Source organism: Chelatococcus sp. KU-N122 (genome assembly GCF_055391085.1).
Genome location: NZ_AP043981.1, coordinates 3,983,978 through 4,038,622, shown reverse-complemented (window position 1 = coordinate 4,038,622; position 54,645 = coordinate 3,983,978). Strand labels below are relative to the sequence as shown.

At 68.2% G+C, this 54,645-nt stretch carries 56 protein-coding genes (2 of these 56 only partly in view); 31 read left to right on the top strand and 25 right to left on the bottom strand.

Going from position 1 to position 54,645, the window contains the following annotated elements:
• Together ACZ5PO_RS18145 and ACZ5PO_RS18140 are read right to left on the bottom strand one after the other, a co-directional pair.
• Positions 1 to 208, bottom strand: the start of a protein-coding gene (locus ACZ5PO_RS18145) for an SDR family oxidoreductase (protein ID WP_464195968.1). Its footprint begins 656 nt before the window's first position; the window shows 208 of its 864 coding nt (coding positions 1–208); its start codon is at positions 206 to 208; its stop codon lies off the left edge, out of view.
• Positions 205 to 1,413 (bottom strand): acyl-CoA dehydrogenase family protein, encoded by a 1,209-nt coding sequence (locus ACZ5PO_RS18140; RefSeq protein ID WP_464195966.1) that lies wholly within the window; start codon positions 1,411 to 1,413, stop codon positions 205 to 207. Before ACZ5PO_RS18140 ends, ACZ5PO_RS18145 begins: the two co-directional genes overlap by 4 nt.
• Positions 1,414 to 1,637: 224 nt before the next feature.
• Between ACZ5PO_RS18140 and ACZ5PO_RS18135 the strand changes: the two genes are divergently transcribed.
• Genes ACZ5PO_RS18135 through ACZ5PO_RS18115 form a run of 5 tightly spaced genes read left to right on the top strand, consistent with a single transcriptional unit; the run spans position 1,638 to position 7,840 of the window.
• Positions 1,638 to 2,420, top strand: a complete 783-nt coding sequence (locus ACZ5PO_RS18135; RefSeq protein WP_464195964.1) for an enoyl-CoA hydratase-related protein — start codon at positions 1,638 to 1,640, stop codon at positions 2,418 to 2,420.
• Positions 2,417 to 4,243, top strand: coding sequence for an acyclic terpene utilization AtuA family protein (locus ACZ5PO_RS18130; protein WP_464195962.1), 1,827 nt, complete (start codon positions 2,417 to 2,419; stop codon positions 4,241 to 4,243). Before ACZ5PO_RS18135 ends, ACZ5PO_RS18130 begins: the two co-directional genes overlap by 4 nt.
• A complete protein-coding gene (locus ACZ5PO_RS18125; protein WP_464195960.1) occupies positions 4,240 to 5,724 on the top strand; it encodes an acetyl-CoA carboxylase biotin carboxylase subunit in 1,485 nt (494 codons plus the stop codon). Before ACZ5PO_RS18130 ends, ACZ5PO_RS18125 begins: the two co-directional genes overlap by 4 nt.
• A 2-nt stretch (positions 5,725 to 5,726) precedes the next feature.
• The gene (locus ACZ5PO_RS18120; RefSeq protein ID WP_464195958.1) at positions 5,727 to 6,233 is read left to right on the top strand and encodes a biotin/lipoyl-containing protein; all 507 of its coding nucleotides are present in this window, start codon (positions 5,727 to 5,729) and stop codon (positions 6,231 to 6,233) included.
• Entirely contained in the window at positions 6,233 to 7,840 is a 1,608-nt protein-coding gene (locus ACZ5PO_RS18115) for an acyl-CoA carboxylase subunit beta (RefSeq protein WP_464195956.1), read from the top strand. The genes ACZ5PO_RS18120 and ACZ5PO_RS18115 overlap by 1 nt, the downstream gene beginning before the upstream one ends.
• 95 nt (positions 7,841 to 7,935) lie before the next feature.
• On the opposite strand, the gene ACZ5PO_RS18110 is transcribed toward ACZ5PO_RS18115, so the two are convergent.
• A complete protein-coding gene (locus ACZ5PO_RS18110) occupies positions 7,936 to 8,718 on the bottom strand; it encodes an SDR family oxidoreductase (RefSeq protein WP_464195954.1) in 783 nt (260 codons plus the stop codon).
• The gene (locus ACZ5PO_RS18105) at positions 8,715 to 9,041 is read right to left on the bottom strand and encodes a nuclear transport factor 2 family protein (protein WP_464195952.1); all 327 of its coding nucleotides are present in this window, start codon (positions 9,039 to 9,041) and stop codon (positions 8,715 to 8,717) included. Before ACZ5PO_RS18105 ends, ACZ5PO_RS18110 begins: the two co-directional genes overlap by 4 nt.
• A 179-nt stretch (positions 9,042 to 9,220) precedes the next feature.
• Between ACZ5PO_RS18105 and ACZ5PO_RS18100 the strand changes: the two genes are divergently transcribed.
• Positions 9,221 to 9,496, top strand: a complete 276-nt coding sequence (locus tag ACZ5PO_RS18100; RefSeq protein ID WP_464196888.1) for a winged helix-turn-helix transcriptional regulator — start codon at positions 9,221 to 9,223, stop codon at positions 9,494 to 9,496.
• A 29-nt stretch (positions 9,497 to 9,525) separates the two neighbouring features.
• Here ACZ5PO_RS18100 and ACZ5PO_RS18095 read toward each other — a convergent pair whose 3' ends face one another.
• Positions 9,526 to 10,506, bottom strand: a complete 981-nt coding sequence (locus ACZ5PO_RS18095; RefSeq protein WP_464195950.1) for a VOC family protein — start codon at positions 10,504 to 10,506, stop codon at positions 9,526 to 9,528.
• A 10-nt stretch (positions 10,507 to 10,516) separates the two neighbouring features.
• Positions 10,517 to 10,693 (bottom strand): hypothetical protein, encoded by a 177-nt coding sequence (locus ACZ5PO_RS18090; RefSeq protein ID WP_464195948.1) that lies wholly within the window; start codon positions 10,691 to 10,693, stop codon positions 10,517 to 10,519.
• Between the two features lie 545 nt (positions 10,694 to 11,238).
• On the opposite strand from ACZ5PO_RS18090, the gene ACZ5PO_RS18085 reads away from it, so the two are divergent.
• Both ACZ5PO_RS18085 and ACZ5PO_RS18080 read left to right on the top strand, forming a co-directional pair.
• Positions 11,239 to 11,490, top strand: coding sequence for a hypothetical protein (locus ACZ5PO_RS18085; protein ID WP_464195947.1), 252 nt, complete (start codon positions 11,239 to 11,241; stop codon positions 11,488 to 11,490).
• A 142-nt stretch (positions 11,491 to 11,632) separates the two neighbouring features.
• Positions 11,633 to 11,845 (top strand): hypothetical protein, encoded by a 213-nt coding sequence (locus tag ACZ5PO_RS18080; protein WP_464195945.1) that lies wholly within the window; start codon positions 11,633 to 11,635, stop codon positions 11,843 to 11,845.
• Between the two features lie 157 nt (positions 11,846 to 12,002).
• On the opposite strand, the gene ACZ5PO_RS18075 is transcribed toward ACZ5PO_RS18080, so the two are convergent.
• From ACZ5PO_RS18075 to ACZ5PO_RS18060, 4 genes are all read right to left on the bottom strand, one after another.
• On the bottom strand, positions 12,003 to 12,203 hold the full coding sequence (locus ACZ5PO_RS18075) for a hypothetical protein (protein ID WP_464195943.1): 201 nt from the start codon (positions 12,201 to 12,203) through the stop codon (positions 12,003 to 12,005).
• 497 nt (positions 12,204 to 12,700) lie between these two features.
• Positions 12,701 to 13,825 carry a GDP-mannose 4,6-dehydratase gene (gmd, locus tag ACZ5PO_RS18070; RefSeq protein WP_464195941.1) on the bottom strand — a complete coding sequence of 375 codons (1,125 nt, stop codon included), beginning with the start codon at positions 13,823 to 13,825 and terminating at the stop codon, positions 12,701 to 12,703.
• Between the two features lie 39 nt (positions 13,826 to 13,864).
• Positions 13,865 to 15,031, bottom strand: a complete 1,167-nt coding sequence (locus tag ACZ5PO_RS18065) for a glycosyltransferase family 4 protein (protein ID WP_464195939.1) — start codon at positions 15,029 to 15,031, stop codon at positions 13,865 to 13,867.
• Positions 15,032 to 15,377: 346 nt separating this feature from the next.
• Positions 15,378 to 16,190, bottom strand: a complete 813-nt coding sequence (locus ACZ5PO_RS18060; protein ID WP_464195937.1) for an AraC family transcriptional regulator — start codon at positions 16,188 to 16,190, stop codon at positions 15,378 to 15,380.
• 150 nt (positions 16,191 to 16,340) lie between these two features.
• On the opposite strand from ACZ5PO_RS18060, the gene ACZ5PO_RS18055 reads away from it, so the two are divergent.
• On the top strand, positions 16,341 to 17,036 hold the full coding sequence (locus tag ACZ5PO_RS18055; protein ID WP_464195935.1) for an O-methyltransferase: 696 nt from the start codon (positions 16,341 to 16,343) through the stop codon (positions 17,034 to 17,036).
• A complete protein-coding gene (locus ACZ5PO_RS18050; RefSeq protein WP_464195933.1) occupies positions 17,036 to 17,782 on the top strand; it encodes a siderophore-interacting protein in 747 nt (248 codons plus the stop codon). Before ACZ5PO_RS18055 ends, ACZ5PO_RS18050 begins: the two co-directional genes overlap by 1 nt.
• A 61-nt stretch (positions 17,783 to 17,843) precedes the next feature.
• Here ACZ5PO_RS18050 and ACZ5PO_RS18045 read toward each other — a convergent pair whose 3' ends face one another.
• Positions 17,844 to 18,470: a hypothetical protein gene (locus tag ACZ5PO_RS18045; protein WP_464195931.1), complete on the bottom strand. Its 627-nt coding sequence runs from the start codon at positions 18,468 to 18,470 to the stop codon at positions 17,844 to 17,846.
• A 34-nt stretch (positions 18,471 to 18,504) separates the two neighbouring features.
• Entirely contained in the window at positions 18,505 to 19,338 is an 834-nt protein-coding gene (locus tag ACZ5PO_RS18040; RefSeq protein WP_464195929.1) for a TIGR00282 family metallophosphoesterase, read from the bottom strand.
• A gap of 399 nt (positions 19,339 to 19,737) precedes the next feature.
• Between ACZ5PO_RS18040 and ACZ5PO_RS18035 the strand changes: the two genes are divergently transcribed.
• Entirely contained in the window at positions 19,738 to 21,870 is a 2,133-nt protein-coding gene (locus ACZ5PO_RS18035; protein ID WP_464195927.1) for a Hint domain-containing protein, read from the top strand.
• A gap of 39 nt (positions 21,871 to 21,909) precedes the next feature.
• On the opposite strand, the gene rutD is transcribed toward ACZ5PO_RS18035, so the two are convergent.
• The 5 genes from rutD to rutA all read right to left on the bottom strand — a co-directional run bounded on the left by rutD (position 21,910) and on the right by rutA (position 25,763).
• Complete coding sequence (gene rutD / locus ACZ5PO_RS18030; RefSeq protein WP_464195925.1) at positions 21,910 to 22,686, bottom strand: pyrimidine utilization protein D; 777 nt, start codon at positions 22,684 to 22,686, stop codon at positions 21,910 to 21,912.
• 21 nt (positions 22,687 to 22,707) lie between these two features.
• A complete protein-coding gene (gene rutC, locus ACZ5PO_RS18025; RefSeq protein ID WP_464195923.1) occupies positions 22,708 to 23,100 on the bottom strand; it encodes a pyrimidine utilization protein C in 393 nt (130 codons plus the stop codon).
• A 62-nt stretch (positions 23,101 to 23,162) separates the two neighbouring features.
• Complete coding sequence (gene rutR, locus ACZ5PO_RS18020; protein ID WP_464195921.1) at positions 23,163 to 23,933, bottom strand: HTH-type transcriptional regulator RutR; 771 nt, start codon at positions 23,931 to 23,933, stop codon at positions 23,163 to 23,165.
• Between the two features lie 4 nt (positions 23,934 to 23,937).
• Entirely contained in the window at positions 23,938 to 24,681 is a 744-nt protein-coding gene (gene rutB / locus ACZ5PO_RS18015) for a pyrimidine utilization protein B (RefSeq protein ID WP_464195919.1), read from the bottom strand.
• Complete coding sequence (gene rutA / locus ACZ5PO_RS18010) at positions 24,678 to 25,763, bottom strand: pyrimidine utilization protein A (RefSeq protein ID WP_464195917.1); 1,086 nt, start codon at positions 25,761 to 25,763, stop codon at positions 24,678 to 24,680. The genes rutB and rutA overlap by 4 nt, the downstream gene beginning before the upstream one ends.
• A gap of 295 nt (positions 25,764 to 26,058) precedes the next feature.
• On the opposite strand from rutA, the gene ACZ5PO_RS18005 reads away from it, so the two are divergent.
• The 4 genes from ACZ5PO_RS18005 (at position 26,059) to ACZ5PO_RS17990 (ending at position 32,790) form a co-directional block, all read left to right on the top strand.
• A complete protein-coding gene (locus tag ACZ5PO_RS18005) occupies positions 26,059 to 27,348 on the top strand; it encodes a metallophosphoesterase family protein (RefSeq protein ID WP_464195915.1) in 1,290 nt (429 codons plus the stop codon).
• Positions 27,348 to 30,881 (top strand): AAA family ATPase, encoded by a 3,534-nt coding sequence (locus tag ACZ5PO_RS18000; protein WP_464195913.1) that lies wholly within the window; start codon positions 27,348 to 27,350, stop codon positions 30,879 to 30,881. Before ACZ5PO_RS18005 ends, ACZ5PO_RS18000 begins: the two co-directional genes overlap by 1 nt.
• Positions 30,882 to 31,234: 353 nt before the next feature.
• Positions 31,235 to 32,176 (top strand): DUF1186 domain-containing protein, encoded by a 942-nt coding sequence (locus ACZ5PO_RS17995; RefSeq protein WP_464195911.1) that lies wholly within the window; start codon positions 31,235 to 31,237, stop codon positions 32,174 to 32,176.
• A gap of 32 nt (positions 32,177 to 32,208) precedes the next feature.
• A complete protein-coding gene (locus ACZ5PO_RS17990) occupies positions 32,209 to 32,790 on the top strand; it encodes an AAA family ATPase (RefSeq protein ID WP_464195909.1) in 582 nt (193 codons plus the stop codon).
• 10 nt (positions 32,791 to 32,800) lie between these two features.
• Here ACZ5PO_RS17990 and ACZ5PO_RS17985 read toward each other — a convergent pair whose 3' ends face one another.
• On the bottom strand, positions 32,801 to 33,712 hold the full coding sequence (locus tag ACZ5PO_RS17985) for a LysR family transcriptional regulator (protein ID WP_464195907.1): 912 nt from the start codon (positions 33,710 to 33,712) through the stop codon (positions 32,801 to 32,803).
• Positions 33,713 to 34,250: 538 nt separating this feature from the next.
• On the opposite strand from ACZ5PO_RS17985, the gene ACZ5PO_RS17980 reads away from it, so the two are divergent.
• The 6 genes from ACZ5PO_RS17980 to ACZ5PO_RS17955 all read left to right on the top strand — a co-directional run bounded on the left by ACZ5PO_RS17980 (position 34,251) and on the right by ACZ5PO_RS17955 (position 39,386).
• Positions 34,251 to 35,735: a sodium:solute symporter family transporter gene (locus ACZ5PO_RS17980; RefSeq protein ID WP_464195905.1), complete on the top strand. Its 1,485-nt coding sequence runs from the start codon at positions 34,251 to 34,253 to the stop codon at positions 35,733 to 35,735.
• 76 nt (positions 35,736 to 35,811) lie between these two features.
• Positions 35,812 to 36,123, top strand: coding sequence for a hypothetical protein (locus ACZ5PO_RS17975; RefSeq protein ID WP_464195903.1), 312 nt, complete (start codon positions 35,812 to 35,814; stop codon positions 36,121 to 36,123).
• A 72-nt stretch (positions 36,124 to 36,195) separates the two neighbouring features.
• Entirely contained in the window at positions 36,196 to 37,272 is a 1,077-nt protein-coding gene (locus ACZ5PO_RS17970) for an LLM class flavin-dependent oxidoreductase (protein ID WP_464195901.1), read from the top strand.
• 141 nt (positions 37,273 to 37,413) lie between these two features.
• Positions 37,414 to 38,754, top strand: a complete 1,341-nt coding sequence (locus ACZ5PO_RS17965) for an LLM class flavin-dependent oxidoreductase (RefSeq protein WP_464195899.1) — start codon at positions 37,414 to 37,416, stop codon at positions 38,752 to 38,754.
• Between the two features lie 105 nt (positions 38,755 to 38,859).
• Entirely contained in the window at positions 38,860 to 39,060 is a 201-nt protein-coding gene (locus ACZ5PO_RS17960; protein ID WP_464196886.1) for an antitoxin MazE-like protein, read from the top strand.
• On the top strand, positions 39,057 to 39,386 hold the full coding sequence (locus ACZ5PO_RS17955) for a type II toxin-antitoxin system PemK/MazF family toxin (protein ID WP_464195897.1): 330 nt from the start codon (positions 39,057 to 39,059) through the stop codon (positions 39,384 to 39,386). Before ACZ5PO_RS17960 ends, ACZ5PO_RS17955 begins: the two co-directional genes overlap by 4 nt.
• An 87-nt stretch (positions 39,387 to 39,473) precedes the next feature.
• Here ACZ5PO_RS17955 and ACZ5PO_RS17950 read toward each other — a convergent pair whose 3' ends face one another.
• A complete protein-coding gene (locus ACZ5PO_RS17950) occupies positions 39,474 to 39,851 on the bottom strand; it encodes a VOC family protein (RefSeq protein ID WP_464195895.1) in 378 nt (125 codons plus the stop codon).
• A 23-nt stretch (positions 39,852 to 39,874) separates the two neighbouring features.
• Positions 39,875 to 40,411 carry a hypothetical protein gene (locus tag ACZ5PO_RS17945; protein ID WP_464195893.1) on the bottom strand — a complete coding sequence of 179 codons (537 nt, stop codon included), beginning with the start codon at positions 40,409 to 40,411 and terminating at the stop codon, positions 39,875 to 39,877.
• Positions 40,412 to 40,506: 95 nt separating this feature from the next.
• Here ACZ5PO_RS17945 and ACZ5PO_RS17940 point away from each other — a divergent pair, with 95 nt between their 5' ends.
• Positions 40,507 to 41,358, top strand: a complete 852-nt coding sequence (locus tag ACZ5PO_RS17940; RefSeq protein ID WP_464195891.1) for a helix-turn-helix domain-containing protein — start codon at positions 40,507 to 40,509, stop codon at positions 41,356 to 41,358.
• A gap of 91 nt (positions 41,359 to 41,449) precedes the next feature.
• On the opposite strand, the gene ACZ5PO_RS17935 is transcribed toward ACZ5PO_RS17940, so the two are convergent.
• From ACZ5PO_RS17935 to ACZ5PO_RS17925, 3 genes are all read right to left on the bottom strand, one after another.
• Complete coding sequence (locus tag ACZ5PO_RS17935; protein WP_464195889.1) at positions 41,450 to 42,682, bottom strand: NAD(P)/FAD-dependent oxidoreductase; 1,233 nt, start codon at positions 42,680 to 42,682, stop codon at positions 41,450 to 41,452.
• Between the two features lie 105 nt (positions 42,683 to 42,787).
• Entirely contained in the window at positions 42,788 to 42,940 is a 153-nt protein-coding gene (locus ACZ5PO_RS17930; protein WP_464195887.1) for a hypothetical protein, read from the bottom strand.
• Positions 42,924 to 43,310, bottom strand: a complete 387-nt coding sequence (locus ACZ5PO_RS17925; protein ID WP_464195885.1) for a hypothetical protein — start codon at positions 43,308 to 43,310, stop codon at positions 42,924 to 42,926. Before ACZ5PO_RS17925 ends, ACZ5PO_RS17930 begins: the two co-directional genes overlap by 17 nt.
• Between ACZ5PO_RS17925 and ACZ5PO_RS17920 the strand changes: the two genes are divergently transcribed.
• The 3 genes from ACZ5PO_RS17920 to ACZ5PO_RS17910 all read left to right on the top strand — a co-directional run bounded on the left by ACZ5PO_RS17920 (position 43,309) and on the right by ACZ5PO_RS17910 (position 47,226).
• Positions 43,309 to 44,130, top strand: a complete 822-nt coding sequence (locus ACZ5PO_RS17920; protein ID WP_464195883.1) for a hypothetical protein — start codon at positions 43,309 to 43,311, stop codon at positions 44,128 to 44,130. The genes ACZ5PO_RS17925 and ACZ5PO_RS17920 overlap by 2 nt on opposite strands.
• A 431-nt stretch (positions 44,131 to 44,561) precedes the next feature.
• Positions 44,562 to 45,821 (top strand): MFS transporter, encoded by a 1,260-nt coding sequence (locus ACZ5PO_RS17915; protein WP_464195881.1) that lies wholly within the window; start codon positions 44,562 to 44,564, stop codon positions 45,819 to 45,821.
• A gap of 253 nt (positions 45,822 to 46,074) precedes the next feature.
• A complete protein-coding gene (locus ACZ5PO_RS17910; RefSeq protein WP_464195879.1) occupies positions 46,075 to 47,226 on the top strand; it encodes an adenylate/guanylate cyclase domain-containing protein in 1,152 nt (383 codons plus the stop codon).
• 105 nt (positions 47,227 to 47,331) lie between these two features.
• Here the strand turns inward: ACZ5PO_RS17910 and ACZ5PO_RS17905 are convergent, their stop codons facing one another.
• Together ACZ5PO_RS17905 and ACZ5PO_RS17900 are read right to left on the bottom strand one after the other, a co-directional pair.
• Positions 47,332 to 47,796, bottom strand: coding sequence for a hypothetical protein (locus ACZ5PO_RS17905; protein ID WP_464195877.1), 465 nt, complete (start codon positions 47,794 to 47,796; stop codon positions 47,332 to 47,334).
• 203 nt (positions 47,797 to 47,999) lie between these two features.
• Entirely contained in the window at positions 48,000 to 48,593 is a 594-nt protein-coding gene (locus ACZ5PO_RS17900; RefSeq protein WP_464195875.1) for an alpha-ketoglutarate-dependent dioxygenase AlkB, read from the bottom strand.
• Between the two features lie 136 nt (positions 48,594 to 48,729).
• On the opposite strand from ACZ5PO_RS17900, the gene ACZ5PO_RS17895 reads away from it, so the two are divergent.
• The 6 genes from ACZ5PO_RS17895 to ACZ5PO_RS17870 form a co-directional block, all read left to right on the top strand.
• Positions 48,730 to 49,866, top strand: a complete 1,137-nt coding sequence (locus tag ACZ5PO_RS17895; protein ID WP_464195873.1) for a helix-turn-helix transcriptional regulator — start codon at positions 48,730 to 48,732, stop codon at positions 49,864 to 49,866.
• A gap of 81 nt (positions 49,867 to 49,947) precedes the next feature.
• Positions 49,948 to 50,781, top strand: coding sequence for an Ivy family c-type lysozyme inhibitor (locus ACZ5PO_RS17890; protein ID WP_464195871.1), 834 nt, complete (start codon positions 49,948 to 49,950; stop codon positions 50,779 to 50,781).
• 639 nt (positions 50,782 to 51,420) lie between these two features.
• Entirely contained in the window at positions 51,421 to 52,341 is a 921-nt protein-coding gene (locus ACZ5PO_RS17885; protein WP_464196884.1) for an AAA family ATPase, read from the top strand.
• Positions 52,342 to 52,368: 27 nt separating this feature from the next.
• Complete coding sequence (locus ACZ5PO_RS17880; protein ID WP_464195869.1) at positions 52,369 to 53,331, top strand: DUF58 domain-containing protein; 963 nt, start codon at positions 52,369 to 52,371, stop codon at positions 53,329 to 53,331.
• Entirely contained in the window at positions 53,328 to 53,876 is a 549-nt protein-coding gene (locus ACZ5PO_RS17875) for a DUF4381 domain-containing protein (RefSeq protein ID WP_464195867.1), read from the top strand. Before ACZ5PO_RS17880 ends, ACZ5PO_RS17875 begins: the two co-directional genes overlap by 4 nt.
• Positions 53,873 to 54,645, top strand: partial view of a vWA domain-containing protein gene (locus ACZ5PO_RS17870; RefSeq protein ID WP_464195865.1) — the 5' portion only. It continues 265 nt past the right edge of the window; only the first 773 of its 1,038 coding nucleotides appear in the window; the start codon lies at positions 53,873 to 53,875; its stop codon lies off the right edge, out of view. The genes ACZ5PO_RS17875 and ACZ5PO_RS17870 overlap by 4 nt, the downstream gene beginning before the upstream one ends.

Genomic DNA, 54,645 nt, shown 5'->3' with positions numbered 1-54,645 from the left:
GCGCTGCGATCTTGCCCTCGCTGCGGCCGGAGACCACCACGTGGGCGCCCAGCCGCGCGAACAGCCAGGCGGCCGCCCGGCCGATGCCGCCCGCACCGCCGGAGACGACGGCAACCTTGCCGGCCAACGCGTCCGGCGCGTAGACCGTCGGCTGTCCGCTCAGGTCGGCGTCGCTGAGGCCGAAGTCTTCCTCGGTCGGCTCGCTCATCGCTCCATGTCCTTCAGCAGTTCGCCGGAGATGATCATCTTGCGCACCTCCGTCGTGCCGGCGCCGATCTCCATCAGCTTGGTGGACCGGAACAGGCGGTTGATCTCCGATTCCCAGATATAGCCGTTGCCGCCGTGGACCTGGACGGCCAGGTCCAGCACCTTGTGCGTGGCCTCCGCCGCATACATGACCGAGGCGGCCGTCAGCTTGTGGATGTCGCCGCGGCCGCCGCCGCCCACCTCCAGCGGGGCCGCGGCGCCCAGCACCCGGTAGGTGAAGCTGCGGATCGTCTCCACATGGACATACATGTCCGCCAGCATCGACTGCACCATCTGGAAGGAGCCGATGGGCTGGCCGAACTGCTTGCGGGTCCTGGCATAGTCGACCGAGAGCTCGAGCGCCCGCTCGGCGATGCCGAGGCATAAGGGCGAGATCATCGCCCGCTCCAGGTCGAGGCCGCTCATCACCACCGCCACGCCGCGGTTCTCGCCGCCGACGAGGTTCGCCGCCGGAACGCGGCAGTCCTCGAACAGCAATTCGCCGGTCTGGCTGCCGCGATAGCCCATCTTCTTGAGCTTCTGCGCCACCTTGAAGCCGGGCGTATGGCCCTCCACGATGAAGGCGGAGATGCCCTTGGCGCCCTGCTCGCGATCGGTCTTGGCGTAGACCAGCAGCACGTCGGCGACCGGCCCATTGGTGATGAAGATCTTGCTGCCGTTGAGCACGTAGTGGTCGCCGTCGCGGCGGGCGGTCGTGCGCATGGAGCCCAGCGCGTCGGACCCGGCCCCGGGCTCGGTCAGGCCAAGCGCGCCGATCTTGCGGCCGGCGCACAGGTCGGGGAGGTAGCGCCGACGCTGCTCGTCGGTGCCGTTGCGGTAGATGTTGTTGGCGCACAGATTGTCGTGCGCCACCCAGGCCAATGCCAGGGCATGGTTCCAGCGTCCGAATGCCTGCAGCACCAGCCCGGCCGCCACCAGGTCGAGGCCGGCGCCGCCGTATTCCTCCGGAATGGTGATGCCGAAGAGGCCGTTCGCGCCGATCTTGGGGAACGCGTCCTCCGGCCACCACTCCTCGTTGTCCATGCGCTCCGACAGCGCGTGCAGCTCGTTGCGTGCGAAGCGGTCGGCGTTGTCGAGGATCATGCGGTGGTCGGCATTCAGGTCGAAGAGGTTCGCCGTCTCGCCGCGCTCTGCTGGCTGGTTCATGTCCGATGCCTCGCAATGATCCGTGCGGCAAGCCTCCCGCTTGCCGTTAATGAGATTATTTCATCATCTATCGACCCGTGTCCTGTCAATCGATATCTGGGAAATCGTGAGTGATTCCGACGGATCACGTTGCCTCGACAAAATCATGATGAGCCTGGTTGACAATGCTAATGAACTGAAATCATTTATGTGCATGATCAGCGGCAGCGACGGCGGGGAGACGAATGACGGAACCGGTACTCATCGAGCGCCGCGACGCGGTCCTGTGGATCAGGATCAACCGTGAAGAGCGGCGCAACGCCCTCAACGAGAAGGTGGCGCTGGGCATCCAGGCGGGCCTCGACCAGGCGGAGGCCGATGCCGACATCCGCGCGGTCGTGCTGACGGGCGCCGGCGACAAGGCGTTCTGCGCCGGCGGCGACCTGCAATTGCAGGCGGACGGAACCCCCTTCACCATTGACGAAGCCGACCCGCGCCACTATGTGGCCGCCCTGCTGCGGCGCATGGACGCCTGCCGGCTGCCGCTGATCGCACGGGTGAACGGCCACGCGCTGGCCGGCGGCTTCGGCCTCGTCTGCGCCTGCGATCTGGTGGTGGCGCGCGAGGACGCGCTGCTCGGCGTCACCGAGGTCAAGGTCGGGCTGTTCCCGATGATGATCCTGCCGTTCCTGCTGCGCACGATGGACTACCGCCGCCTGATGGAGCTGTGCATCACCGGCGAGACGATCACGGGCCGGGAGGCGGTGGCCGACACCATCGTCAACTACGCGGTGCCGGCCGCCGCGCTGGACGACAAGCTCGACTGGCTGCTCGGCCGCATCGTCGACAAGTCGCCGACCGGCATTCGCCTCGGCAAGCAGGCGCTCGCCAAGATCCGCGAGATGTCGACCGACTGCGCCCTCGAATATGCGCAGTTCATGCTGGCCAACATGGCCCGGACGCAGGACGCCCGCGAAGGCTTCGCCGCCTTCAACGAGAAGCGCGGCCCGCGATGGACGGCGCGATGACCATGGACAGGATCGTTCGCATCGGCTGCGGCGCCGGCTTCTGGGGCGACAGCCCCGACGGCCCCGCCCAGCTCGTCCGCTCCGGCCGGATCGACTACCTGGTGATGGACTATCTCGCCGAGATCACCCTATCGATCATGGCGCGCATGAAGGCGAGGCGCGCCGATCTCGGCTACGCGACCGATTTCGTGACCATGGTCATGAAGCCGCTGGCCCGCGAGATCGCCGAGAAGCGCATTCGCGTCGTCACCAACGCCGGCGGCGTCAATCCCGAGGCCTGCCGCGACGCCCTGCTGGCCCTCTTCAAGGAACTCGGCGTGAACCTCAAGGTCGCCGTGGTGCGCGGCGACGACCTGACGGCGACAGCCGATCGCTACCGGGCCGCCGGCACGCGCGAAATGTTCTCGGGCGCGCGCATGCCGGAGCGCCTCGCCAGCCTCAACGCCTATCTGGGCGCCTTCCCGATCGCCGCAGCCCTCGACGCCGGCGCCGACGTCGTCATCACCGGCCGGGTGGTGGACTCCGCCGTCGTGCTCGGGCCCCTGATCCACGCATTCGGCTGGACGACCGACGACTACGACCTGCTGTCGGCCGGCAGCCTGGCCGGGCACGTCGTCGAATGCGGCACCCAGGCCACGGGCGGCATCTTCACCGACTGGCGCGACGTACCCGGCTGGGACGACATGGGCTTCCCCATCGCCGAATGCAGCGCCGACGGCAGCTTCGTCCTGACGAAGCCCGAAGGCACCGGTGGGCTGGTCTCCACCGCCACTGTCGCCGAGCAGATCGTCTACGAGGTGGGCGATCCGGCGCGTTACATCCTTCCGGACGTCGTCGCCGACTGGGGCGAGGTCCGGTTGGAGCAGATCGGGCCGAACCGAGTGCGTGTGTCGGGCGCGCGCGGGCTGCCGCCCACCGACAGCTACAAGGTGAGCGCGACGTTCGCCGACGGCTATCGCGCCGCGGTGACGATGATGATCGCCGGCCGCGAGGCCGCCGCCCGCGCGCAGGCCACAGCCGACGCCATCCTGCGGCGGGCCGAACGGCTCATCCGTGCCGCCGGCTTCGACGGCTTCGCCGACACCTCCGTCGAAGTCCTCGGCAGCGAGGCAAATTACGGCGCCCAGGCCACCGCGGGCGCCGCGCGCGAGGTGGTGCTGAAGATCGCCGTGCGCCATCCCAGCAAGGAAGCGCTGCAGATCTTTGCCCGCGAGATCTATCCGGCCGCCACGGCCATGGCGCAGAGCATCACCGGCTTTGCAGGCGGCCGGCCGGAGCCGCAGCCGGTGGTGCGCCTGTTCTCTTTCCTCGCCCGCAAGGCCGACGTGGAGATCGGATTCGAGCTCGACGGCCGCACGCAGGCGGTCCGCCCGCACCTGCCCGATGCGGCGGCCCCTGCCCCCGCAGGGCCCGCGCCCGCCGCCGCGGCCCCGGCGGTTCAGGGCCGGCCGGCGCTGGTGCCGCTGGTGGCGCTCGCCCATGGTCGCAGCGGCGACAAGGGCGACATCGCCAATATCGGCGTGCTCGCCCGCAAGCCCGACTATCTGCCCTTCATCCGCCGCAGCCTGACCCCCGAGGCGGTGGGCCGCTATTTCGCCCATCTCGTCAGAGGCCGGGTGGAGCGCTTCGAGTGGCCCGGCCTCGATGGACTGAACTTCATGCTGCACGAGGGCCTGGGCGGCGGCGGCGTGGCATCGCTGCGCCACGACCCCCAGGGCAAGGCGATGGCGCAGATCCTCATGGATTTCCCGGTGGAGGTGCCCGCAGCCTGGCTCGACGAGGGCGGCCCCCTCGAAACCTGGAGCAAGGAACCGGCCGCATGACCAGACCGCTCTTCAGCAAGGTCCTGATCGCCAATCGCGGCGAGATCGCCTGCCGCATCATGCGCACGCTGGCCGAGATGGGCATCGCCTCCGTCGCCATCCACCATCCGGTCGAGGCGCGCGCCCGGCACGTGAGGATGGCCGACGAGGCGATCGAGATCACCGGCGAAACGCCGGTCGCGGCGCACCTCGACGCCGGACAGATCATCGCCGCGGCCAAGGCGAGCGGCGCCGAGGCGATCCATCCCGGCTACGGCTTCCTGTCGGAGAATGCGCGTTTCGCAGCGGCGGTGGCGCAGGCCGGCCTCAGCTTCATCGGACCGGATGCCGACACCATCGCGCTGATGGGCGACAAGATCTCGGCGCGCAACTTCGCCGCCGAGCACGGCGTTGCCGTGGCCCCTTCGGTAATGCCCACCGACGATCTCGACGCATTCACCCGCAGGGCCGCGGAGATCGGCTTTCCGCTGTTGATCAAGGCCGCGGCGGGCGGCGGCGGCAAGGGCATGAGCATCGTGCGCAACGCCGCCGACATGCGCGAGGCGGCCCGCCTGGCGTCGAGCGAGGCGCAGCGCTACTTCGGCGACGGCCGCGTCTATGCCGAGACCTACGTGGAGCGCCCGCGCCACATCGAGGTCCAGATGCTCGGCGACGGCACCGGCAACGCCATCCACCTGTTCGAACGCGAATGCTCGGTGCAGCGGCGCTTCCAGAAGATCATCGAGGAGGCCCCGGCTGCCCGGCTGGACCCGGAGCTGCGCGAGGCGATCTGCGCGTCCGCGGTGCGGCTGGCCGCCTCCGCGAAATACAAGAACGCCGGCACGGTCGAATACATCCTGGGCCCCGACGGGCGCTTCTTCTTCCTCGAGATGAACACGCGCCTGCAAGTGGAGCATCCGGTCACCGAGATGATCACCGGGCTCGACCTGGTGCGCGCGCAGATCGAGATCGCCGCCGGCAAGGGACTGCCGATCGCCCAGGCGGACGTGCGGGCCGACGGCCATGCGATCGAATGCCGAATCTGCGCCGAAGACCCGGAGCGCGACTTCATGCCGGCCACCGGCCGGGTGCAGTATCTCGGCGTGCCCGAGGAGAGCTGGCTGCGCTTCGAGAACGCCCTCGACCAGGGGCAGAAGGTGACCGCCGATTTCGACCCGATGCTGGCCAAGCTTGTCGTCCACGGCAGCGACCGGCGGGAGGCGATCCAGCGCGCGATCGCCGCGCTCGACGACCTGGCGTTGCTCGGCGTCACGACCAACATCGACTACCTCGCCCGCGTTCTCGACCACGGTGCCTTCCGTGCCGGCGACCTCCACACCGGCTTCGTGGCCGAGCACGGGCCGGCGCTTCAGCCCCCGGGCGTGCCGGCCGTGGAGCTGGCGCGGGTGCTGGCGGCGGCAGCGCTGGGCTTCCGTGACATCCAGGAGCTGGCCCTCGGCACCCCCGAGCCCTACGCCGCGATCGGCGGCTGGAGGAATTGAGCATGAGCATCCGGCTCGTCCTTGACGGCACCGCCCACGAGGTCTCGATCGTGCAGCGGCGGCCGCACCTGGTCCTGCTGATCGACGGCGAGGCGCACGAGATCTCCGATCTGCCGGCCTTCGGCGACGGCCGCCGGTCGATGACGGTCGCGGGTCACGCCGTCACCTTCGCCCGCGCCCTCCAGGGCGAGCGCCAGGTCGTGCGGCTCGGCGGCCGCACATTCGAGATCGACCTCGTCAATCCGTTCTCGGCCGGCGACGGCTCCGGCGGGGGCGGCCACGACACGTTGAAGGCGCCGATGCCGGGCGCCGTGGTGTCGGTCCATTGCGCAGTGGGCCAGAGCGTCGCGCGCGGCGACACGCTCGTCACCATCGAGAGCATGAAATTGCAAACCGCCCTTCAGGCCCCGCGGGACGGCGTGGTCGCACAGATCCTGCGCGCGGAAGGCGACACATTCGAAAAGGACGAGATCATCGTGATGCTCGAACCTGACAGCGGGACGGCCTGATGCGCGCGATCCGGTCCATGATCAGCACCTCGTCGCCGGAGTTCCGTGCGTTCGAGGCTCACAACCGGGCCATCGTGGCGGCGTTCCGGGCCCGGCAGGAGGCCGCGCGCCACCACCGCCGCGCCCGCGATCTCGAACGGCTGCAAAGCCAGGGCAAGATGCGGCCGCGCGAGCGCATCGAGAAGCTGCTCGACCCCGGCACGCCCTTCCTCGAGCTGTCGTCGCTCGCCGCCAACATGGCCTATGAGGGCGATGCGCCTTCGGCCAGCTCGATCGTCGGCATCGGCATCGTCTCCGGCCGGGAGGTGCTGATCCGGGCCGACGACCCCACGGTCAAGGGCGGCGCGTGGTATCCGCTGACGGCCAAGAAGATCGTGCGGGCGCTGGACATCGCCATGGAGAACCGGCTCCCGGTCATCCATCTGTGCGATTCCGCCGGCGGTTTCCTGCAGCTCCAGTCCGAGGTCTTCCCCGACAAGTACATGGCCGGGCGGATCTTCCGCAACCAGTCGATCCTCTCCAAGATGGGCGTGAAGCAGCTCGCCCTGGTCTTCGGCCACTGCACCGCCGGCGGCGCCTATATTCCCGGCCTGTCCGACTACAGCGTCATCGTGCGCGGCACGGGCGCGGTGTTCCTCGGCGGACCGCCGCTGGTCAAGGCGGCGACCGGCGAGGAGGTGACGGTGGAGGAGCTCGGCGGCGCCGACATGCACACCAGCGTGTCGGGCACCTGCGACTATCCGGCCGCTACGGAGGAGGAAGCCATCCACATCGGCCGCGAGATCGTGGCGCAGTGGGACCGGCCGAAGAAGTGGGACTGCCAAAGGGAGGCGCCGGAGCCACCTGCCTACGACCCGCAGGAGATCTACGGCATCATCCCCGACGACATCAAGAAATCGTTCGACATGCGCGAGATCATCGCGCGCATCGTCGACGGCAGCCGCTTCCACGAATACCAGCCGAACTACGGAACGACGCTGATCTGCGGCTTCGCCAACATCTGGGGCTACAAGGTCGGCATACTCGCCAACAACGGCGTTCTGTTCAACGATTCCTCGCTGAAGGGCGGCCATTTCATCGAGCTGTGCAACCAGAACAGCACGCCGCTGGTGTTCCTGCAGAACATCACCGGCTACATGATCGGCCGCGAGTATGAGCGGCGCGGCATCACCAAGGACGGCGCCAAGATGATCATGGCGCAGAGCTGTTCACGCGTGCCCAAGTTCACGGTCATGTGCAACGGCTCCTTCGGCGCCGGCAATTACGGCATGTGCGGCCGCGCCTACGACGGGCGCCTGCTGTTCACCTGGCCCAACCACCAGATCGGCGTCATGGGGGGTGACCAGGCCGCGAACACGCTGGCCGAGGTCAAGGCCAACCAGCTGAAGCGCAACGGCGACCCGGTCGACGAGGCGGAGATCAGGCACCTCTGGGAACAGACGCGCTCGGCCTATCAGGAGCAGCTCTCTGCCTACTACTCCACGTCCGAGCTGTGGGACGACGGCATCATCGATCCGGTCGACACGCGCAACGCGCTGGGCATTGCCATTTCAGTCTCCCTCAACGCGCCGCTGGGCGAGCCCGGCTACGGGGTGTTCAGGCTCTGACCACGGCGGCGCCGCCCACATCTGCTTCGGCATCGCCTGGAGCGCTTCGCGATGGGGTGGAACCATCCCACCGCAAGAGAAGCGTTTAGGAAGCGCTACGCCGTGGGCACGGTACCGCCGTCGATCACGTATTCAGCACCGGTCATGGCGCCGGCGCGGGGCGAGACGAGGAAGCTGATCAGGTCCGCCACTTCTCCCGGCTTCGCCGGGCGCCCGAGCGGGATGCCGCCGAGCGCGCCCATGATGATCCGCTTGCCACCCTCGACGTCGGTGCCGGCCTGGACGGCCAGGCGCTCGGCAAGAGCGACGGCCGCTTCCGTCTCCACCCAGCCGGGCGAGACCCGGACCACGCGGATGCCCTTCGGCGTCACCTCCTTCGACAGGCTCTTGCTGTAGGTCGACAGTGCGGCCTTCGCCGCGGCATAGGCGGTCGTGGATTCCGGCAGCGGCAGCACGTGCTGGATCGAGGTGACGTGGACGATGACGCCGGAGCCTTGGGCGATCATCGACGGCAGCAGCGCGCGGTCGAGGCGGACCGCCGGCATGAGGTTGAGGTTCAGCTCGGCCCACCACGCCTCGTCGCCAAGAGCGGCGAAGCCCCCGGCCGGAGCGGAGGAGCCGCCGAGCCCGTTGACGAGGATGTCGATGCCGCCGAAGCGATCGAGCATCGCCTTCGCGGCGGTGGTGCAGCCCTCGGCCGTGGCGAGATCGGCGGCGATGTAGCCAATCTCCGCGGACGCGCCCGCCGGCACCGAGCGCGCCACCGCCATCACCTGCGCTCCGGCCGCCCGCAGCGCCGCGACGGCGGCTGCTCCGACGCCTTTGGTACCGCCGGTCACAAGCGCCCGACGGCCATCGAGGCCGAGATCGAAGCTCATGGGCGGATCTCCAGGGAGGCGATCTGGTCGCCTTCGATGACGAAGGCATAGCGCAGATCGGCCGGACTGCCCGGAAAGTCGCCCACGACGTGGCTGGTGACGACAATCCTGCCGCCATCGCTCTCGATGGCGAAGGGCTCGCTCGTGTACTGGTATTGCGCCGACGCCGCCGTCTTCCATGCCGCGATGGCGGCGCGGCCGGTATAGACCCGGCCTTCGTCCTTGACGACGGCCTGTTCGGTGAAGCAGCGGGCGACGGCGGCGCCGTCACCGGTGTCCGCGGCGAAATAGGCAGCGACGGGCGCAGGCAGATCGGGCGGCATCGGCTTTCCTTTTCTCGTGTGCATGGGGGACCGCCGACGTGACGGCGATTGTGTCAGGGGAAAGCTGACCCTAAGCTCGCCAAACGACAAGAACGCACGAAAAAGTAAGGCGCTCACCTTTGAGTAAGGTCGAATATACGGCCGCGTCTGCGGCCGATGGTGTCGAGCAAGCCTTCAAGATGCTGGAGGGACGCTGGAAGCTCGTGATCCTGTTCCACCTGTTCGGCGGCAAGCTGCTGCGCTTCTCCGACCTCGAGCGGGCGATCCCGGGCATCTCGCAGAAGATGCTGATCCAGCAACTGCGGCAGATGGAGAGCGACGGCATCGTGCGCCGCATCGTGCACCATCAGGTGCCGCCGAAGGTCGAGTACGGCCTGACGGATTGGGGGCAGGCCCTCTGTCCGGCACTCGATGCCCTGCTGACCTGGGCTGAACGGCGCGCCGCACCACCATGATCGACGGCACGACAGAGACCGGCGGCGACTCAGGCGGTCAGGAGCCTGACCCGCGTGCCCCACGGGTCGGCGGCCTCGGCGCCGCCGGGAATCTCCGACACGGCGCTGCCGGCCTGGCGCAAGCGGTCCGCCTGGGCAGACAGCATGCCGGCCTCGCGAACCCGTAGCGAAAACCAGTCGAGGCCCGTGCTGGCCGCGTCACGCGGGCCTGCACCACGGCTGTTCCACACGTTCATCGCGATATGGTGATGGTATCCGCCGGACGCGACGAAGGCGGCATCCCCTCCCTCGCCGCGGGTCGAGGCCAATCCAAGCGCCCCTTGGTAGAAGCGGCGTCCGGCCGCCATATCACCGATGCGCAGGTGCATATGGCCGATCACCGTGCCGGCGGGCGCGCCGGAGAAGGTGTCCCGCGAGGTGTCGGTCAGAGCGAGGATCGAATCGATGTCGAGCGGATGCGCCCCCATGGTGACCATGCCGTCCTGCCAGTGCCAACCGTCACGAGGCCGATCGCTGTAGATCTCCAGCCCATTGCCTTCGGGGTCGTCGAGATAGATGGCCTCGCTCACACTGTGGTCGGCAAAGCCGGTCAACGGCACCTGGCTCATCGCCGCGTGGACGAGCCAGCGGGCGAGCTCGGCCCGTGACGGCATCAGAAACGCGATGTGGAACAGGCCGGCTCGCGTGCGCGGCTCGATCGCCGCCTCCGGCGCGGCAACGAGATGCAGCAGGACGGTCCCGCCGGCTCCCATGTGCGCACGGTCGGCAGCCTGTCCGATCAACCTGAGGCCGACCACGTCGCGATAGAAAGCCACCATTGCACCAAGATCACGCACGCGCAGTGCAGCCTCGCCCACGCTGACCGGCGTCCTACTGGCGAACGCTATGCCAGCCGGCGTCGGCGGCCGCTCCGCCCCCTCCGCACGGACTGCGCCCGCCAATGCGGCCGCGACGGTCGACGCACCGGCGAGCCTCAACAGTGAACGGCGGGTAACCAGCGTCTCGGCCATCGATTCTTTCCTAGTCGCGCGCCCGTGCGGCCGCCCGGTCCTTCACGAGCTCGGCGACGGCCTCGGTCAGGTATTGCCGAATCGCCTCCTCGCTGTGACCCGCATCACGGAGCGTCTCAGCCAGCGTCGCCACCGCCTGCGCGATCAGCTCATAGCTGGCGCTCACCTGCGAGGCGAGCTCGTCCATCTCGGCCTCCGTCAAGATGGAAACGGCCGCGGCGGTTGCATCCTCCTCGGGCCCAGGCATGGCGCGTCCTCGCATGCAAGGTAACGTTAATCGTCTTGCATACGTTTAGCAGGCCATCGGCCTGCGGGCACCTACCGCTTGTGCCTGTGGATCAATGGCCGACGATCGGTTGGGCGTCGTTCGTTATCAAGCGCGCGCCGACGAGCGCGGCGGAGAGCTCCGACACCAGGAGCCGCAAACAGGCCGGCACACGCGCTCAGCGTGCAGACCCAGCTTTTCGCCCGCACGGACGAGCCGCTCGAATAGCGCACGCGCGCCGGAGCGTTGAGCGGGGCGACGAAAAATACCACTTTCGTGGTATCAATACCTCTCTTCCATACCCCTTTCGGGGATGCGACGACAGAAAGCGGTAGCGACGCAAAAACGCATCAACCGAGCGTAGATTTCGGCCGGTTGACCTATAGATTTTCCCGCATTGAGAGATCTCGACCGGTGTAGCCCCAAGCGGCGCGCGCGTGCCGTGAGAGCAAGATGTTGGGGGTAGAATGCTCAAGACCTCGAACGCCATCGTTGCCGATCGCACCGCGGACCTCGGCTGCGCGACCTTTCAGGGGCAGGCCTTGATGAGGGCCGTTGCAGCCGATGCTCCGTGGCTTTCGAAGCAGCAGGTACGAGAGTTGATCGAGCAGCATATGGCTCTGGATGCGCAGATCAGGTCGCTGGATGTCTTGCGTGACGCGATCGTGCTGGTCGGCGTGCTCGGCGTTGCGTTCGGACTGGGCGTTCAGCTCTACTGAGCGGTCGGGAGCAGGCAACCGCGGCGCCCGGATCCGGCACTCTCCAGTGCTCCCAACGTAACCTTGTGCCAGATGTCTCCATATGCTTTGAAAAAGGACTTCGTGGTTGGAGCTGGATGTGCCGCTCAAAGCTAGAGAACACGTGACCTTGGACGACTTCAGCATTGAGTGCCTGATGGACGACACGTCGAGTGGCCGAGTCATCCGCGTCCTGGTCGATCCGGCCGCCACCCTGAAACAGGATCACCTCGGCATCCCACTCGACATTATTCTGAGGATCGCCAGCGAGAAGTACGACCGCGGCGAGCATTCGGACGGGGCCCTGGTCGTCACCGCCGACGATATCATGGGGTAGCGGGGCGCCGGGCGGGGGTGGACATCTCCGGGGGCTGCGGCTTGCCGCAGGCGGGCATCGGACGGTCGCGACCGGACGCGAGCGTTCGATCAGAGCGACATGCTCAGGGCGTCTGGCGCGCGGGCGCGCCTTGGCGGCTCCATCGGCCCGGGAAGCGTCAGTGATCAAACCGGCGGAATGGCCGCCGCTGCGAATAGAGCTGGTATATCAACTGTTTGGCCAGGGTCTCGGCTTGCTCGTCGGAGAGGATCAGCGCACGCGTCGCGCCCGCTTCGTCGACCACGATCACGCGAAGCGACGGCCGTTCCAGCGTCGGAATCGGGTGAACCGAAAGGGTCCGTACTCTCTCGTCAGTCATACCGGCCCCCTGCGATCGACGATTGCAAGTCTATCTTCGGCTCGCATGATTGCATCCTATCCGTGTGAAACAAGGCCGCAAGCCCCCGCCGCCGTCCCGCCGGATACGGACGCCCTGCCTCAAAGCCGATTCGTCGGGCCAGCCTCATGACAACGTCCGCCTGTCCAGCCGTGGGACAGGCGGCCGTTACCGGGCAGCGCGGAATCCGCGCCCGACCGCCCGTTGCCGCCTCGATCGCGCTGCGGAATGGATCGAACGCGATTGCGGCGCCGGTCGACATCGTCCGGCGGCTCCGCGGCGAGGAAGGGTTGATTGGGAACAGCGTGGCTTACGAGGCGGACACGGGCCAAACGGCCACGCCCCCGCTTCGCCGGGCCCCCCTGCAACGCGGCCGTCGTTTCGCTGGGCGTCCGACCGCCTCGACCTGCCGGTTAGAGCTCATCGGACCCGTGGCTTATCACCGATCCCCCGACGCCCGCGTCCAGCTGCGCCCACGCTCAGTAGGCGGCCGCAGCCGCCCGCGCTGGCTCGCCAAGGCGCCCGGCATCGGCGCCAATCGCGGTGGCTTCGAAGCGACGGGCGGATTTGCCGCCGCCATGCTCGTTCGCCACCCGGCGCAGGTCGGCGTCGACCATCATGGCGCACAGCTCCTCCAGGGACGTGCGGGGCTGCCAACCGAGGATCTCGCGCGCCTTGGCCGGGTCGCCGATGAGTGCAGCGACCTCGGCGGGGCGATAGAATTGCGGGTTGACCTTGACGAGCACCCGCCCGTCCGCCTCCGACAGCCCCTGCTCCTGCTCGCCGGTGCCGCGCCAGACGATCGGCAGGCCAGCCCGTTTGAACGCAAAGCTGGCGAAATCCCTGACCGTCTCCGTCCGGTTCGTCGCCAGCAGGAACGTGTCGGGCTCGTCGGCCTGCAACATCAGCCACATCCCCTCCACGTAGTCGGCCGCGTAGCCCCAATCACGCTTGGCGTCGAGATTGCCGAGCTCCAGCGGGGCCGCGGCCCCGTGCCGGATGCGCGCCACCCCGTCGGAGATCCGTCGCGTCACGAATTCGAGGCCGCGCAGCGGCGACTCGTGATTGAACAGGATGCCGCTGGTGACGAACATGTCGTAGCTTTCGCGGTAGTTGATCGCCATCCAGTGCGCGAACAGCTTCGACACGCCGTAGGGGCTTCGGGGATAGAACGGCGTCTGCTCCGTCTGCGGAACGGACTGAACCTTGCCGAACATCTCCGCCGAAGAGGCCTGGTACACCCGGATCTTCGGATTGACGTTGCGGACCGCCTCGAAAACGTTGAGCGGCCCCAGCCCCGTGATCTGGGCGGTCGTCATCGGCTGGTCGAACGAGGTCGCGACGAAGGTCTGCGCGCCGAGATTGAACAGCTCGTCCGGCTGGGCTGCATCGAGGAGCCGTGTCAACGCGCCGTAGTCGGTGACGTCGCACGGCGCCAGCCGCAATTGGGGATGGTTGCGGATGCCGAGATCCTCGAGGCGCCAGAAGTTGGGCGTGCTCGTCCGGCGGTGCGTTCCGTAGACGAGATAGCCCTTCCCCAGGAGCAGAGCCGCCAGATACGCGCCGTCCTGGCCCGTGATGCCGGTAATCACAGCACTTTTCATCGAGAAAACTCCGTCGTGGAGCGATAGCGGTTCGCTCGGTCACGCAGCGTGACGCTTGGCTCCAACCATCCCCTGAAACGTATGACCAGGGGCGATGCGGCGCTGATGCAGCACCCAGCATTCCTGGACGAAGTCACGGAACTCGCGACGAAACCGATCGGCCGAGAACAGCTCGGCGTGGGCGCGGATCGTGAGGGGATCGAACTGGTCGCTCCGCTTCTCGAACCGCTCGACCACGTCGCAGATGGCTTCCGCCGATTGCTCCCTGAAGTAAAGGCCGGTGACGCCGTCGACGACGGTCTCGCTGGCGCCGCCGCGATTGAAGGCCAGCACCGGCGTGCCGCAGGCCTGGGCCTCCAGCGGGGCGATGCCGAAATCCTCCTCGGAGGCGAACAGGAAGGCCCGGGCGCGCTGCATGTGATCGCGCAGTACCGGAAACGGCTGGAAGCCCATGACCGTGATGTTGTCCGTCGCGATCGCCTTGATCCGCTTCAGCATGGGCCCATCGCCGATGACGACGAGCTTCCGGTCCGGCATGCGCGTGAATGCCTCGACGATCAGATGCATCTTCTTGTAGGGGACGAGCCGCGACGAGGTGAGGTAGAAATCACCGCGCGTGCCGCCGATGGTGAAGTCGTCGACGGCGACGTTGGGGTAGATGACGGTGGACTGGCGCCGGTAGACCTTTTCGATGCGCCGCGCGATGTAGCGCGAGCAGGCGATGAACTGGTCGACGTGCGGCGCGGTGCGCATGTCCCAGATGCGCATGCGCTGCAGCACCAGCCGGGCGAGGACGCCTCTCAGGCCCGTCCATCCGGCCTCTCTCAGATACTGGTTCTGGAGGTCCCAGGCGTAGCGCATGGGCGTGTAGCAATAGCAGATGTGCAACTGATCCGGCCCGGTGATCACGCCCTTCGCCACCGCGTGACTGTTGGAGATGATGATGTCGTAGCCGGACAGGTCGTGCTGCTCGATCGCCAACGGCATCAACGGCAGCATGTACCGGTGAAACGAGGCGACGCCCGGGATTCGCTGCAGAAAGCTGGTCTTGATGCTCTTGTTCTTCAGCCAGCCACGATCGCCTTCGGCCATCTTGTCGACGAGACAGAAGACGTCGGCCTCAGGGAAGACGTCGAGCATGACCTCGAGGACTTTCTCGGATCCGGCGTAGGTGATGAACCATTCGTGAACAAACGCAATTTTCATGTCACGTCCCAGCTACATCCGCGACGCGCTGACGACGCAGCCACGACGCCCAAGATGAAGGCAAATGTGTTCGGTCAGCCACCCTCCAATTTGGTCGATGGCAATCGAAGCTTCAGTCGCTGTCCACCTCGGCCGTACCTCTTTTGAAGGTGAGGCATGGTCGTAAGGAGCGTTGCCCAAGCAATACGGACGGGCGCGTCCGCCGCAATCCGCCGGTCCAGCCTGCATCGGCGGAAGGCCGGCTCGTGCGCTGCGATGCCCGATCGCCGGATGGCTTGAGTTGGAAAGCTGCAAGTCGAGCCTACTCGGCGCAGCAGCAGGACGCGAAGCCTCGATCCCTGAAACCTCACAGCCGGCCGGCATGGCGTTCCGCCATGTAGCGTCCCGGCGAGGTGCCGAGCGCCTTTCGAAACATCGTCACGAAGCTGGGCACGCTCTCGTAGCCGAGGCCGGCGGCGACCTGCTGGATCGAAGCACCGCCGGCGAGCCACTCCACGGCCAGCATGACGCAGAGCTGCTGGCGCCAACGGCCAAAGCTCATGCCTGTTTCCCGATTTATCAGTCGCGCCAAGGTGCGCTCGCTCAGCCCTGCCCGCTTCGCCCAGACGTCCAAGGTTCCCCTGTCCGCCGGCGAAGCCATTATCAGGCCGACGATTCTGCGGAGGCGGGTATCGGTCGGCATCGGTAGATGAAGGTCCTCGACCGGCGCCACCGCAAGCTCGTCGAGAAGCACCGCCACCAGGCGCGCATTCGCGCCACCTTCCTCGTAGAAGACAGGCAGGCTCGCCGAGCGGACCAGAAGCTCGCGCAGCAGCGGCGTCACCGACACGGCGCAGCAAGCTGCGGGCAGGCCCCGGCCGACAGCCGGGTCGACGAAGGCGTTGAAGCCTTCGAGCGCGCCCGTCGCCTTTACGGCATGCAGCGCCCCGCCAGGTATCCAGACGGCGCTGCGCGGCGGCACGATCCACAGCCCGCCCTCCACCTCGCAGCTGAGAGCGCCCCGCTGCACTAGCAGGACCTGGCCCTTCGTGTGCCGATGGGGGGCCAATTCCATCCCGCCGAAATCGGCCATCGCAAAGCCATAGGTCACGACCGAACGGGGCACTTCGTCGGGATCGATCCATTCGGTGTCCTTCGGCGGGTCGCTCAAGATGGGCATGGTCCACCTTTCAGACAGGAGCGCCGAAATGGCGAGATCGAATAATATTCTGTCCGAGCTTCCACATGACGCCAAGCTCGCGCCCCCTTATCCCTTTGCCGCAGATCGGTCGGGGCCAATTCGGCCCCGAGAAACGCAAAGCGAAATGCGATGAACTCACTGACCGCCGAGCCAGTCACCCAGATCCTGAACAAGCTTCACCAGGACGCTGAAGCCGCGGACCGCGAGCGGTTCGAAGCAGCCATGGCGGCCATGGCGGCGTCCGGCACAACGGTGGAGCAGATGGCCGCGGGGCAGCTCGCCGAGGAGCATAAGGACTACCGGGCGATCTATCGCGGCTACGTGGACAATTTCCTTGCCGTCTCGCCGGCGTATGGCCGTTTCCTCTACGCGATCGCACGCGCCTGCAAGGCGTCCCGGATCGTCGAGTTCGGCACGTCGATGGGGATCTCGACGATCTATCTCGCCGCGGCGCTCCGGGACAATGGCGGCGGGCAGCTCATCGGCACCGAACTCGAGCCCACCAAGGTGTCGCGGGCGCGCGCCAACCTCGACGCGGCGGGCCTTGCCGATCTGGTGGAGATCCGCGAAGGCGACGCGCTCGAGACGCTCCGGGATGTCGGCGGCGAGGTCGATCTGCTGCTGATCGACGGTGCATTCGCGCTCTACCTGCCGGTGCTCAAGCTGGTCGAGCCCCGGCTGAGGCCTGGCGCCGTGATCCTCGGGGAGAACGCCTTCGAGCCGGGATATCTGGACTATGTCCGCAATCCTGCGAACGGTTACGTCTCGCAACCGCTCCCGCTCGACGAAGGTCGCGGCAACGAATTCAGCGTGAGGACCTTGTAATGCTCGCGCTGGAATCGCCCGAACGCCCGACGGCCAAGGCGCCCGGCCGGCTGAGCTCGGCGCTGCTGCGTCTCTTGATGAAGCGCGCGACCATCGTCGCGAGCGAGCGACTGGCCGATCGCTTCCGGCTGATCACGCTCGAAGGCCCAGCCCTCCAGGGCGTTTCCTGGGTGCCCGGCCAGAAGGTGCAGATCGCGATGGGGTCGGCCTTTGTCGCACGAACCTACACGCCGATCGAATGGGACGCGGTTGCGGGCCGCACCCGCCTCCTCTGCTACGCGCATGGCGACGGACCCGGGAGTGCATGGGTCCGCGGCCTCACCCCCGGCAACGAATGCGACATCTTCGGGCCGCGCCGCTCGGTGGACGTGAGCGCCGTGGCAGGCTCGCTTGCCGTCCTCGGTGATGAAACCTCGATCGGGCTCGCACAGGCGCTCCTGCAAGAGGACCGCGCGCGAGCCGTGGCGTGTCGCTTCGAGGTGGACGATGTCGAGGCCAGCCGCCGCGTCACGGCACATCTGGGCCTCGATGAGGCCGTGCTGTTCGCCAGGACAGAGGATGGTGCGCAGCTCGAGCAGATGGAAGCGGCGCTCACTCCGCTCGTCGCCGCCGGCGCGACTTTCGTGCTGACCGGCAAAGCCTCCACAATTCAGCAGTTGCGGCAAAGCCTGAAGCGGCGGGCCGTCCCGACGCGGCGCATCGTCACCAAGGCTTATTGGGCTCCCGGCAAGGCCGGTCTCGATTGAGCCTGAGGCCAAGCCGCCGGTATCCGGCGCTCGTCAATGGTGGCCGCTGCTCCTCGCAGCATCAGCCTGCAGCCGGGACGACGGGCTCCGGAAAGCCGTGGTAGAGCGCGGCGTGGCTGCCACCGGCGTTGGGGAAGCCCGGCTTCGTCAGATAGCCCCGCGGCGGCGCGAAGCCGTAGATCGTGCGCCGAGGCGCCTCGTGCCAGCCGATGTTGAAGGCGCCGAGCTTGGGGAAGAACTGCAGCTCGCTGTAAGGCAGGTGGTCGTGGATCCACCAGGCCATGGCCTGCCACGACGTCCCCGCCTCCAGCCGCGTGACCAGCCAGGGCACCACGACGCACGCCATGGCCCCCATGCCGGTCCCGTCACGGCGGTCCCAGATATGGCGCGCATAGTTCCGCCCGTTCGCGGCGCAGCTGTAGCCGTGCCGGTTGCCATAGTCGTTCACCGCCGGCGACCGGTAGGCGGAGCGGATCGCGATCCGGCCGAAGGTGGCCTGGAGCGGCTCCAGCAGCTCCAGGCAAAGCCGTTGTCCGGCGGCAATGGCCAGATCGGGGTCGTCGGGCAGGTTGGCGATGCCGTGGACGTTGCCGATCTCGCTGTAGAGAAAGTCGCGCATGAAGAACGACGGCGAGAGCCGGACGCGCCCCAGCGCTTCGGCGCTCCGAACCGTCCGGGGCGCTCTCATCGCCCGGTCGGCTCCGGCTCGCCGGCCAGGCGCCTCACGCGCCGGCCGCCCAGAAGGCCGGCACCGACGGCTCCAGCCGGCCGCCGATGCGCACCGGCGCGATCCGCACGGCCAGCCCGGTTTCGTCGTCGGTCTCCACGGCAATGCCGCACATGGTCGCCGGGCCGCTCGCCGGCGCGAACGGCCCCGCTGGCAAGCCGGTCGTGAAGCGCCGCAGCGGCACCTCCTTGTCCATGCCGACGATGGAATCGTAGTCGCCGGTCATGCCGGCATCGGTGATGTAGGCGGTGCCGCCCGGCAAAATCCGATGGTCGGCGCTCGGCGTATGCGTATGGGTGCCGGCCACGAGGCTGACGCGGCCGTCGCAGAAATGCCCGGCGCCCTGCTTTTCACCCGTGGCTTCGCAGTGGAAATCGACCACGATGGCATCCGCCGCCCGGCGCAGCGGCCGCGCCTGGAGCTCACGGTCGATGATGCCGAACGGATCCTCCGCCGGCTCCATGAACAGCCGCCCCAGGGCGTTGATGACCAGCGCGCGCCGGCCGTTCTTCGTCTCGACCAGCAGGGCGCCCTGCCCCGGCGCGCCCGGCAGGTAGTTGATCGGCCGGACGAGACGCGGCGCCCGCTCGATGAACTCGACGGTCTCCCTGCGCGCCCACGTGTGATTGCCCAGCGTCACCGCATCGGCGCCTGCGGCGACGATCTCGTCGTAGGCCTGTTCGGTGATGCCGAAGCCGGCACCGGCGGAGTTCTCACCGTTGACGACGGCGAGATCGATCGTCCAGTCGGCAATCGCCCGCGGCAGATGCGCGGCGATGGCATCGAGGCCGGATTGGCCGACGACATCGCCGATGAACAGGATTCGCACGTCACCACTCCCTCGTTGATCTGACCTGAGCGCTCGGGGCTAGGGGTAGGTTTTGGCGGAGCCCGACGCAAGTGTCGCCTCCGAAGCGACGATCCTCAATAGTTGCTATATATACATATTACAATCATTAGACGTGAAGGGCACTTCATCCGCGGGGGATATGCCCTGAACGTCCTAAGACCATCGACCCATCCTGGGCCGAAAAGGCGTAAGTAATAAGCAATTGTTCCGGCTACAGAAGTCCGGTTCGACTCTGCGTTCGACGGCGCTCACAAGAACGAGAACGTATCACGATGATCAAATGCGCCGTGCGGGATTGCCAAATCGGCGCGATTGCAGGAGCATGCGCGCCAAATTCAGCGCGGCGGACATCGCCGTCCCGCTTAGAGGATCTCAACGATGCCGGTCGTCAACGACTACACCGCGCTGCTGAGCGGCAGTTACTGGAACGGTATCGAGGTCGGCGGCCAGCCGGTCATCGTCACCTATTCCTTTCCGACCACGCTCGCCGACTACGCCGCGTCGATCGCCGGCTTCACGCCGGCGACGGTCGCCAGCTACACGGCCTTCACCGCCGCGGAGCAACAGCAGGCGCAGGACGCGCTCGGCGAGTGGGCCGCGGCCTCCGGCATCATCTTCATCCAGGTCGCGGCGGGCCAGGGCGACATCAATTTCGGCAACATCGATTTCAACACGACCAGCGGCCCGTCGTATGCCGGTGCCGGCGGCATCGGCTTCTACCCGTTCGGCTACTGGAACAACTTCAGCTACCCCTACTTCCAGGATGATCTGGACGCCGCCGGCGACATCTTCATGAACTCGCAGTTCCTCAGCGGCGGCGAGGTCAACTACGGGACGCTGCTGCACGAGATCGGCCACGCCATCGGCCTCAAGCATCCGACCGAGGTCGTGACCTCGGCGGCCGGCATCACCCACAACGAGGTGCTGTCGTCGGACGACCCGACGCGGACCATCATGGCCACCGTCGGCGACGAATCGTCCGGCTCGGAGCCGCACCTGCTACAGCTCGACAAGGATGCGGCCGCCGCCCTCTACGGCGCGTCCGGCGGCGGCGTCTATACCGGCTCCGCCTCGGGCGCGAACACCGTGTCCGACTGGGCCTGGGACGCGACGACCCAGACGCTGACGCAGACCGCCGTGGGCACCGACGCCGTCGTGCGCGGCTCGTCGGTCAAGGACGTCATCAACGGCACGGCGGGGAACGACCAGCTCTTTGGGCTGGCCGGCGACGACCAGCTCAATGGCGGCGACGGCAACGACAAGCTCTACGGCGGCTCCGGCACCGACACGCTGATCGGCGGCGCCGGCGACGATTCCTACTATATTCTGGACTCGACCGCGAACATCGTCGAGGCCCCGGGCGAGGGCTACGACGTCGTCTATTCCACGGTCAGCTATACGCTGGCCGACAATGTGGAGGACCTCTATCTCTACGGCGGCGGCCTCACCGGCGTCGGCAACAGCGGCAACAATCGCCTCTTCGGCGACGGAACCCTCGCGACGACGCTGAACGGCGGCGGCGGCGACGACTATATCGTCGGCGGCGCCGGCGACGACAGCATCGCCGGCGGCGGCGGCCACGATCTGATGTGGGGTCAGGGCGGCGCCGATACGTTCGTGTTCTCGGCCCTCACCGACGCGCTGCCGGACGCCAACTTCTTCGCCCTGACCACGATCGGCGACTTCACCGACAACGTCGACAAGATCGATCTGTCGGGGATCACGACGGCCGGCGGCGATCCGCTGACGTTCATCGGCACGAGCGACTTTTCCGGTCACGCCGGCGAACTACGATGGACCCCGGTCGGCGCGAACACCCTGATCGAGGGCGACGTCGACGGCGACGGCCAGGCCGATTTCCAGATCGGGCTCTACAACAGCCACACCCTGGATGGCGGCGATTTCGTGCTCGCTCCACCCTGCTATTGCGCCGGCACCCGCATCTCGACCCTGGCCGGCGACGTGGCCGTCGAGGATCTCGCCATCGGCGACATCGTCCTCACCCCGACCGGCGAGACCCGGCCGGTGTTGTGGATCGGCCGGCGGACGGTGGTTTCGGCCGCCGCCGATCCGCTGAACAGCTATCCAATCCGCATCGGCGCGGGCGCCCTGGCCGAGCATGTCCCGGCCCGCGACCTCTACGTATCGCCCGACCATGGCATGCTGGTCGACGGCGTGCTGGTGCAGGCCGGCGCGCTGGTCAACGGCAGCAGCATCCAGCGTGTGAGCCGGCCCGAGCCCGCGTTCGTCTATTACCACATCGAGCTGGAGGACCACGCGTTGATGCTGGCGGAGGGGGCACCGGCGGAGAGCTTCGTCGACAACGTCACCCGCCGCAGCTTCGACAATTATGCGGACTACGTGGCGCTGTTCGGCGAACGCCCCGCCCATATCGTCGAAATGCAACTGCCCCGGGCGAAGTCGCCGCGGCAATTGCCGCGGGCCATCCGCGCGCGCCTGGCCGCGCGCGCGGCGGCGCTCGGCTTCGTCATGGTGCGGGCTGCGGCCTAGCCTCGCCCCGGATAGGCCGGCGAAGCCGCAAGCGTTCGCTCAGGCCCGCAGCAGGAAGGCGAGGAGCGCCTGATTGAAGGGCGCCGGATCGGTGGCCGTGCAGGCATGCCCGCCCTCCACGGTGAACCAGAGCTCGGATCGCGCGATGCCCGCCGCGAGCGCCTCCGAGCACGTATACGGAACCAGCACGTCGTCGCGGGCGGCCGCGACGAGCGTCGGCACGCGCACCTCGGCCAGCCGGGCCGATACGTCGAAGGCGAGCAGCGCACCGATGCGCTTCATCAGCGTGTCCTCACCCTGGAAGTGGGCGATCCCGAGCTGCTCTTCGCGTGCAACGCGACCGGCGTTCCGTGCGATCCAGGCCGCCGGATAGAGGAAGATCGCCTGAGCGCGCACGTAGGCCTCCGGGCCGCCGTGCGCCAGCACGGCCAGGCGGGCCGCAAAGCACCGGCGCGTATGCGCGTCGGTGGCGGCCCACGCGTTGACCAGCACCAGGCTGGCCAGACGTTGCGGTGCGCGCAGCGCCAGCTCGAGGCCGACCAGCCCGCCCAGCGCATGACCGACGAAGTGGCATGAGCGCGCACCGGCCGCGTCGAGGATCGCCACGACGTCGTCGGCCATGGACGCAATCGTGTAGGGCTCGGGCAGCGCGCCCGCGTTGGCGCCCGTGCCGCGGTGGTCGTAGGCGATCACCCGGAAATGGGCGGCCAGCGCCTCGAACTGCGGCTCCCAGAAGCGCCCTGCCCCGCCCAGGCCCGCCGACAGGACGACGGCGGGCGCGTCCGGCTCGGGCCGGCCGAAGATCTCGTAACGCATTGGACCTCCCCCCGCCGAGCCTCAGGGCTTGCGCCCGACGTGGGCGACGCTGGCGATCTCCACCAGGGCGTCGGGCTTCACCAGGCCGCACTGGATGCAGTAGCGCGCCGGCTTTTCCCCGGGGAAATAGTCGGCATAGACCTTGTTCATGGCCGCATAGCTGGACCAATCGGTCAGAAAGATATGGTTGAAGGTCACGTCGTCCATCGTGCCGCCGGCGGCTTCGATCACCGACTTGATCGTTTCCAGGACGTGGCGCGTCTGCCCGGCGGCGTCGCCGACGTGCACGACGTTGTTGTCCTTGTCCAGAGGAAGGGTGCCGGCGACGTAGACGACGCCGTCGGCAAGCGTGCCCGGCGAATAGGGTGCCAGCGGCGTGCCCGAACCGGGCGGGATGACGGCTGTCTTCGGCATGGGCTGCGGCTCCTCTGCTGGCGCCGACGACGGCGCCTGGATGGGCGGACGGGACGGCGCAGCTACCGCTCGGCAGCGGGCCGCGGACGGATCCCCTCGAGAACGAGGCGCTGGACGTTGGCGACGGTCTCCTCGAGGAATGCGTCGTCGTCCAGGTCGCGGCCGACGATCGCTTTCACCTGCACGGCGAAGTCGGCGTAGTGCTGCGTGATCGACCAGATCGAGAAGATGAGATGGTAGGGGTCGACCGGCGCAAGCTTGCCCGCCTCGATCCAGGCGGCGATGACGCCGGCCTTGGCGTCGACCAGCTCCTTTACCGCACCGCGAAGCTGGGGCCCCAGCAGTGGCGCGCCGCGCACCATCTCCTGGCAGAACAGGCGCGAGGCCTCGGGGTTGGTGCGCGAGAAGACGACCTTGCGACGGATATAGTCGCCGATGGAGGCGATCGGGTCCGCCTCGACGCTCAGCTCCTTGAACGGCGCCAGCCATTCGTCGAGCAGCCGCTGCAACACGGCGAGGTAGATCGCCTCCTTGGAGGCGAAATAGTAGAACAGATTGGTCTTGGAGACGTCGGCGGCCTCGGCGATCTGCTCGACGGTCGAGCCGTGCAGGCCAAGGTGCGAGAACAGCTGGAGCGCCGCATCGAGGATGGCCGAGCGCTTGGCCTCGATCTGCCGCTGCCGCCGCGGCGTCCTGGGGTGCGCCGCTCGTGGCGGCGGAGGCCGCTCGGGGCTCGCTCCCGCCTTCGACCTGCCGCCGGACCGCGCCTTGGCAGGTGCGGCGGACAACGTACCGGCCTTGCCGGCGCCTGCCGTCCTCTCCGCCTTCGCCATGGGCCTATCCGCCATGCTCGCCGTGCGGGCGCTGCGAGACCGCACCGCAGAACTCGCCCAACGTCGACACCCAGCCGAAGAACGTCTCGATGTTGTAAAGCGACGCCTCCTCGATCGCTGAGGAGCCGATCGCCTGGGCCGCGTCCTTGAGCAGCACGGCGAAATATTCGAGGTGAAAGGCGTCGCGCAACGACGACTCGACGCAGACGTTGGTGGCCACGCCGGTGAAGACGAGGTTGCGGATCCCCCGCGCCCGCAGGAAATTGTCGGTGATCGAATTGAAGAAGCCGCTGTAGCGCGTCTTGGGGATGACGACGTCGCCCGGCATCGGCTTCAGAGCGTCGACGATCTCATAGTCCCAGCCGCCCTTGGCCAGCAGCTGGCCGGCGAGCTCCGGCTTGCGGCGCATGGTCTTCAGGGCGTTGGACTTGTGCCAGTTGGGCGAGCCCGGGCCCCCGGCCTCGAGATAGCCGCGATCCCAGCCATTCTGGAAATAGACGACCAGGATGCCGGCCGCGCGCGCCGCCTCGATCACGGCCTTGACATTCTGGATGGTCGTTTCGTTGCCCGCGATGTCGAAGCCGGCGAGATCGAGGTAGCCGCCGCGCGAGGCGTAGGCGTTCTGCATGTCGACGACGATCAGCGCCGTCTGGCTGGGGCTGATGCGCAGCGGCTCCGGCCGGGCCGGCAGCGTGACCGGCTCGCCGCCCCCGCCCGCGCCCCCGGTGGTATCGACGATGCCGGTCATGCGACCCTCGACAATTCTGCGACATGGCGTCGGGACGCCATCTTCGGCTGGATGTGGCGGCCGAAATTGTCCATGCCCCCGATGAAATCGTCAAAGGTCAGCAGCACGCCCGTCTTGGGCAGGGTGGCGATCTCGTCGAGCATGCGGGCGACGTTCTCGTAGGAGCCGATCAGCGTGCCCATGTTGACGTTCACGGCCGAGGCCGGATCGGAGAGCTGGCGCACGTTGGTGTCGGAGCCGGAGCGCGTATCGGCCTGGGATTGCTCGGTCAGCCAGGCGAGCGCCTCCACATCGGCGCCGGCGCGGTAGCTCTCCCATTTGGCGAAGGCGGCCTCGTCGGTCTCCGCGGCGATGATCATGCACAGGGCGAACACCGAGACGTCGCGGCCGACCTTGTCGGCCTCGGCGAGCACCCGATGGACGATGGGGGCGAACGCCGTCGGCGTGTTGACGCCCTTGCCCAGGCAGAAATTATAGTCGGCATAGCGCGCCGTGAAGGCGAGCCCGGCCTCGCTCTGTCCGGCGCAGATGATGGGAATGCGGTCCTTGGGCCGCGGGCTGACTCGACAGTCGTTCATGGTGAAGAACTCGCCCTTCAGGTCGCAGGCGCCGGTGGTCAGCAGCTCCTGGAGGATCTGTACGTATTCCGCGACGTAATCGTAGCGACGGCTGAAATATTCATCGCCGGGCCACAACCCCATCTGCGAATACTCGGGACGCTGCCAGCCGGTGATGACGTTGATGCCGAAGCGCCCGTTGGAAATGGAATCGATGGTCGCGGCCATGCGCGCCACGATCGCCGGCGGCATGACCAGGGTCGCCGACGTCGCGAACAGGCGGATGCGCGAGGTGACGGCGGCCAGCCCGGCCATCAGCGTGAACGACTCGAGCGCATGGTCCCAGAACTCGGTCTTGCCGCCGAAGCCGCGCAGCTTGGTCATCGACAGCGCGAAGTCGAGGCCGTAGCGCTCCGCCCGCGTCACCACCTCTCGATTGAGCTCGAAGGACGGCATGTATTGCGGCGAATTCTCGGAGATGATCCAGCCGTTGTTGGCGATCGGGATGAAGACGCCGATGTCCATCGTCAGGCCCTCTGTCTATGGCGCCGAACGTCGTCCGGCGGCCGCATGCACGGAGCCTGAAGCACAAGATGTGCCATTCATTAAAAATCTATATATTACAGGCGATTGACTGAGCTAGACGGAAAGTCGATCGGACCCCTTGGTCCATTTCGGAGCAATTGGTCTGCCCGGATTCCGTGCAGCGCGCCGGCCGGCTGGGCAGGCGCGGCCGGGCGACGCATCCACACGCAACAGCGTTTCGGGGCGATCGCTGTGATATAGCCGTTCGCCACCGTCGGCGGCCGGGCCGCGGTTCATGGAGGCTCAGATAGCGGCATTTCGGTTCATCCACGCGGCGGACGTTCATCTGGATTCGCCGCTGCGTTCGCTGGCGATGCGTGATCCCGGCCTCGCCGAGCTGATCGGCAACGCGACGCGGCGGGCGTTCGTGCGCATCGTCGATCTCTGCCTTCAGGAGCGGGTCGACGCCCTGCTCCTGGCCGGCGATCTCTACGACGGCGATCAGACGTCGATGAAGACCGCCCGCTTTCTCGCCGAGCAGATCCGGCGTCTGCACGACGCATCGATCCGGGTCTTCATCATTCGCGGCAACCACGACGCGTTGTCGCGGATCACCGCCGAGCTTATTTTCCCCGACTCGGTCAAGGTCTTCGGCGGACGGGCCGAAGCCGTGCTGATCGACAGGGGCACCAGCTCGTTCCCGGTTGCCGTCCATGGCCTGAGCTTCGCCCAGCCGCGCGCGCCCGAGAGCCTGCTCACGAAATACGAGCCGGCCGTCGCCGGCGCCGCCAACATCGGGCTTCTCCACACGAGCCTCGCCGGGGCCGCAGGACACGATCCCTACGCCCCCTGCCGGGTGGCCGACCTGCAGGCGACCGGCTTCCACTATTGGGCGCTCGGCCACGTGCACCGGCGTGCCGTCCTCGAGGGCCCCTGCACCATCGTGATGCCCGGCATGCCGCAGGGGCGCGACGTCAACGAAGCCGGCACCAAGTCCGTGACGCTGGTCACCATCGGCGACGACAGGTCGGTTCGCATCGAGGAGAGGGCCACCAGTCTGGCGCAGTTCGAGCGGATGTCCGTCGACGTCACCGGCCTGGAGGATTGGCGCGATCTCGTCGCTGCGCTGGGCCAGGCCATCGAGCACCTGCGCAAGCGCTGCGCATCGGAACACCTGGTGGCGCGCCTTCACCTCACGGGCGCCACACCGCTCGCCTGGCGCATCCGGCGCGACGTGGACCTGCTCAAGGCCGAGGCGGATGAGCGGGCCACCATCATCGGGGCCTCGTGGATCGAGAAGCTCGAGACCAGTTGCGAGGCCCCCGCGGCCGACGCCGGCTCGTCAGCCGATCCGCTCATGGAACTCCACCGCCTGATCGGCGAGGACGTGTTGGAATCCGAAGCCTTCAAGGCGGAGCTCGTCGCCATCGCCGAGGAGCTCAAGGCCCAGCTGCCGCGGCAAAGCCGCGATGCCCTCGGCGCCGACGAAGCGCAGTTCGAGGCCCGCCTCGCCGTTCTGGCCCGGGAGGGCGCCGAAGACGTGATCGCCCGCCTGCACGCCGGCCAAAGAGGTGTCCAGCCCTGATGCGCCTGCAACGTCTCGACCTCACGCGCTACGGCAAGTTCACCGGGCACAGCATCGACTTCGGCGAGCGGGCGGAGAAGCAGCCGGACCTGCACGTCATCTACGGCCCCAACGAGGCCGGCAAGTCGACGGCGCTCGCGGCCTTCCTCGATCTCCTCTTCGGTATCAAGCCGCAGAGCCCGTTCAATTTCCTCCACCCCTACGCCACCATGCGGATCGACGGGGCCCTGGAGCTCGCGCAAGGGGTGCAGGAGCTCGGCCGTATCAAGCGGCCACACAACAGCCTGCTCGACGGACAAGGCCGGCCGATCCCCGAGAGCGTCATCGCCGGCGAGCTCGGCATCGACCGCGACTCCTATTGCACCATGTTCTGCCTCGACGACGAGACCCTGGAGGCGGGCGGCGAGAGCATCCTGGCGAGCAAGGGCGACCTCGGGCAGCTGCTCTTTTCCGCCAGCGCCGGCCTTGCCGATCTCAGCCGCAGCCTCCTGGACGTGCGTGCGCAAGCCGACCGCTTCTACAGGCACCGGGCGCGCAGCGGCACGCTGGGTGATCACAAGGCGCGGCTGGCCGAGCTGAAGGCCGAACGCGAGCGGATCGACACCCTGGCGTCGGACTATCGGAGGCTGATCGACACCCGCGACCGGGCCGCCGACCACTATCGGGAGGCCCTCGCGAGCCGCGGCCAGATCCAGGCGCGGCTGGATGAAATCCAGCGCCATCTGAGCGCGCTCCCACGCCTGGCGACGCTCCGCTCCCTGCGCCAGCGTCTTCTTCCCCTGGCCGACGTGCCGGATGCGCCGCGCGGCTGGGCCGAGGACCTGCCGAAGCTGCGCGACCAGGAGATCGAAGTCGACGTGCGCCTGCGGGCGGTCACCACCGAGATCGAGCAGCTGTCGCGTGAGCTCGACGCCATCGTGGTCGATGACGCGGTGCTGAGCTTCGCGGCGCCGGCCGAACGGCTCGCCGAGCTGCGCCCCCGCCACGTCACCGCCGGGCAGGACATTCCCGAGCGACGGCTGCGGTTGCGAGAAGTGGAGCTCGGCATCTCGGGCCTCCTGGCTCGCCTCGAGCGCAAGGACGAGGCGGATCCCCAGCGCCTGTTGCTGACCGCGTCGACGGCCGGCGCCTTGCGGTCGCTGATCGAAGCCCGTTCCGGCATCGATGCCGCGATGCGGACCGCAGGCGCCGAGTTGTCCGCGGCGCGCCGCCGCCTGCTGGCCGCCCGCGCCAAGCTGCAAGCGGCGACGGGCAGCGATACCGCCGAGCGCACGACCGATGTAGCCGCCCTCTTGGCTGCCCTCTTGGCCGCCATGGCGGAGGCGCGCGCGAGCGACCACGCGGCCCGCCAGAGGCTCGCGAAGCGCGATCGCGACGCGGCGCTCGCGGTGCTGGCGGATCGGATGCAGGGGCTGCTGCCGTGGCGCGGCCAGGCCGATGAGCTCGCCGCCATGCCGGCGCTCGACGCGGACACCATGCAGCGCTGGAAGCGGACGCTGGACGAGGCGGAGGCGCGCGTGGAGCGCCACGCGGACGAGCTCGAGCGGCTGGCGACCGAGACGATCCGGCTCAAGGCCGAGCGGGATGCCATCGGCGGCGCCACCGGGGTCGTCACCGACCAGGAGGCGGCAGCGATCCGGACCCAGCGCGAGCACGCCTGGGCCGCCCATCGGCGCAGCCTCGACACGGAGAGCGCCGACAAGTTCGAAACAGCGCTCAGGCGGGACGACATCGTCGCGGCCGCCCGCATGGGGCACCTGGCCGATCTGGCGAGGCTGCACCAGCTCGGTCAGGCGCTGGCCGTCGCCGAGGCCGCGCAGGCCCGCGAGGCGGAGTTGCGGGAGACCGCCGCATGGCGTTTGCAGGACCTGCGCGATGCCTTTGCCGGCGCCGTTCGAACGACGTCGCCGTCCCTCCCGAACGACTGGACGCCGGCCCAGGTGGAGACCTGGCTGGCGCGACGGACGAGCGCACTCGATGCGAGGGCGGCGGTTCAGGGCGCAGACAGGGATCTGCAGCAGGCGATGAGCGACGGCACCGCCGCTCAGGCGGCCTTGTCCGCGGCGCTGGCAGCCGCCGGCATGCCCCATGAGCGCGATGCCGGCGTCGAAGCGCTTCTCGCCATCGCTCAGACCGCGGTCGATGGGCGGGCGGAGCTCGCCGCTTTGCAGGACGCGATCGCGGAGCACGAGCGCGAAGTCGTCAGCCGCGAGGCCGCCAGCCGGCAGGCCGGCGGCGACGACCGCCGCTGGTCCGCGACCTGGAACAGGATCTGCACGGGCTGCTGGCTCGGCGACGGAGGCGAGCCGCCGCCCCTGGCGGTGGTTCGCGAGATCCTCGACGCTCTGGCCGAGCTCGGGCCGGCTTTGGCGACGCGGGCCGGTCTCGTCGACCGCATCGACAAGATGGAGGCGGATCGGACCGCCTTCCGTCAGGAGGTTGCCGCCCTCGCCGAGGCCATGGCCATCCCGACCGCGGACGCCGATCCTCTCGATCTGGAGGCGCGCGTCGCCGAACGGATCCGCCGGGCGACCACCGAGCAGGCGCGGCGGGCCGAGGTGAGCAGCCGGCGCGAGGCAGCGCAGCAGCGCCAACGCGCCCTTACCGACGACCTCGCCGTCCTCCATCAACGCGTCCGGGAGATGACGGCGCATTTCGGCGTCGCCTCCCTGGCCGATGTCGAGGCCAAGCTGCGGGCGCTCGAGCAGCGATCCGCGCTGCTGAGCCAAGCGGAGGACGCCGAGCGGGACATCGCCGACGCCGTGCGGGCGCCCACGCCGGCGGACGCGGAGAGCGTGCTCGATGCGGCCGATCGGGTCGCCATGGAGGCGGAGCTGATCGAGCTCAAGGCCCGCTTCGACGACCACGACAGGCGCGGCCACGAGCTCTTCGCCGCTCACAACAAGGCGATCGACGCCATCGAGGCGATCGGCGGCGACGCCAGGGTCGCCGAAATCGAGGAGCAACGGCGCACCACCCTGCTCGAGATCGAGGAGGGCGCCCTCCACTACCTGCGTCTACGGGCCGGAACCGCCGCGATGGAGCGCGCGCTGCACGCCTACCGGGAGCGGCACCGCAGCTCGATGATGGCGCACGCGTCCAAGGCCTTCCGTGCCATCAGCCAGGGCGCCTACGCGGGGCTGACCACCCAGCCGCTCAAGGACAGCGAGACCCTGATCGCGCTGCCGGCGGCCGGCGGCTCGAAGCGAGCGGAGGAGCTGTCGAAGGGCACGCGCTTCCAACTCTACCTGGCGCTGCGGGTGGCAGGCTACTACGAGTTCGCGCGCTCGCGCCCGGCCGTCCCGTTCATCGCCGACGACATCATGGAGACGTTCGACGATTTCCGGGCGGAGGAGGCCTTCCGGCTGTTTGCCGAGATGGCGGACGTGGGCCAGGTGATCTACCTGACGCACCATCGCCACCTCTGCGAGATCGCGGCGCGCGTGTGTCCCACGGTCAAGATCCACGACCTCTCGCGGCGCGTGTCACCCTTCCTCGGCCGCCGCGACGCGTCGGACGCCAGGGGCCGCTGAGCCCGCGCGGCCAAGCTTCGTCCACGACAATCGACCGGCGTGCCGGGCGGCTGCGGGCTCCACCCGATCGGGAAGAACCGTCTGAGATACAGGATGTTGGAGCATGTCGATGCGATCGGACAACCTGATCCGGTCGGATCGAAGTGTTCAAGCCTCCCGCGGCCGCATCTTGCGCTGGGGAGAAGCCGATTCAATGCTGCTTGGGCGCACAGTGAGTCGCCCAAGCGCGCTTGGCGGCACGCGTGAGGTCGCGGCATGGTGGCCGCGTTGCATTTGTCGCGGACGTCTTGGCGTCGACCACTGACATCTCGTCAGGCCTGGTCGCCGGGCACGAAGGCCGAGGAGAAGCAACCATGGTGAACGCTGCGCGTGAGCCATCGGGCTCGGGGCTCGCTCCCCCGTTCGAGATCATCCCGATCGAGGAGCATTTGCATGCTCTGGCGACCGAATCCGATTTGCCCGAGGCTGCGCTGAGGAGCTGCGTCGCACGGATCCAGCAAGCCCGTCCAGCCTTGCTGGCCATTGTCGACGCCGCTGCTGACGGCGCCGAGATGGGCGATGAAGAGGCCTACCTCCTCTTTCGAGCGCTCTACGTGCTGGGCGCAGCGCGGGATACGGCGGCCTTCAAGCCGCTGCTGCGGTTGCTGCACGTCTCGCCCGATACCTTGGACGACTTGCTCGGCGACGCGACGACGACCGATCTGGTTCGTATCGCGGCGAGTGTCTTCGACGGCGATGTGGACGCCTTGCTCGATGCAACCACGGACCTGTCCATCGACGAATTCGCACGGCACTCCCTTCTGCAGGCCGCGACGTTTCTGACCTGGGACGGCAGGATCAGCCACGACCGGATGAAGGGGTTCGTGCGCCGCATCGCCGAGGAGAAGCTGCTGCCGCCGGAGGATACGGCTTGGCATGCCTGGGCCGACACGATCTCGCGGCTTGGCTGGCGCGAGCTGGCGCCGCTCGTCGAGCAGGCCTTCGCATGCGGCGACTTTCCGATCCATGTGATGGAATACAGCGACTTCGAGGAGGATCTCGCCAAGACCGAGAGCGCGCCCGCGGACGGCAGCCGCTTCGAGGACGACGGCCTCGGCTACCTGGGGGATGTGGTCGAGGCGCTGGCATGGACCCGGCCGCAAGACGCTTCCACGGCGCTGCCCGGCCGGTCGCTGCCGGACGTCTGGCGCGATGTCGACGGCCCCTACGTCAACCCCATGCGCAATGTCGGCCGCAACGATCCCTGCCCCTGCGGCAGCGGCAAGAAGGCGAAGAAGTGCTGCCTCGCCAACTGACGGCATCGGGCTGACCTTTGCTGGGAGCATCGATGCAGGGAGGAGCCGTCCACATCGCGCTGATCACGGGGCCGGCCGGCGTCGGGAAATCCACCTTGTGCTGGGAAATGAGCGCCCAGCTCGCCGAAGCCGGCATCGCCCACGCGGCGATCGAGACCGACGAGCTCGACAGGGTCTTCCCGCGCCCGCGCGCCACGGATCTGGATCGCCTGAGCCCTGGTGTTGCGGACGTCAGCCAGATCAACCTAGCGGCGCTCTGGTCGACTTACCGGGCGCTCGGGCATTCCAGGTTGATCATGTCCGGGGTGATGCTGCATCTCGGCTTCGACCGCCGCTGGATCCACGCGGCCATTCCCGAGGCCGACATCACCGTCGTCCGCCTGCGCGCGTCCGAGGCGACCCTGCTGGAGCGGCTGGCCCAGCGCGAGATCGGCTCGGGCCTGGACGACCAGATCGAGCGCACGCTGTGCCAGGCCCGGCGCATGGCGTCCGAAAGCACGGATGGTCAGGTCGTCGCGCCCACCGACGGCCGCAGCCCGCGCGAGCTGGCGAAGACGATCCTGCGGGAGCTCGGCTGGACCGCCGATGCGCAAAGGTCCGGCGACGTCGAGTAGCTTCGGCGGCTCAGGACGACTTGGCGCTCGCCGCGGCTTTTGTCGCCTCGCCCGCGGCCCGCGCTACCAGCGACGCGAACGGCTCGATCTCCCGCTCGCGCAGGGCGAACATCCAGTAGCGCAACGGGATCTCCAGGCGCCCGACCCGGCTCAGCGTGGCCGAGTCGAGGGCCGCGGCCGCGGCCCGCTGCGGCACCAGGCCGATGAACCGGCCGCTCCGCAGCGCCGCGAGCACCGCCATCGTCGATGCCAGCCGCAGGCGCGGGTGGGCAATCCTCTCCAGGTTGACGCGGTGGCTGGCCAAGGCGGCGAGGATCACCGGGGTGAGATCGGTCTGCTCCCACAGGATCGGCCCATACTGTGGCAGGTCCTCCCAGGTGAGCGCCGGGGGGATGCGGCCGGCTCGGTCTGGTGCGGCGCAGAGGATGATCCGGTCGGCGAAGACGCCCAGATGGCGAAACTGCGGGTGGCTCGGCATCGCCTCGGTCACGCCGACGTCGGCCGTGCCGCGCATGACCCAGGCGGAGACGTCCTCGGCACTGCCGCGCAGCAGGTCGACGTCCGGCATGGCGTCCTCGCCGCCGATGCGGGCGATCAGCTCGGGCACCCACTGGTCGTAGGCGTTGGGCGTGCAGGCGACGATCGGGTAGCGATCGGCGACCGAGCGGCGGCTTTCGACGCGGCGAATGGTGAGCTCGACGTCACGCAGGATGCGCTCCGCCTCGCTCAGCAGGACCTGGCCGGCCTCGGTGAGCACGAGGCGGCGGCCGGACCGGTCGAACAGCACGACGCTGTGCTTCTCTTCCAGCTTCTTGATGGAGATGCTGACGGCGGACTGGGTGAGACCGAGCTTCTCCGCGGCATGCGTAAAGCTGCCGTAGTGGGCCGCCTCGACGAAGATCTTCATCTGCTCGAGCGTCATGCCGCGCCCCCACTCCGGCTCATCCCGACTCCCTTCTGCCGAGCGCGTGCCCGGCTTGCGCCGACCCGGCGTCACAGCCGAAACCTCATCCAGGGCAGCCGCTTCACGCAGAAGGCGCAGACCTGCGGATCCGGAGCGATGTGATCCGCCTGCATGCCCCCGCCGACAAGGCTCCGTCAAGGAGCGCCCGCGGATGCCCCGAGCGCAACCGAACGGGGCAAAGGACATGGTCCGTTGACCGCAAATCGAGCATTGACGTCGCGTTGCAGAAATCCAATTAATCGAGAGGCGTCAACGGCGATGATACAATCGATCTCGCATAAATATCGCTTATGCGGTATTTACGACCATAAAATTTCCTTTCCAATACTGATCTATTTAAAGAAATATTATGCTATTGATTTCAGCAAACGACAAAATAACGTCCAAAAACTAGACATCGTCGATGGGAGCGGTTCTTGGCACTTCGTTTGCGCAGGCGCTCTGCAACGGCAGCTTCGGCTGCCTCGTGCTCGGCGTGATCGCAGAGGAGGACGCTATGCAAAAGACGGATCTGGTCCTGTCTTCGGGCCTGTCGCAGGGACTGGGCCTGGCCCTGATGATCGGCACGGGACTGCTCTGTCTCGCCCTCGCCTACATGATCAAGACGCGGCTGGTCCGCAACACGCACGACTTCATCATCTCCAACCGCCGCATCGGGCTCGGCTTCGGCGTCGGTTCGGTGATCTCGGTGTGGACCTGGGCCATGGCGGTGATGATGAGCACCGCCATGACCTACCAGTGGGGCCTGTCGGGCCTGTTCTGGTTCGTCGTGCCCAACGGCTTCGCCGTGATGGCCGTGGTGCCGCTGGCCAAGATCCTGCGGCGGCGCATGCCCGCGGGCTACACCATCAGCCAGTTCATCTTCAGCCGGTTCGAGCAATCCAAGGTCGCGTCCGGCGTCGTGACGATCACCATGATCTTCGGCATCCTCCTGGAGATCCTGATCAACCTGAAGGGGACGGCGGTCGTCATGTCGACGGTGTTCCCGATCGACTGGCGCGTCGCGACGCTGCTCACCGTCGTCGTCGTGCTCGCCTATTCCTACTTCGGCGGCCTGTGGACCAGCGTCATGACCGGCACGCTCAACACCTGGATGATCACGGTGCCCGCCGCCATCGTCGTCGTCGCCGTGTTCGGCATGATCAACGGCGGCGCGACGACCGTGTTCGACACGGTCAACGCCGCCAAACCGTCGAACCTGTCGGTCTTCAACACCGATGCGGCGGCCGGCTTCGGCATTACGCTGGCCTTCGGCCTGCTGGCGGCGACCGTGGCCGACCAGACGTTCTGGCAGAAGGTCTGGGCCATCCGGCCGAACCAGGTGGCCCGCACCTTCCTGTGGTCGGGCGCCTTGTTCTATCCGATCCCGATCTGCTTCGGCATGCTGGGCCTGGTGGGGCTGGCGTACGGCCTGACGCCGGCGGACGTGGGCGGCGACATCGTGGCGGTCGGCCCCTACATCGTCTCCCACATCGGGCTGCCGCTCGTCCTGATCCTCGCCTATGTGCTGGCGATCCTGGCGGCCTGCTACTCCACCATCGACGGCGCCAGCTCCGCCCTGTCGTCGATCGTGGCCGTCGACATCATCAAGCGCTACGCTCCCAAGACCACCGAGTCGTGGCTGTTCTACATCACCAAGCTGTCGATGCTGCTCGGCGGCATCATTGCTGCAGCCATCGTGCTGTCGGGCGCCGATTTCACCTCGCTGGTGCTGACGACATACGCACTGAAGACATCGATTCTATTTCCGCTCATCCTCGCGATCCTGTGGCCGCGGACCAACACCGTCGGCTTCGTCGGCGGCATCGTGCTGTCGATCCTGATCGGCATGCCGCTGCGCGCCGCGTACGGCGAACTGGTCGGAACGCTCTCGATCGTCGCCATCAGCGCCGGCGTCGTCATCGTCGCCGGTCTGCTGTCCCGCCGCAGCTTCGACATGAGCAACCTCGGCGTCAAACAGGCCATGAACCTGGAGGGCTGAGCCCTCCACCCTCGCAAGCTGCGGCGACCCCTTTCCCGGACGGGGCGCCGGCGTCAACCGGATGGACCGATCCCCCATGAGCACGCTTCTCATCATCTTCCTGGTGCTGGCCGCCGCCGCCACGGCGCTGTTCGTCGCCGGCTACGTGCGTGGCGTCCGCCTCGCGCTCGCCAGCTTTGCCGACGATCGCGTCGAGGTCGACGACAGCGGCGACATCCACGCCTATTGGTGGCCCATCGCGCTCGCGGTGCTCGCCTCGGCCGTGATCATCGCGCTCGCCGGCGTCAACCCCGTCTTCATCTATCTCGGCCCCCTGCTCGCCCTGGTCACGGCGGCTGGCAACGGTCTTGCCTTCTTCCTCGACGACGACGGATCCGGTGCCAAGTGACCCGGCACCAAGTGACGCGGCGCCAGATGACCCGCGCCGTCAAGATCACCTGACCGCGGCGGAGGTGCTCCGATGCATTTCGGAATCTGGCTACCGGTGTACGGCGGCTGGCTGCGCACGTCGGATCAGCCGACCGGCCCCGACGTCGCCTCGTGCCTGGCCATCGCACAGCAGGCCGAGGCACTGGGCTTCGACTTCCTCTACGCGTCGGAAAACCTGCTCAACTGCATCCACGGCCCGCACGAGAACGTCGCCGATGCGTGGAGCCTGCTGGCGGCCATCGCCGCCACCACGAGCAAGGTCGGCCTGTGCGGGGCGGTGAGGCCCGGCTTCCGCTCGCCCTTCCTCGTGGCGCGCATGCTCGACACCCTGTCGAAGATCGCCGAGCGGCGGTTGTCCCTGAACATCGTCTGCGGCTGGTGGAAGGAGGAGTTCGAGCTTTCCGGGGTCGCCTGGCTCGATCACGACGGCCGCTACGATCGGGCGTCCGAGTTCCTGCGCTCGCTGAACAGCCTGTTTCAACCGCCGCTCGACATGATCGAGCCTGCCGCGCACGACGACGCGGCCGTCTTCCCCGCAGACGAAACGTCCAGCCGGGCGCCGACCTATGGCCTCGACCGGGCGTCGCTGCCGGAGATCTGGATCGCCGGCCATTCCAGGCGCGCCGTCCAGATGGCCGCCGAGTGGGGCCATTGCCTCTTCCTCAACGGCATGCCCGACGACCAGCTGAAGCGGCACATCGAGGCGGCGCAGCAGGAAGCCAACCGCTGGGGGCGTACGCTGTCGATCGCCGCCAACGCCTACGTCATCGCGACGGAAACCTCGTCGCAGGCGAAAGAGCGCTGGCGGCTCGTGCTCGAGCGGCGAAACTCACGCTCCATCGAGTTCTTCAGGAACGTCATCGCCAAGTCCGGCGCCGCGGCCTGGGCCGAGCTCGACGAAGAACAGATGGTCGATTCCAACGCCGGCATCGAGCTCGGCCTCGTCGGCAGCTTCGACGAGGTTCGCGAGCGCATCCCCAGGCTCGCTGCGCTCGGCGTCGACCGCATCGTGTGCCAGTTCGACGATCCCATGCGCGATGCCGGCCCGTTCATGAAGCGCGTGATCAGGCCGCTGCAAGGTCATGCTGCCGTCGCCGCCGTCGCTTGACCGCTAGAACGCTTGGCGATCGGGGCCCCCCAATCGCAAAAGAAGCGATCCGGATTCAAGAAGTTGGCGCATTTCTTCCCGATCAGATGACCTCATCTGGTCGGGAAATGCTCTAGCCCGGATCACCACCAGGAGCATCTCATGCCATCGGCCGCCAAGAAGAAGGCCCATCTGCTCGGTTTCATTCAGCATGGCGTCAACAGCCATGCCACCGGCATGTGGCGCAACACCAAGGACAAGATCGGCTTCGACTTCGCCCGACCCGAATACTGGCATCATATGGCGCGCACCATGGAGCGCGGCCTGTTCGACGCCATGTTCATCGCCGACGAGCTCGCCCCCTATTCCACCTTCCAGGACAGTTCCGACGCCACGGTGAGATACGCCGTCCAGTGCCCGACGCACGAGCCATCGACGATCGTGCCCATCATCACCGGCGCCACCAGGCATCTGGGCGTCGGCGTGACCCTGTCGACCATGTTCACGCACCCCTACGCCATGTGCCGCATCCTCTCCAGCCTCGACCATCTGTCGAGCGGCCGTGTCGCCTGGAACGTGGTCAGCTCCTACTCGAAGAGCGAGTGGGAGGCGTACGGCCACGTCGACATGACGCCGCGCTCGGAGCGCTACGAGAAGATGGAAGAATACATGGACGTCTGCTATCAGCTCTGGGACTCCTGGGGGCCTGATGCCATCGTCGCCGACAAGGAAACCGGCATCTATGCCGACCCGAGCAAGATCAGGCTGGTCGATCACGACGGCAAATACTTCAAATGCAAGGGCCGCCACTTCTGCGCGCCGTCGCCGCAGGGCCGCCCGGTCATCTGGCAGGCCGGCTCGTCCGGCCGTGGCCGCGACTTCGCCGCCAAGCATGCGGAAGCCATCTTCGCGGTTCATCCAGGCGTAGAGCGTATGCGCCATTATGCCGACGACCTGAACCAGCGGCTCGAGACGACGTTCAGTCGGCCCGCCGGCAGCGTCAAGCTGATCTATGGGCTGCAGACGGTGGTGGCCGAAACCCGTTCGGAAGCGCAGGAGAAATACGAGCGCATCAAGGCCTGCATTCCGCTGGAAGGCGCCATCGCCTGGATCTCCGGCCATTTCGGCCTCGACTTTTCGAAGATGGACCCGAACGAGAACGTGCAGAACATCGAAGTGCCGGGCATCCAGGGCCTCTTCGAATCGATCATCTACGCCAAGGACCCGCTCGGCAAAGTGCCGGTGACGGTCAAGGAGGCGGCGCTGATCTACGCGCAGGGGATGGGCATGCCCGTCGCCGTGGGCACGGCGCGCGACATCGCCGACCAGATGGAGACCTATATGGACGAGGGCGGCGCCGACGGCTTCATGCTCGCCGCCACCTACACGCCGGGCTGCTTCGAGGAGTTCGTCGACCTCGTGGTGCCGGAGCTGCAGCGCCGCGGCCGCCTGCGCACGGCCTACGAGGGCACCACGCTGCGGGAGAACCTGCTGGCGTCGTAAAGCGGTCGTGCGCCAGCCCAACAGTTGTGCCGCTCTCTGTAACGCGTTACGCTTCTGTCTGGGCTCGATGTTGGAGGGCCGGACGTGACGGCACCCGCTGAGCGAATGAGGATGATGCGCGATCGTCGGCGCTCGCAGGGCTTGCGCGAGTTGCGGCTGATACTGCCGGACGCGCGTTCGCCCTTGGTGCGACGACGGGTAGCGAGCCAGGTCGCCGGCCTCCGCGACGCTGGCGAACGGGATGCACTTGACTGGATCGAGGCCGTCTCCGAGTTCGACGAGACGGACGCTTCCGAGCGCCCATGAGACGTGGCGACGTTGTCGTCGTCGCGGCGGCAGGCGACTACGGAAAGCCGCGTCCTGCGGTCATCGTTCAGACGAACGCGTTCCCTGAAAGCCATGCGTCTGTCGTGATTTGCCAAATGACGTCCGAGCTGTCCGATGCGCCGGATTTCCGCGTCACGATTGATCCGAGCGGCGCGAACGGATTGCGCATAAGATCCCAGGTCATGGCCGACAAGCCGGTAACAGTCCGACGTGAGCGAATTAGCCAAGTCATCGGCGAGCTCGCGCCCGACGATATCAGACGGCTCAACGTTGCTCTCGCGTTCGTCCTTGGGCTCGCGGACTGATCCTCACGAGCCGCTGACCGGGTCGCCCCCAACCGTCGCGGCCGCCTGAATGACCGATGCGGCCGCGCTCGCCATCGAATAGCGCGTTCAACCCGGGCCGTCGCGGTAGGCCTCCAGACGGTAGCCGTCGGGATCCACCACGAAGGCCGCGTAGTAGCCTGGCCCGTAAGCGGGGCGCACGCCGGGAGGGCCATTGTCGCGCCCGCCTGCCGCGAGTGCGGCGGCATGGAACGCATCGACGGCCCGGCGGCTGGGCGCATCGAAGCAGACATGCAGGTTGGATCGGTCATCGGCAGGGACCGGGTGCTCCGTCGCGCCGATCCAGAAAGCGACCGCTCCGTCGCCGTAGCCCAGGGATGTGTCGTCGGCGCTCAGGCATCGATAGCCAAGGGCAGAGAGGACGCTGTCGTAGAAGGACTTGGCGCGGGCAATGTCGCGCACGCCGATCGAGATATGATTGATCATCGGACAACTCCTGAAGCTGGCGTTCACGCGGCGGAACGGCGGGCGTGGACGTCGAGCTGCAACATCCAGGTCACGCCGTCGTCGAGCGAGCGCTCGCCGCGCCAATGGAAGCCTGTTTCGGTGATCTCGGTGAAGCTCCAGCGCAGGATGGCGGCGTTTTCAGCGCTGCCCACCTGGATGATGCCCTTCTGATCGGCGCGGCCAACCTGCCGGGTGTAGATTTGACGTAGAGGATCGGCCCATACGATGTGCCAGGCATCGAGGCCGGGGTCATAGACGCGCAACGTCGTGCCGTGGAAGACGCCCGGCAGGATCCACACGTCCTGGATGGCTCGACCTGCGAGAACCCAGCCGGCATGGATCTCGCCATGGCCGGTGTGCACGGTCCCGTCATCGCGATAGAGGGTGGCGTCCATTCCCCAGCTGCCGACCAGCCAGCCATAGAGCCCGAGCTTGTCGACCCGGTCCGGGTCCGGATGATCGGCGGCAAGCGCACGCACGAGGGAGGACACTGACGCCGGCGGCGTTGCCGTCGGCGGGTTGGGATGGATCAGATTCATGGCGGACCTTCCGGCTGACGCTGAGGCCTCCTACCTAGAATCACAGGCGCCGGGGGCGCTTGGGAAAAACTGCTATCAGTATCCGTATGGGATCGATGATCGCACAGCCCCTTGGCGAAGGCCCCGGCTGGCAAGCCTTCGATGTCGTCTGCACCGCCGGACCGCACGACCGGCCCTACGAGGAGCGCCACGACAACGTCTGCATTGCCGCGGTGATCGACGGCACCTTCCAATACGAGAGCAGCCAGGGCGACGCGACCCTGGTGCCCGGCGCGCTGCTGCTCGGCAATCCCGGCACCTGCTTCCACTGCGGGCATGAGCACGGCACCGGCGATCGCTGCGTCTCGTTCCAGTTTGCGCCGGCGTATTGGGAGAGCGTCCTGGCGGATATTCCGGGTGCACGACGGTTCAGCTTCGCCGTCCCGCGGCTGCCGCCGCTGCCGCAACTGGCCGCTGTCGTCGCGGGCGCCGCGGGCGCGCTCGACAGGCCGGCCGACACCGAGGTGGAGGAACTCGGGCTACGTTTGGCCGGCGTGGTCGCAGCCGTCGCCCATGACTGCAACAGCACCCGCCGCAGGCCCAGCGCCCGCGACGTGCGACGCGCCGCCGAAGCGCTCCGGCTGGTCGCGCAGCGATGCCACGAGCCGCTCTCCATCGGCGAGCTGGCGCGCACGGTCGCCATGACCCCTTACCATTTCCTGCGCACCTTTCGGGACGTCGTCGGCGTCACGCCGCACCAGTACATCCTGCGCAGCCGGCTGCATCGTGCCGCAGTTCGCATCCGCCGCACGGAAGAGCCCATCTCGACCATCGCCTTCGACGAGGGCTTCGGCGACCTGTCGACCTTCAATCGCCGCTTCCGCAAGCTGCTGGGCGTAAGCCCGATCGGCTATCGGCAGGCGCTCGCGACCGGCGGCGTGGCGCGCCCGAACCGCATCGACTCTTAGAGCGGGCTGATCTCTCTGCGAGTCATCATCCCGCTCCAAGTCTTTGTTTCGAGCACGATCCTGTCCAAAAACCGGTGTCCACCTTTTGGGATCATGCTCGAGCCGCCGGGCGCGCCTGGATGATCGGCGCCGCCGCGGCCAGAATGGCTGCCGGGTCGCCGTCGAGCGGTGGGTAGATGCGGCTGCCGTTGATCGTGCGCTTGATGCTCTTGGCGGCGGCGCCCGCGGCGACGATCGTGCCCCGGTCCCAGCCGGAGGTGTAGAGCGCTCCCCATGGTCCCAGGTCCAGGATGGTGACGTAGTCGGGCGCGGCGAAGGGCACCCGCTCGCCATCGCGGCCCAGCACGTCGCACACCGCATTGTGCCCGGCCAGGCGCCCCATCGGCCGGGCGTGCTGGCAGGACATCACGGTTGGGTGCCCGGCCTCATCGGCGCGGGCGACGGCGGCATCGCCGGCGGCATAGACGCCCGCCACGCCCGCGACCCGCAGGAAGGCGTCCACCGGCAGCCGGCCCAGCGCGTCGCAGGGCACGCCGAAGGCCTGCGTCAGCGGGCTGGCGCGCATGCCCGTTGCCAAGACGACGGTGGCGGCCTCGATGCGCTCGCCGCCCTCGAGCGTCACGCCGCCCGCATCGACCGCACGGACCCGCGCGTTGGAGCGCGCCTCGACGCCGAGCGCGCGCAAAGCCTCGACAATGACCGATTGCGCCACGGCGCCCATGCCGGCGCCGACCTCGCCGTGGTCGAGGAGCACCACCCGGACGGGCTCGGCACTGCCCAGGGTATCGCGCAGCCGCTGCGGCAGTTCGCAGGCGAGTTCGACGCCGACGAGACCGGCGCCGATGACGACCGCCGTGCGGGCCGCCGGGGCGGGCTCGGGCTGCGCGGCCAGCGCCGACAGGTGGCAAGCGAGGCGCCCGGCACCGTCGTAGGTATCCACATCGAGCGCCGCGCCGGCGCCAGCGACCGCAGGCGGGACGAGTGTGCTGCCGAGGGCGAACACCAGGCGGTCGTAGGGCAGGTCCCGCCCAGCGCCGCCCGGCGCCTCGACACGCACGCGCTGCCCGCACGGATCGATGGCGACCACCGTGGCGTCGACGCGGTCGACGCCGATCGGGGCGAGAACATCGTCAAGCGGCACGCGAAGCGGTGCGAGGTCGGCTTCGTAGCAACGCACCCGAATGATATGAAATGGGCCCGCGGAGACCAGAACGATCTCCAGCTCGTCGGACGTCTCTCCGAACAGCTGACGCGCCCGGGCAGCGCTGGCGGCGCTCCACAGCCCGGCAAAGCCGCCGCCGAGCACGACGATCCTCCGTGTCATCGCTTTGCCCCCATTAAGGATGAGCTGCGCCAGCGTGGCACGGTTCGCGCCGCGCTTGAAGGTGTGCCGCCCGGCCGGCCGCGTGGCGCGCTGACGTGCGGCGCCTCAGCCGGCGACGAGAACCGCGACGCATATCGCGGCGCCGGCGATCGCCAGCAGGCCGAACAGGAGGAGCCCCCGGTTGTAGGCTCCCAGGATCCGCTTGGCCCGCACGGCGGCCGAGTCGTCGCTCGGCCCGGGCTCAGGAGGCCATGCCATGTACAGTTCCCGGGACGATGAGGTCGACGGCGACAACCGACCAGTCGGTCGGCACGGCAGGAGGCATGGAGACAGCGGTGCGAAGTGCGGTCATCGGTTTGGTCCTTTGCCTTGATGCGCTGACACGCCAAAGCATCTGCAAGCCGACAACCAGCCGCGTGCTCGCAAAAAGCAGAGCAAATTCAACGAAGGAGCTGATCAGCGCGCGCCGCGTCTCGCATTCTGCAATTGCACCCCGCAACGCTGCCGCGATCTGCGAAGACAGGGCAGCCTCCGGCGGATCGGGGATGGCCAGCCCGCTCGCAACCGGAACACGAGCCCACGTGCCGAGTTCATCCCGTGCCTCGTTCGTAGGCATGGAGGGCGACATGGTAGACGTCATAGCGGTCGAGACGACGGCAACGGATCGGCGTTCGGCCACCTCCTGGGGAGCGATCTTCGCCGGCGCCACCACCTCGGTGGCGCTGACTGTCCTGCTGCTGACGCTGGCCTCCGGCGTGGGCTTCTCGACCGTATCGCCGTGGCCGGGCAGCACCATGTCCGCCCGGACCTTCGGCATCGTCACCGGCCTCTACCTCATCGTGATGGCGATGCTCGCCTCGACCATCGGTGGCTTCATCGCCGGCCGGCTCAGGCCACGGTCGAGCTCGAGCAGCGATGAAATCTACTTCCGCGACACCGCCCACGGTCTGGTCACCTGGGCGCTGGCAACCATCGTCACGGTGGGCATTCTTGGCTCGACCCTCGGCAGCCTCGCCGGCGGCGCGGCCTCGGCGCTGTCGACAGCTGCCGCAGCCGCCGGAAGTGCGGCCGCCACCCACGCATCCGACTATCTGGTCGACACGTTGCTGCGTCCCGGTGCGAATGTCGCCGCTGCGCCCAGCGCCGGCGGTGGCGAGGTGCGCGCCGAAATCGGCCGCGTGGTCACCCGCGCGCTGAGCCCCGGCGGCACCGGCCTCACATCGGCCGACAAAGCCTATGTGGCCCAGGCCATCGCAGCCCGCGCCGGCATCAGCCAGGCGGACGCCGAACGGCGCATCGACGACACCATCGACCAGGCGCGCGTGGCGGCCGACGAGGCGCGCAAGACCGCGGCAACGCTATCGCTCTGGTTCGCCGCCGCGCTGTTGGCCGGCGCCTTCTCGGCCAGCCTGGCGGCGGCCGCCGGCGGGCGCATGCGCGACGAATAACGCCGCCGAACCCGTAAGGAGGAGCACCATGGGACGCGGAATTCTGCTTTGGCTGCTGGGCGTGCCGATCCCGATCATCATCCTGCTGGCTCTATTGCGCTGATGGCGCCGCCGCGTCGGACAGGCCGCATCCGCGTTCAAAGGCGCACGAACGGCTGCAACAGGCGGCCGAGCCGCATCTCGCCCGCCGGCGATCCGCCGCTGACGGCGGCGCCTGGACGTTAGCCAAGGCCGCGCGCACCTCCACCGCTTCCGCCGGAGGCCGATCGGCACGCCGCTCAAAGGACGAAGCGGATGGCGGCGGCATGCAGGGAGCGGAGGACAGAACAGCTGTCGAAGGCGTCGCCTAGAGCATAAAAATCTGCTTATCGTCCGGGCATGCTGCCTGCAGGTTGCTCAGAGAGGGCTGTCGGCGCAGCCGGAGACATCGCGTGAACACGTCCGTGCCGCTCGCCGCCCTTCGTCCGCTGACCGACATCGACGGCCCGGCCGCCTGGCGCAGGCTCCTCGTCGCCGTCCTGCTGAGCGCGATCGGCGGCGTCGGCATGTGGTCGGTGGTCGTGGCCCTGCCGGCCGTGCAGGCCGAGTTCGGTGTCGCGCGGGCGGAGGCGAGCCTGCCCTTCACGCTCACCATGATGGGCTTCGGCCTCGGCGGCGTGGTCATCGGGCGTATGGCCGACCGCATGGGCATCACCGTGCCCTCGCTGCTGGCCACCGGGGCGCTCGCGGCCGGCTATCTGCTGTCGGCGCTCGCACCGAACATCACCGTCCTGGCCGTGATCTACGGCGCGCTGATCGGCTTCGGCGCATCCGCCGGCTTCGGGCCGCTGGTCGCCGACATCTCCCATTGGTTCGCGAGGCGACGGGGCCTCGCCATCGCCATCTGCGCCTCGGGCAACTACCTCGCCGGCACCTTCTGGCCGCCGATCGTCGAGCGCGCCATCGGTGCGTACGGCTGGCGCGCGGCCCACGTGGGCGTCGGCCTGTTCTGCGCCGTCACCATGCTGCCGCTGGCGTTGCTGCTGCGCCGCCGGCTGCGGACGGCCACGGCGGACGGTGCCGTCACCGCCACCTTCGTTCGGGCCGAGCGCGCCTTCGGCATCTCGCCGAGAACGTTGCAGGCCCTGCTGGTGGTGGCGGGCGTCGCCTGCTGCGTCGCCATGTCCATGCCCCAGGTCCACATCGTCGCCTATTGCGGCGATCTGGGCTACGGCGTCGCGCGCGGCGCCGAGATGCTGTCGCTGATGCTGGCCTGCGGCATCATCAGCCGTATCGGCTCGGGCTTCATCGCCGATCGCATCGGCGGGCTCGGGACACTGCTGCTCGGCTCGCTGCTGCAGGGGCTGGCGCTGCTGCTCTACCTGTTCTTCGACGGGCTGACGTCGCTCTACGTGATCTCGGCCCTCTTCGGCCTGTTCCAGGGCGGGATCGTGCCGAGCTACGCGATCATCATCCGCGACTATTTCCCCCCGGGGGAAGCCGGCGGACGGCTCGGACTGGTCGTGCTCGCCACCGTCGTCGGCATGGCGCTGGGCGGCTGGCTGTCGGGCAAGATCTTCGATCTCGCGGGCTCCTACCAGGCCGCCTTTCTGAACGGTCTGGGCTTCAATCTGCTGAACGCCACCATCGTCGTTTTCCTGATGGTGCGTTTCGCCGGGGGACGGCGGCGCCTGATCAGCGTTCCCGCCTGACGCGCCCGGCCTCGCGGGGCGAAAAACGCACCGCTTCGCCCCTTTTTGGCCCCGCTTTCGCTCACCTTGCCGATATAAGCGGCGAAGCCCACATGAGAGCGATGCGAGCCACCGACCGATTGAAGCTGACCGACACGGGCAGCCACCCGCAGAGCGCGAGATACGAAGCGGGCGATGGGGGGCGATCTGTTCCGTCACCACGTCATCGTACAAGTTGGCCAGCGAACTCTGGCCCGTCCTCGGCGAGGACGGGGTGAAATCGAGCGTCGCCATCCGCGACTGGCTGCTGGTCGAAGCGCGGCAGACCCGTGATTCCAACCTGATCCTGTCCGGGCTGAGCGAGCGGCTGAACGGTGCCGGCATTCCGGTGGATCGCGCGTCCCTGGTGATCGAGACGCTGCACGCCCAGCACGCCGCCGTAGGCCGCGTGTGGATCAAGGGGCAGGCGACCGTCGAGGCCGAGGAGTTCGCCTACGTTCGCGACGCCAGCGACAACTACATGCGCAGCCCGTTCTACGCCGTGCACCAGACACGCGCGCCGCTGGCGCTGCGGCTGGACGAGATACCGGACGACCTCTACAGCATCGTGCCCTCGCTCAAGGCGAGCGGCTACATCCACTATCTGTGCTTTCCCATGTTCTTCGCCAACGGCGACGAGAACGGCATCTCGTTTGCCACGCGCGATCCCAACGGCTTCACCGAGGCGCACATCGCCTTCCTGAAGCTGCTGATGCCGGCCATCGCCGCCGTAGTGGAGATCGTCGCCGGCTATCTCTCGCTCGACTCCCTGCTGCGCATCTACATCGGCGATGAGCCGCACAAGCTGGTGCTGAACGGCGACGTGCGGCGCGGCCAAGTGAGCCGGATCCGATCGGCCATCCTGTTCGCCGACATGCGTGGCTACACGCACCTGTCGTCCGGCATCAGCCCGGAGGAAACGGTCGACCTGCTCAACGCCTATTTCGACTGCCTGGTCCCGCCGATCGAGCAGGAGGGCGGCGAAGTGCTGAAGTACCTGGGCGACGGCCTCCTGGCCATCTTCCGGGATCGCGGCGACGACACCGGCGGCGCGGCCCGGGCGGCCCTGGACGCGGCCCGCCAATCGCTGCAGCTGCTCGAGGACCTCAACCAGGCGGGCACGCTGCCGGTGCGCATCGAGGCCGGCATCGCCCTCCACCATGGCGACGCCGCTTACGGCAACGTCGGCTCCGGCGCCCGGCTCGACTTCACGGTGGTGGGCCGGGACGTGAACCTCACGAGCCGCCTCGCCGGGCTGAACAAGGTGCTGAGCGAGCCGCTGATCATGTCGGAGGCCTTCACCAACCACCTGTGGGGCGATCCTGTGCTGCTCGGCCGCTTCGCGCTCGACGGCATCACCGACGAGATCGCGGTCTACAAGCCCTGACCTTCGCTCAAGCCGGCTCAGGCGGGTGTATCGGCGGGCGCTGCCCACTCGGCCCGTCGATGGGAGCCGCCGGTCGCGCGGCTCCCTTCCCTCTCACCGCTGTGGTCAGGCTTGTGCGGATGCTTCCAGCGCCTTGCCGACCTCGACGAGCGTGGCCTTCTCCGCATCGCTGACCTGGACGCCGCCGAAGCCGAGGAAACCACCTTCGCTCGAGGCTTCCGCGGTCTTCTGGGCAACCTGCTGCAGCCAGGTCTTGAAGCCCTGCGCATCCGCCGGATCCTTGGCCGACACGATCTGGCCCACCTGGGTCAGCGCGGCAAGGACCTGCTGCTTAATCTCGGCCGGCGATTTGCCCGTGAGCTCGGCCTTGATGCCGTCACGCGCCGCGGTGCGCCCGTCCGACGTTTCCATATCGGCGGCGATGGCCTTGGCAAGAGCATTGGCGCCGGCGTCGTTCTTGGCCGCCAGCAGGGCCAGGCCGCTGGCCATGCCTTCCTTCATCGTGCCCCACAGGCCGCTGGGATCAGCCAGCGTCACCGCCAGGGACGCGAGCATCGGGCTGCCCAGCACGAGCTTCCACTCGTCGGCGGAAAAGTCTGCTTTCGTGACCATGGTGTCCTCGCCTCATGGGAGTCGACGGAAGGTCCGGGCCTTTCGCCGGGGCGTCGAGACTAACATGCGCTCGACGCGGATGGAGCCGGCCCGGATACAACCTCAATGAGACCGCGCCTTAACAATGACGTGACAGGCGGCAGCCTGACGTCGCCGGCCTGTCACGGCTCGCCTTGCCGCCGACGCCCCGTCTCGGACAGGCTGCGGAAGGTGACCGACCATCGCGTCACGTCCATCGCAGCGATGCTGTGCTCCCAGTCGTGGCGTGCCGGCCCGCTCAGATGATAGATCGAGCGAGGCTCCAGCGGCGCCGAGGCGCGCTCGAAGCCGCCAGGCTTGCGCCGTCTGAAGCGCATGACGGCCGACGCGCCGAGCGAAACGCCGAGGATGTGCTCGAAGAGCGGCCGATCGCGGTGCCAGCCGATCCCTGCGCCCGGATCATAGCGGGTCAGCAAGGCCTGAACGAGCTCGTCGGGCGCAAGCCCGGCGAACCGCGCCGCCCGCTCGCGCAGCGGCGTGAGCCATGCCGGAATTGGATCGGTAGGCGCAAAGCTTGCATTGTCGAAGTCGTAGCGCCAGCCGAAGGACGCGGTCAGCCGTTTACCGAGCCAGCCCTGGAAGCGGAAGGGCGCGAGGTCGGCAGCATCGATCGCGGCCATCAGAGCCTGCTCCTCGGCCGGCGCGATGATCGCGGCGGCCTGGCGGAGGCCTGTGAGCCCTGGCGAGGTGAACAGATCCTGCTGAACGGCTGGCATACCCCGTCCCATCCCAAAGACAATCACCCCATTCATATGGGAAGAGTGCCGAACCCATGGTGCCGCCGCTGTCCCACTGGATGGCCGGCATGATCCCGCCCCCCTCGTGGCCGGCGATGCCGGCGAGGTCTTCCCAATGCCGCTCGCTCACCTCTCGGAGCTGATCGGACTGCTCTACGATGCAGCCGCGGAGCCGCATCTGTGGACCGGAATCGCACCGCGGATCGCGGCCGCCTTCGACTCCACCAGCACCGTCGTCAAGTTCCATGGCGCCCAGGGCGACGTGCAGTTGCTGGAGACCACGGACAACATGGTGGTGCCGGACAGGCTGCAGGACTGGGCGGAGGACTGGCACCGGCGCGACCTCTGGGTGCAGCGCACCGTGTCCTACGGCATGGACCGGATCGTCACGGCCGAGATGCTGGTGACGCCTGACGAGCAGCGGAGCAGCGGCTTCTATCGGGAATTTCTGGCGCAGTTCGACATCCACCATATGGTCGGGGCTGCCTTCTCGAGCGGCGACGGGGCTGTCGGTGTCCTGGGTATCCATCGGCCGAAAGGCGGCCGCGCCTATAGGAAAGCGGACCAGCACAAGGCCGCATTGCTCCTGCCCCATCTTCAGCGGGCGGTGCGCCTCGGCCGGCACCTGTCGAAGGCGCGGTTGGCGGAGGCGGCCGCCCTCGACGCGCTCGACCGGCTGGATACGGGCGTCGTCGTTCTCGATCGCGCCGGCCGCGTCGTCCACGCCAACACGGCCGCGGAAGCGGTGCTGCGGGGCGATGGAGAGCTCGGCAGCTCCTACGGCCGCCTCTACCTGCGGGACGTCTTGCTGCAGGAGCGCTTCGCCCAGCTGGTGCGGACTGCCATCGCAGCGGCGGCCGGGCGGCCGCCATCAGCTGGGCCCACGTCCCTCGCGGTGCCGCGGACGGACCGGTTGCCGCTCACCCTGTCGGTCACCCCCCTGCGGCCGGGCTGGTCGCGGGGCCGCGATCCAGGACCGATGGCCCTGGTCTTCCTCAAGGACCCCGAGCGGGCCACCCTGCACCTCGGCCGCCTGCGCGAGCTGTTCGGCCTCACGCCGACGGAGGCCGTGATTGCGGCGGACCTCGGCGGCGGCAAATCGCTCGACGCTATTGCCGAGCGACACCAGATCGGCCTTGGGACGGTGCGCTGGCACGTGAAGCGGATCCTCGCCAAGACGGGCACGGTGCGTCAGGCGGAAGCCGTCGCACTGCTCGCCCGCAGCGTCGCAGCGCTGCCGGAGCCGGAGTAGGCAGCCCCCTTATCTGGGAGGCGCGCAAAGCGATCTTGCGATGCGAAAATCAATGGGAAAGCCTCTTTTGCCGGACCTCCCATGCGCCACCTGCCTGAAACGCCATATCCGACGCTGCTGTCTTTCCTGGCCTGGCTGGTGCTGTCCACCGGCCCGGCGGCGGCGCAGTCCATCAGCATCCGCGATTTCCCGAAGACTTTCGGCAGCTTTGCGCCCGGCGGCGATTGTGCCCGGCAGCCGCGCGTCGCGTTGGGTCGAGACGGCATCCGGCTCGACACGACAGCCGGGGCCGGCTTCTTCCCGAAGCCCGACGTAATGCTGGGCTATGTCGGGCGCGAAGACCATTCGACCACCTTCTTCCTCCAAGGGCCTGGAGAAGGGCTGGTGATGTCGGTCGAGGGGAACAAGCTCTGGACGACCGGCGGCGAACACCTGGGGCCGGCCGAGCGCGCCGTGCACGCCGTCGCCGACATAAACAAGCCGCCGCTGCGCCGCTGCGGGGCGCAGCGGGCCGAGCCGGCTCCCCCGCCGGCGCCGGCGGCCCCCAAGATGCGGGCGAGCCCGGCGCGCAACGTCGATGAGCTGATGCGCCGCGGCTATAAGGACGACCCGGGCTTCGCCGACGCCTATCGGCGGGCGCTTGGTCCGCTGGCGCGCGAGGGCTGGCTGATCGATCTCGACGGTCCCGGCGACACGCGGGTCGCGACCATGGCCGGCGCCCGCTATCTCCAGGTGGAGAGCTGCAAGGAGCACGACTGCGGCGACAACGCCATGGTGGTGCTCTATCAGCCCGACAGCGGGGCGCTCTACGGCATCGTCTCGCTGCGCCGCCGGAGGATGACGATCGGCCACCCGCCAGCGGGCCTCATGCCCGAGCTGGCACGCCGCTGGCAGGCGGCATGGCCGAACGGCTGACGGCCGGCGACAAGCCGGCCAGCCGCTCGGCTCGCAACGTCGAGACACCTCGCGGCGGGCGGTCGGCACCGGCGACCGCGGCTCGTGGTCGCGGGCGGACGACCGAACCGCCGGGCGAACAGGCGACGACATGCCCGGCGCGGGGCGGCGGCCGCGCCGCACGCCGCCGGCCTGCTGGCCGCGCGGGCAAATCCTGAAGCGCTTCCTTTTGCGATCGGGGGACATCACCTGATCGCAGAAGGAAGCGTTCCGGATTCGAAGAGTTACAGCATTTGCCGATCAGATGACCTCATCCGGTCGGCCAATGCTCCAGGCGATCGCATGCGCGCATGCGCGGTCAACAGGGCCTGTTCACCCCCAGTCAGCGGACGATCCTGACACCGGACGGCGGCGCGAGCGCAAGGCGGGCCGCCCGTCGGCCACGGCTGGGACGAGTTGCCCCCCATCCCGACATGACCGAAAAATAACCTTCGGGAAGGTTCGGCGCGAAGCGCTGGCGCGGTATAGGAACTCCAGCTGAAAGCCGAGTGGAATGGCCTCTCGATGAATCCGACCGATCAAGCCGCCCGGGCGCAGGTGGTGCCTGCGCCCCCGGCGGCCGCCGACCCGCGCGACGAATTCGACCGCCTCGCCGACTACATGAATACGTGCATCCTCGGACAGAGCGCGTTCGTCGATCTGCTGCTGGTGGCGGTGCTGGCCGATGGCCATCTGCTGGTGGAGGGCGCGCCGGGCCTCGCCAAGACCAAGGCGATCAAGGCGCTGGCGCGGGCGATCCGCTGCGAGGACCAGCGCATCCAGTTCACCCCAGACCTGCTGCCGTCGGACCTGACCGGCACCGACATCTACCGGCCGGAGGACGGCAGCTTCCGCTTCCAGCCGGGACCGGTGTTCCACAACTTCATCCTGGCCGACGAGATCAACCGGGCACCGGCCAAGGTCCAGGCCGCGCTGCTCGAGGCCATGGCGGAGCGTCAGGTAACGGTCGGCGGCGTCACCTATGCCTTGCCCGAGCTTTTCCTGGTGATGGCGACCCAGAATCCGATCGAGCAGGAGGGCACCTATCCGCTGCCGGAGGCGCAGCTCGACCGCTTTCTGCTGCACGTGAAGCTCGATTATCCCGACCTCTCGGCGGAACGCCAGATCCTGAGGCTGGTGCGCGGCGAGGCGCAGGGCGAGATGATCGAGTTCGGCGAGCCGATGACGCAGGCCGTCATCTTCGCCGCCCGCCAGGACGCGCTGGCCAGCTACATGTCCGAGGCGGTCGAGGAATACCTGCTGCAATTCGTGTTCGCGACGCGCAATCCCGAGCGCTACGGCAAGGACCTCGCCGGCGTCGTCGCCTTCGGGGCCAGCCCCCGCGGCACTATCGCCCTCGACCGCTGCGCCCGCGCCCACGCCTGGCTTCAGGACCGCGACTACGTCGTGCCCGAGGACGTGCAGGCGATCGCCAAGGCCGTGCTGCGCCACCGCATCCTGCTGACCTTCGAGGCCCAGGCCGACGGCATGACGCCGGACCAGATCCTCGATGCCCTGATCGCCCGCGTGCCCGTGAGCTGAAACCCCGCCGTTCCCCTGGGATAGCCGATGACCGACCGCCCGGCCGATGCTCCCTACGGTCTCGTCGCCCACCTCGACGAGCTGATCGCCGCGCGGCCCACCGGCATGGCCAGCGGCTTTGCCCCGAGCGGCACGGTGCGCACCCATCACCACGGTGGCTACAAGTCCGCCTTCCGCGGCCGCGGCATGGAGTTCGACGAGGTGCGGGCCTACCAGCCGGGCGACGATATCCGCACCATCGACTGGAGGGTGACGGCCCGGACCGGCCGCACGCACACCAAGCTGTTCCAGGAGGAGCGCGAACGGCCGGTCCTCGTGCTGCTCGACGCCCGCGCCTCGATGCGCTTCGGCACGCGCGACACCTTCAAGTCGGTGCTGGCGGCCAGGGCCGCGGCGGTCCTCACCTGGATCTCCGTCGACAACGGCGACCGCGTCGGCGGGGTGATCGTCGCCCCCTCACGGATCCGGTCGTACCGCCCGGAACGCAGCCGCGGACGCATTCTCGGCTTCATCAAGGCGATGGCGGATGCGACCGCGGACCGCTTCGGGGCCGAGGACGCGGCGACGGAGCCGACACTGGCGGACGCGCTCGTGCGCATGCGCCGGGCCGCGCGTCCCGGGACGCTGGTCTTCGTCGTCAGCGATTTCCGCGACCTCGACGCGGCAACGGCGCGCGAGCTCGGCCGGCTGTCGCTCCAGGCGCAGGTGAGCAGCCTGTTCATCTACGACCGGATCGAAGCGGCGGCGCCACGCCGCGGCTATCACCGCTTCAGCGACGGCGCCGACGTCGCCGTGCTGGACGGCGACAGCAAGGCGGCCCGCGACGCCTATGCCCAGCGCTTCGCCGCCCGGCGAGGGGCGATCGAGATGCTGTCACGCCAGCGCGGCATGGCTTTCGTGCCCATGCAGACCGGGCAGGACCCGAGCGACATCCTGCATCCGGAGCGGTTGCGGCACGGGTGGTCGGCCGCCCGCAGGACGCCAGCATGACGGCGCCGCCCCTTGCCCCTCCGCCAACACCGCCGCCGGCTCTGCCAACGTTGCCGACGTTGCCCGGAGCGCCGGAGGCCGATCCGCTGGCGGACCTGCGCGACATCCACCTGCCTGATCCGGTGTCGTTCTGGCCTCTGGCGCCGGGCTGGTGGATCGCGGCCGGCCTGGTCGTGCTCCTGGCGATCGTGCTGGCCCTGCTCGAGTGGCGCCGGCGGCAGACCCTGGCCTATCGGGCGCTCAGGGAACTGGACACGATCGACCGCGACAGCGAGCGCTATGCCGACGCTCGCGCCGTCGCGGCGGCAGCCACCATTCTCGTCCGGCGCATCGTGCTCACCCGCGGCGACCGGTCCCGCGCCACCGCCCTGTCGGGCGACAGCTGGCAGCGGTTCCTCGCCGACGGCAAGGCGGGCCTGCCGCAGCCCGTGGCCAGTTTCATGGCGCTGGCTCCCTATCAGCCGCCGACCGCGGCGGGTGCCGCCGGCGTCGACCGCGCCCAGGTGATCGCCTCCGTTCGGCGCTGGATCCGGAGCAACGCATGATCCGGTTCGAATGGCTCTGGGCGCTGGCACTGCTGCCGCTGCCGCTCCTCATCCGCTTCCTGATGCCGCCGGCTAAGCCGCTGCGCGCCGGCGCCCTGCGCGTGCCGTTCTTCAAGGAGGTCAGCCAGGCCGGCGCGTCGGCCGGCCGCGCGTTCGGCCGGCGCGCCTGGACGCTCGCCGTGCTGACCTTGATCTGGCTGCTCATCGTCGCGGCCGCCACCCGCCCGACCTATGTCGGGCGCGCGGTGCCCATCCCGGTCGACGGCCGCGACATGGTGCTCGCAGTCGACCTGTCGGCCTCCATGGCGCGGGAGGATCTATCCCGGGACGGGCAACCGATGGACCGCCTGTCGGTGGTCAAGGCCGTCGCCGACGATTTCATCGCGCGGCGGGAGGGCGACCGCATCGGCCTGATCCTGTTCAGCACCAACGCCTACATCCAGGCGCCACTGACCTTCGACCGCAAGGTGGTGCGCGAGCTGCTGGACGAGGCGACGATCGGCCTGACCGGGCGGGAAACCGCCATCGGCGACGCCATCGCGCTGGCCATCCGCGTGCTGCAGAGCCGCCCGATCGATCATCGCGTGCTGGTGCTGCTCACGGACGGCATGAACAATTCCGGCGTGCTCGAGCCGCTGCAGGCCGCCCAGCTGGCGCGCGAGGAGCACGTCAAGATCTACACCGTCGGCGTCGGCGCCGACAGCCAGGCCGTGGGACAACAGGTCATCAATCCGTCGCTGGATCTCGACGAGGTGTCCCTGGCCAAGAT

Excerpts from the sequence above, each read along its gene's own strand:
- ACZ5PO_RS18140 (WP_464195966.1), bottom strand. The coding sequence starts at position 1,413 with ATGAACCAGCCAGCAGAGCGCGGCGAGACGGCGAACCTCTTCGACCTG.
- ACZ5PO_RS18135 (WP_464195964.1), top strand. The coding sequence starts at position 1,638 with ATGACGGAACCGGTACTCATCGAGCGCCGCGACGCGGTCCTGTGGATC.
- ACZ5PO_RS18130 (WP_464195962.1), top strand. The coding sequence starts at position 2,417 with ATGACCATGGACAGGATCGTTCGCATCGGCTGCGGCGCCGGCTTCTGG.
- ACZ5PO_RS18125 (WP_464195960.1), top strand. The coding sequence starts at position 4,240 with ATGACCAGACCGCTCTTCAGCAAGGTCCTGATCGCCAATCGCGGCGAG.
- ACZ5PO_RS18120 (WP_464195958.1), top strand. The coding sequence starts at position 5,727 with ATGAGCATCCGGCTCGTCCTTGACGGCACCGCCCACGAGGTCTCGATC.
- ACZ5PO_RS18115 (WP_464195956.1), top strand. The coding sequence starts at position 6,233 with ATGCGCGCGATCCGGTCCATGATCAGCACCTCGTCGCCGGAGTTCCGT.
- ACZ5PO_RS18110 (WP_464195954.1), bottom strand. The coding sequence starts at position 8,718 with ATGAGCTTCGATCTCGGCCTCGATGGCCGTCGGGCGCTTGTGACCGGC.
- ACZ5PO_RS18105 (WP_464195952.1), bottom strand. The coding sequence starts at position 9,041 with ATGCCGCCCGATCTGCCTGCGCCCGTCGCTGCCTATTTCGCCGCGGAC.
- ACZ5PO_RS18100 (WP_464196888.1), top strand. The coding sequence starts at position 9,221 with ATGCTGGAGGGACGCTGGAAGCTCGTGATCCTGTTCCACCTGTTCGGC.
- ACZ5PO_RS18095 (WP_464195950.1), bottom strand. The coding sequence starts at position 10,506 with ATGGCCGAGACGCTGGTTACCCGCCGTTCACTGTTGAGGCTCGCCGGT.
- ACZ5PO_RS18090 (WP_464195948.1), bottom strand. The coding sequence starts at position 10,693 with ATGGACGAGCTCGCCTCGCAGGTGAGCGCCAGCTATGAGCTGATCGCG.
- ACZ5PO_RS18085 (WP_464195947.1), top strand. The coding sequence starts at position 11,239 with ATGCTCAAGACCTCGAACGCCATCGTTGCCGATCGCACCGCGGACCTC.
- ACZ5PO_RS18075 (WP_464195943.1), bottom strand. The coding sequence starts at position 12,203 with ATGACTGACGAGAGAGTACGGACCCTTTCGGTTCACCCGATTCCGACG.
- gmd (WP_464195941.1), bottom strand. The coding sequence starts at position 13,825 with ATGAAAAGTGCTGTGATTACCGGCATCACGGGCCAGGACGGCGCGTAT.
- ACZ5PO_RS18065 (WP_464195939.1), bottom strand. The coding sequence starts at position 15,031 with ATGAAAATTGCGTTTGTTCACGAATGGTTCATCACCTACGCCGGATCC.
- ACZ5PO_RS18060 (WP_464195937.1), bottom strand. The coding sequence starts at position 16,190 with ATGCCCATCTTGAGCGACCCGCCGAAGGACACCGAATGGATCGATCCC.
- ACZ5PO_RS18055 (WP_464195935.1), top strand. The coding sequence starts at position 16,341 with ATGAACTCACTGACCGCCGAGCCAGTCACCCAGATCCTGAACAAGCTT.
- ACZ5PO_RS18050 (WP_464195933.1), top strand. The coding sequence starts at position 17,036 with ATGCTCGCGCTGGAATCGCCCGAACGCCCGACGGCCAAGGCGCCCGGC.
- ACZ5PO_RS18045 (WP_464195931.1), bottom strand. The coding sequence starts at position 18,470 with ATGAGAGCGCCCCGGACGGTTCGGAGCGCCGAAGCGCTGGGGCGCGTC.
- ACZ5PO_RS18035 (WP_464195927.1), top strand. The coding sequence starts at position 19,738 with ATGCCGGTCGTCAACGACTACACCGCGCTGCTGAGCGGCAGTTACTGG.
- rutD (WP_464195925.1), bottom strand. The coding sequence starts at position 22,686 with ATGCGTTACGAGATCTTCGGCCGGCCCGAGCCGGACGCGCCCGCCGTC.
- rutC (WP_464195923.1), bottom strand. The coding sequence starts at position 23,100 with ATGCCGAAGACAGCCGTCATCCCGCCCGGTTCGGGCACGCCGCTGGCA.
- rutR (WP_464195921.1), bottom strand. The coding sequence starts at position 23,933 with ATGGCGAAGGCGGAGAGGACGGCAGGCGCCGGCAAGGCCGGTACGTTG.
- rutB (WP_464195919.1), bottom strand. The coding sequence starts at position 24,681 with ATGACCGGCATCGTCGATACCACCGGGGGCGCGGGCGGGGGCGGCGAG.
- rutA (WP_464195917.1), bottom strand. The coding sequence starts at position 25,763 with ATGGACATCGGCGTCTTCATCCCGATCGCCAACAACGGCTGGATCATC.
- ACZ5PO_RS18005 (WP_464195915.1), top strand. The coding sequence starts at position 26,059 with ATGGAGGCTCAGATAGCGGCATTTCGGTTCATCCACGCGGCGGACGTT.
- ACZ5PO_RS18000 (WP_464195913.1), top strand. The coding sequence starts at position 27,348 with ATGCGCCTGCAACGTCTCGACCTCACGCGCTACGGCAAGTTCACCGGG.
- ACZ5PO_RS17995 (WP_464195911.1), top strand. The coding sequence starts at position 31,235 with ATGGTGAACGCTGCGCGTGAGCCATCGGGCTCGGGGCTCGCTCCCCCG.
- ACZ5PO_RS17990 (WP_464195909.1), top strand. The coding sequence starts at position 32,209 with ATGCAGGGAGGAGCCGTCCACATCGCGCTGATCACGGGGCCGGCCGGC.
- ACZ5PO_RS17985 (WP_464195907.1), bottom strand. The coding sequence starts at position 33,712 with ATGACGCTCGAGCAGATGAAGATCTTCGTCGAGGCGGCCCACTACGGC.
- ACZ5PO_RS17980 (WP_464195905.1), top strand. The coding sequence starts at position 34,251 with ATGCAAAAGACGGATCTGGTCCTGTCTTCGGGCCTGTCGCAGGGACTG.
- ACZ5PO_RS17975 (WP_464195903.1), top strand. The coding sequence starts at position 35,812 with ATGAGCACGCTTCTCATCATCTTCCTGGTGCTGGCCGCCGCCGCCACG.
- ACZ5PO_RS17970 (WP_464195901.1), top strand. The coding sequence starts at position 36,196 with ATGCATTTCGGAATCTGGCTACCGGTGTACGGCGGCTGGCTGCGCACG.
- ACZ5PO_RS17965 (WP_464195899.1), top strand. The coding sequence starts at position 37,414 with ATGCCATCGGCCGCCAAGAAGAAGGCCCATCTGCTCGGTTTCATTCAG.
- ACZ5PO_RS17960 (WP_464196886.1), top strand. The coding sequence starts at position 38,860 with ATGAGGATGATGCGCGATCGTCGGCGCTCGCAGGGCTTGCGCGAGTTG.
- ACZ5PO_RS17955 (WP_464195897.1), top strand. The coding sequence starts at position 39,057 with ATGAGACGTGGCGACGTTGTCGTCGTCGCGGCGGCAGGCGACTACGGA.
- ACZ5PO_RS17950 (WP_464195895.1), bottom strand. The coding sequence starts at position 39,851 with ATGATCAATCATATCTCGATCGGCGTGCGCGACATTGCCCGCGCCAAG.
- ACZ5PO_RS17945 (WP_464195893.1), bottom strand. The coding sequence starts at position 40,411 with ATGAATCTGATCCATCCCAACCCGCCGACGGCAACGCCGCCGGCGTCA.
- ACZ5PO_RS17940 (WP_464195891.1), top strand. The coding sequence starts at position 40,507 with ATGATCGCACAGCCCCTTGGCGAAGGCCCCGGCTGGCAAGCCTTCGAT.
- ACZ5PO_RS17935 (WP_464195889.1), bottom strand. The coding sequence starts at position 42,682 with ATGACACGGAGGATCGTCGTGCTCGGCGGCGGCTTTGCCGGGCTGTGG.
- ACZ5PO_RS17930 (WP_464195887.1), bottom strand. The coding sequence starts at position 42,940 with ATGGCATGGCCTCCTGAGCCCGGGCCGAGCGACGACTCGGCCGCCGTG.
- ACZ5PO_RS17920 (WP_464195883.1), top strand. The coding sequence starts at position 43,309 with ATGGTAGACGTCATAGCGGTCGAGACGACGGCAACGGATCGGCGTTCG.
- ACZ5PO_RS17925 (WP_464195885.1), bottom strand. The coding sequence starts at position 43,310 with ATGTCGCCCTCCATGCCTACGAACGAGGCACGGGATGAACTCGGCACG.
- ACZ5PO_RS17900 (WP_464195875.1), bottom strand. The coding sequence starts at position 48,593 with ATGCCAGCCGTTCAGCAGGATCTGTTCACCTCGCCAGGGCTCACAGGC.
- ACZ5PO_RS17895 (WP_464195873.1), top strand. The coding sequence starts at position 48,730 with ATGCCGCTCGCTCACCTCTCGGAGCTGATCGGACTGCTCTACGATGCA.
- ACZ5PO_RS17890 (WP_464195871.1), top strand. The coding sequence starts at position 49,948 with ATGCGCCACCTGCCTGAAACGCCATATCCGACGCTGCTGTCTTTCCTG.
- ACZ5PO_RS17885 (WP_464196884.1), top strand. The coding sequence starts at position 51,421 with ATGAATACGTGCATCCTCGGACAGAGCGCGTTCGTCGATCTGCTGCTG.
- ACZ5PO_RS17880 (WP_464195869.1), top strand. The coding sequence starts at position 52,369 with ATGACCGACCGCCCGGCCGATGCTCCCTACGGTCTCGTCGCCCACCTC.
- ACZ5PO_RS17875 (WP_464195867.1), top strand. The coding sequence starts at position 53,328 with ATGACGGCGCCGCCCCTTGCCCCTCCGCCAACACCGCCGCCGGCTCTG.